Annotated in this window: 53 protein-coding genes and 1 tRNA gene (1 of these 54 running past the window's edge); 36 read left to right on the top strand and 18 right to left on the bottom strand. The window is 70.5% G+C overall.

The features are described 5' to 3' along the window. The 5 genes from ACIRGB_RS32045 to ACIRGB_RS32025 all read left to right on the top strand — a co-directional run. Positions 1-414, top strand: partial view of a TetR/AcrR family transcriptional regulator gene (locus tag ACIRGB_RS32045; RefSeq protein ID WP_403872343.1) — the 3' portion only. It extends 189 nt beyond the left edge of the window; only the last 414 of its 603 coding nucleotides appear in the window; its start codon lies off the left edge, out of view; the stop codon is at positions 412-414. An 88-nt stretch (positions 415-502) separates the two neighbouring features. Further along, entirely contained in the window at positions 503-1,075 is a 573-nt protein-coding gene (locus tag ACIRGB_RS32040) for a TetR/AcrR family transcriptional regulator (RefSeq protein ID WP_403872341.1), read from the top strand. 116 nt (positions 1,076-1,191) lie between these two features. Further along, positions 1,192-2,700: an MFS transporter gene (locus ACIRGB_RS32035; protein ID WP_403872339.1), complete on the top strand. Its 1,509-nt coding sequence runs from the start codon at positions 1,192-1,194 to the stop codon at positions 2,698-2,700. Positions 2,701-2,766: 66 nt separating this feature from the next. Continuing rightward, positions 2,767-3,147: a DUF3291 domain-containing protein gene (locus ACIRGB_RS32030; protein ID WP_403872337.1), complete on the top strand. Its 381-nt coding sequence runs from the start codon at positions 2,767-2,769 to the stop codon at positions 3,145-3,147. A 104-nt stretch (positions 3,148-3,251) separates the two neighbouring features. Then, entirely contained in the window at positions 3,252-4,307 is a 1,056-nt protein-coding gene (locus ACIRGB_RS32025) for a UDP-N-acetylmuramate dehydrogenase (RefSeq protein ID WP_403872335.1), read from the top strand. A 368-nt stretch (positions 4,308-4,675) separates the two neighbouring features. Here the strand turns inward: ACIRGB_RS32025 and ACIRGB_RS32020 are convergent, their stop codons facing one another. Both ACIRGB_RS32020 and ACIRGB_RS32015 read right to left on the bottom strand, forming a co-directional pair. Further along, positions 4,676-5,707, bottom strand: a complete 1,032-nt coding sequence (locus ACIRGB_RS32020) for an adenosine deaminase (protein WP_403872333.1) — start codon at positions 5,705-5,707, stop codon at positions 4,676-4,678. 144 nt (positions 5,708-5,851) lie between these two features. Beyond that, on the bottom strand, positions 5,852-7,078 hold the full coding sequence (locus ACIRGB_RS32015; protein WP_403872331.1) for a pyridoxal phosphate-dependent aminotransferase: 1,227 nt from the start codon (positions 7,076-7,078) through the stop codon (positions 5,852-5,854). Positions 7,079-7,317: 239 nt separating this feature from the next. Here ACIRGB_RS32015 and ACIRGB_RS32010 point away from each other — a divergent pair. From ACIRGB_RS32010 to ACIRGB_RS31960, 11 genes are all read left to right on the top strand, one after another. Then, positions 7,318-7,390 (top strand) — tRNA-Trp (locus ACIRGB_RS32010). 108 nt (positions 7,391-7,498) lie between these two features. After that, positions 7,499-7,783: a preprotein translocase subunit SecE gene (gene secE / locus ACIRGB_RS32005; RefSeq protein WP_104634583.1), complete on the top strand. Its 285-nt coding sequence runs from the start codon at positions 7,499-7,501 to the stop codon at positions 7,781-7,783. Positions 7,784-7,863: 80 nt separating this feature from the next. Beyond that, entirely contained in the window at positions 7,864-8,760 is an 897-nt protein-coding gene (gene nusG, locus ACIRGB_RS32000; protein WP_403872329.1) for a transcription termination/antitermination protein NusG, read from the top strand. 180 nt (positions 8,761-8,940) lie between these two features. Continuing rightward, positions 8,941-9,375: a 50S ribosomal protein L11 gene (rplK, locus tag ACIRGB_RS31995; RefSeq protein WP_003974315.1), complete on the top strand. Its 435-nt coding sequence runs from the start codon at positions 8,941-8,943 to the stop codon at positions 9,373-9,375. An 88-nt stretch (positions 9,376-9,463) separates the two neighbouring features. After that, on the top strand, positions 9,464-10,189 hold the full coding sequence (gene rplA, locus ACIRGB_RS31990; RefSeq protein WP_356366399.1) for a 50S ribosomal protein L1: 726 nt from the start codon (positions 9,464-9,466) through the stop codon (positions 10,187-10,189). Between the two features lie 173 nt (positions 10,190-10,362). After that, positions 10,363-11,220, top strand: a complete 858-nt coding sequence (locus ACIRGB_RS31985) for a hypothetical protein (protein WP_403872327.1) — start codon at positions 10,363-10,365, stop codon at positions 11,218-11,220. A gap of 205 nt (positions 11,221-11,425) precedes the next feature. Next, positions 11,426-12,274 (top strand): DUF1396 domain-containing protein, encoded by an 849-nt coding sequence (locus ACIRGB_RS31980; protein WP_403872326.1) that lies wholly within the window; start codon positions 11,426-11,428, stop codon positions 12,272-12,274. Positions 12,275-12,591: 317 nt separating this feature from the next. Next, positions 12,592-13,122, top strand: a complete 531-nt coding sequence (gene rplJ, locus ACIRGB_RS31975) for a 50S ribosomal protein L10 (RefSeq protein ID WP_007443924.1) — start codon at positions 12,592-12,594, stop codon at positions 13,120-13,122. Between the two features lie 117 nt (positions 13,123-13,239). Next, the gene (gene rplL / locus ACIRGB_RS31970; RefSeq protein WP_403872324.1) at positions 13,240-13,626 is read left to right on the top strand and encodes a 50S ribosomal protein L7/L12; all 387 of its coding nucleotides are present in this window, start codon (positions 13,240-13,242) and stop codon (positions 13,624-13,626) included. 589 nt (positions 13,627-14,215) lie between these two features. Next, positions 14,216-17,701 (top strand): DNA-directed RNA polymerase subunit beta, encoded by a 3,486-nt coding sequence (gene rpoB, locus ACIRGB_RS31965; protein WP_403872322.1) that lies wholly within the window; start codon positions 14,216-14,218, stop codon positions 17,699-17,701. Positions 17,702-17,798: 97 nt separating this feature from the next. Further along, positions 17,799-21,698 (top strand): DNA-directed RNA polymerase subunit beta', encoded by a 3,900-nt coding sequence (locus ACIRGB_RS31960; protein ID WP_052839550.1) that lies wholly within the window; start codon positions 17,799-17,801, stop codon positions 21,696-21,698. A 61-nt stretch (positions 21,699-21,759) separates the two neighbouring features. On the opposite strand, the gene ACIRGB_RS31955 is transcribed toward ACIRGB_RS31960, so the two are convergent. From ACIRGB_RS31955 to ACIRGB_RS31925, 7 genes are all read right to left on the bottom strand, one after another. After that, positions 21,760-22,761 carry a M48 family metalloprotease gene (locus tag ACIRGB_RS31955; protein WP_403872319.1) on the bottom strand — a complete coding sequence of 334 codons (1,002 nt, stop codon included), beginning with the start codon at positions 22,759-22,761 and terminating at the stop codon, positions 21,760-21,762. A 45-nt stretch (positions 22,762-22,806) separates the two neighbouring features. After that, the gene (locus ACIRGB_RS31950) at positions 22,807-23,325 is read right to left on the bottom strand and encodes a Pycsar system effector family protein (RefSeq protein ID WP_403872317.1); all 519 of its coding nucleotides are present in this window, start codon (positions 23,323-23,325) and stop codon (positions 22,807-22,809) included. After that, positions 23,322-24,344, bottom strand: a complete 1,023-nt coding sequence (locus ACIRGB_RS31945) for a hypothetical protein (RefSeq protein WP_403872315.1) — start codon at positions 24,342-24,344, stop codon at positions 23,322-23,324. Before ACIRGB_RS31945 ends, ACIRGB_RS31950 begins: the two co-directional genes overlap by 4 nt. Positions 24,345-24,364: 20 nt before the next feature. Next, positions 24,365-26,491 (bottom strand): hypothetical protein, encoded by a 2,127-nt coding sequence (locus tag ACIRGB_RS31940; RefSeq protein ID WP_403872313.1) that lies wholly within the window; start codon positions 26,489-26,491, stop codon positions 24,365-24,367. Beyond that, a complete protein-coding gene (locus ACIRGB_RS31935; protein WP_403872311.1) occupies positions 26,488-27,231 on the bottom strand; it encodes a hypothetical protein in 744 nt (247 codons plus the stop codon). Before ACIRGB_RS31935 ends, ACIRGB_RS31940 begins: the two co-directional genes overlap by 4 nt. Positions 27,232-27,354: 123 nt before the next feature. Beyond that, positions 27,355-28,071: a Crp/Fnr family transcriptional regulator gene (locus ACIRGB_RS31930; RefSeq protein WP_030145449.1), complete on the bottom strand. Its 717-nt coding sequence runs from the start codon at positions 28,069-28,071 to the stop codon at positions 27,355-27,357. Positions 28,072-28,193: 122 nt separating this feature from the next. Further along, positions 28,194-29,486, bottom strand: coding sequence for a hypothetical protein (locus ACIRGB_RS31925; protein ID WP_403872309.1), 1,293 nt, complete (start codon positions 29,484-29,486; stop codon positions 28,194-28,196). Positions 29,487-29,586: 100 nt separating this feature from the next. On the opposite strand from ACIRGB_RS31925, the gene ACIRGB_RS31920 reads away from it, so the two are divergent. From ACIRGB_RS31920 to tuf, 5 genes are all read left to right on the top strand, one after another. Continuing rightward, on the top strand, positions 29,587-30,648 hold the full coding sequence (locus ACIRGB_RS31920) for a glycosyltransferase family 2 protein (RefSeq protein ID WP_403872307.1): 1,062 nt from the start codon (positions 29,587-29,589) through the stop codon (positions 30,646-30,648). A 288-nt stretch (positions 30,649-30,936) separates the two neighbouring features. After that, the gene (gene rpsL / locus ACIRGB_RS31915; protein ID WP_003948652.1) at positions 30,937-31,308 is read left to right on the top strand and encodes a 30S ribosomal protein S12; all 372 of its coding nucleotides are present in this window, start codon (positions 30,937-30,939) and stop codon (positions 31,306-31,308) included. A gap of 2 nt (positions 31,309-31,310) precedes the next feature. Next, positions 31,311-31,781 (top strand): 30S ribosomal protein S7, encoded by a 471-nt coding sequence (rpsG, locus tag ACIRGB_RS31910; RefSeq protein WP_003974303.1) that lies wholly within the window; start codon positions 31,311-31,313, stop codon positions 31,779-31,781. 39 nt (positions 31,782-31,820) lie between these two features. Then, complete coding sequence (gene fusA, locus ACIRGB_RS31905) at positions 31,821-33,947, top strand: elongation factor G (protein WP_403872304.1); 2,127 nt, start codon at positions 31,821-31,823, stop codon at positions 33,945-33,947. Between the two features lie 169 nt (positions 33,948-34,116). Beyond that, the gene (gene tuf / locus ACIRGB_RS31900) at positions 34,117-35,310 is read left to right on the top strand and encodes an elongation factor Tu (RefSeq protein ID WP_053135585.1); all 1,194 of its coding nucleotides are present in this window, start codon (positions 34,117-34,119) and stop codon (positions 35,308-35,310) included. 101 nt (positions 35,311-35,411) lie between these two features. Here tuf and ACIRGB_RS31895 read toward each other — a convergent pair whose 3' ends face one another. Next, on the bottom strand, positions 35,412-37,895 hold the full coding sequence (locus ACIRGB_RS31895; RefSeq protein WP_403872564.1) for an FtsX-like permease family protein: 2,484 nt from the start codon (positions 37,893-37,895) through the stop codon (positions 35,412-35,414). A gap of 313 nt (positions 37,896-38,208) precedes the next feature. Then, the gene (locus ACIRGB_RS31890) at positions 38,209-39,030 is read right to left on the bottom strand and encodes an ABC transporter ATP-binding protein (protein ID WP_403872302.1); all 822 of its coding nucleotides are present in this window, start codon (positions 39,028-39,030) and stop codon (positions 38,209-38,211) included. Positions 39,031-39,238: 208 nt separating this feature from the next. Here ACIRGB_RS31890 and ACIRGB_RS31885 point away from each other — a divergent pair, with 208 nt between their 5' ends. The 3 genes from ACIRGB_RS31885 (at position 39,239) to ACIRGB_RS31875 (ending at position 42,454) form a co-directional block, all read left to right on the top strand. Next, positions 39,239-40,570: a sensor domain-containing protein gene (locus tag ACIRGB_RS31885; RefSeq protein WP_403872300.1), complete on the top strand. Its 1,332-nt coding sequence runs from the start codon at positions 39,239-39,241 to the stop codon at positions 40,568-40,570. After that, entirely contained in the window at positions 40,543-41,202 is a 660-nt protein-coding gene (locus ACIRGB_RS31880) for a response regulator transcription factor (RefSeq protein ID WP_356364017.1), read from the top strand. Before ACIRGB_RS31885 ends, ACIRGB_RS31880 begins: the two co-directional genes overlap by 28 nt. Before the next feature lie 109 nt (positions 41,203-41,311). Next, entirely contained in the window at positions 41,312-42,454 is a 1,143-nt protein-coding gene (locus tag ACIRGB_RS31875; RefSeq protein ID WP_403872298.1) for a hypothetical protein, read from the top strand. An 84-nt stretch (positions 42,455-42,538) separates the two neighbouring features. On the opposite strand, the gene ACIRGB_RS31870 is transcribed toward ACIRGB_RS31875, so the two are convergent. From ACIRGB_RS31870 to ACIRGB_RS31860, 3 genes are all read right to left on the bottom strand, one after another. Continuing rightward, positions 42,539-43,906: an alpha-lytic protease prodomain-containing protein gene (locus ACIRGB_RS31870; protein WP_403872296.1), complete on the bottom strand. Its 1,368-nt coding sequence runs from the start codon at positions 43,904-43,906 to the stop codon at positions 42,539-42,541. A 150-nt stretch (positions 43,907-44,056) separates the two neighbouring features. Further along, a complete protein-coding gene (locus ACIRGB_RS31865) occupies positions 44,057-45,004 on the bottom strand; it encodes a LysR substrate-binding domain-containing protein (protein WP_403872294.1) in 948 nt (315 codons plus the stop codon). Positions 45,005-45,068: 64 nt separating this feature from the next. After that, positions 45,069-46,034 carry a helix-turn-helix transcriptional regulator gene (locus tag ACIRGB_RS31860; RefSeq protein ID WP_403872292.1) on the bottom strand — a complete coding sequence of 322 codons (966 nt, stop codon included), beginning with the start codon at positions 46,032-46,034 and terminating at the stop codon, positions 45,069-45,071. Between the two features lie 74 nt (positions 46,035-46,108). On the opposite strand from ACIRGB_RS31860, the gene ACIRGB_RS31855 reads away from it, so the two are divergent. Next, on the top strand, positions 46,109-46,501 hold the full coding sequence (locus ACIRGB_RS31855) for a VOC family protein (protein WP_403872290.1): 393 nt from the start codon (positions 46,109-46,111) through the stop codon (positions 46,499-46,501). 252 nt (positions 46,502-46,753) lie between these two features. Here the strand turns inward: ACIRGB_RS31855 and ACIRGB_RS31850 are convergent, their stop codons facing one another. Beyond that, positions 46,754-47,185, bottom strand: a complete 432-nt coding sequence (locus tag ACIRGB_RS31850; RefSeq protein WP_403872288.1) for an ATP-binding protein — start codon at positions 47,183-47,185, stop codon at positions 46,754-46,756. Positions 47,186-47,343: 158 nt separating this feature from the next. Here ACIRGB_RS31850 and ACIRGB_RS31845 point away from each other — a divergent pair, with 158 nt between their 5' ends. Further along, a complete protein-coding gene (locus tag ACIRGB_RS31845) occupies positions 47,344-48,192 on the top strand; it encodes a helix-turn-helix domain-containing protein (RefSeq protein WP_403872286.1) in 849 nt (282 codons plus the stop codon). Then, positions 48,189-48,386, top strand: coding sequence for a DUF397 domain-containing protein (locus ACIRGB_RS31840; RefSeq protein ID WP_403872284.1), 198 nt, complete (start codon positions 48,189-48,191; stop codon positions 48,384-48,386). The genes ACIRGB_RS31845 and ACIRGB_RS31840 overlap by 4 nt, the downstream gene beginning before the upstream one ends. Here ACIRGB_RS31840 and ACIRGB_RS31835 read toward each other — a convergent pair. Then, positions 48,337-49,236, bottom strand: coding sequence for a helix-turn-helix transcriptional regulator (locus tag ACIRGB_RS31835; RefSeq protein ID WP_356364039.1), 900 nt, complete (start codon positions 49,234-49,236; stop codon positions 48,337-48,339). The genes ACIRGB_RS31840 and ACIRGB_RS31835 overlap by 50 nt on opposite strands. A gap of 77 nt (positions 49,237-49,313) precedes the next feature. Here ACIRGB_RS31835 and ACIRGB_RS31830 point away from each other — a divergent pair, with 77 nt between their 5' ends. From ACIRGB_RS31830 to ACIRGB_RS31815, 4 genes are all read left to right on the top strand, one after another. After that, positions 49,314-50,072 (top strand): SDR family oxidoreductase, encoded by a 759-nt coding sequence (locus ACIRGB_RS31830; protein WP_403872282.1) that lies wholly within the window; start codon positions 49,314-49,316, stop codon positions 50,070-50,072. Between the two features lies 1 nt (position 50,073). Beyond that, positions 50,074-50,283: a 4-oxalocrotonate tautomerase family protein gene (locus tag ACIRGB_RS31825; protein WP_123625775.1), complete on the top strand. Its 210-nt coding sequence runs from the start codon at positions 50,074-50,076 to the stop codon at positions 50,281-50,283. A gap of 170 nt (positions 50,284-50,453) precedes the next feature. Continuing rightward, entirely contained in the window at positions 50,454-51,815 is a 1,362-nt protein-coding gene (gdhA, locus tag ACIRGB_RS31820) for an NADP-specific glutamate dehydrogenase (protein WP_403872280.1), read from the top strand. A gap of 283 nt (positions 51,816-52,098) precedes the next feature. After that, positions 52,099-52,302, top strand: coding sequence for a cold-shock protein (locus tag ACIRGB_RS31815; protein WP_003974279.1), 204 nt, complete (start codon positions 52,099-52,101; stop codon positions 52,300-52,302). 143 nt (positions 52,303-52,445) lie between these two features. Here the strand turns inward: ACIRGB_RS31815 and ACIRGB_RS31810 are convergent, their stop codons facing one another. Further along, positions 52,446-52,805, bottom strand: a complete 360-nt coding sequence (locus ACIRGB_RS31810) for a hypothetical protein (protein ID WP_403872278.1) — start codon at positions 52,803-52,805, stop codon at positions 52,446-52,448. Between the two features lie 49 nt (positions 52,806-52,854). Continuing rightward, positions 52,855-53,211: a MerR family transcriptional regulator gene (locus ACIRGB_RS31805; protein ID WP_403872276.1), complete on the bottom strand. Its 357-nt coding sequence runs from the start codon at positions 53,209-53,211 to the stop codon at positions 52,855-52,857. Positions 53,212-53,749: 538 nt separating this feature from the next. On the opposite strand from ACIRGB_RS31805, the gene ACIRGB_RS31800 reads away from it, so the two are divergent. The 5 genes from ACIRGB_RS31800 to ACIRGB_RS31780 all read left to right on the top strand — a co-directional run bounded on the left by ACIRGB_RS31800 (position 53,750) and on the right by ACIRGB_RS31780 (position 55,786). Next, the gene (locus ACIRGB_RS31800) at positions 53,750-54,397 is read left to right on the top strand and encodes a hypothetical protein (RefSeq protein WP_403872274.1); all 648 of its coding nucleotides are present in this window, start codon (positions 53,750-53,752) and stop codon (positions 54,395-54,397) included. Between the two features lie 16 nt (positions 54,398-54,413). Beyond that, the gene (locus tag ACIRGB_RS31795; protein ID WP_403872272.1) at positions 54,414-54,551 is read left to right on the top strand and encodes a hypothetical protein; all 138 of its coding nucleotides are present in this window, start codon (positions 54,414-54,416) and stop codon (positions 54,549-54,551) included. Further along, positions 54,548-54,988: an SMI1/KNR4 family protein gene (locus ACIRGB_RS31790; protein ID WP_403872270.1), complete on the top strand. Its 441-nt coding sequence runs from the start codon at positions 54,548-54,550 to the stop codon at positions 54,986-54,988. The genes ACIRGB_RS31795 and ACIRGB_RS31790 overlap by 4 nt, the downstream gene beginning before the upstream one ends. A 17-nt stretch (positions 54,989-55,005) precedes the next feature. Then, positions 55,006-55,473 carry a hypothetical protein gene (locus ACIRGB_RS31785; RefSeq protein ID WP_403872268.1) on the top strand — a complete coding sequence of 156 codons (468 nt, stop codon included), beginning with the start codon at positions 55,006-55,008 and terminating at the stop codon, positions 55,471-55,473. Between the two features lie 103 nt (positions 55,474-55,576). Then, positions 55,577-55,786 carry a hypothetical protein gene (locus ACIRGB_RS31780; protein ID WP_403872266.1) on the top strand — a complete coding sequence of 70 codons (210 nt, stop codon included), beginning with the start codon at positions 55,577-55,579 and terminating at the stop codon, positions 55,784-55,786. Positions 55,787-55,979 lie beyond the last annotated feature (193 nt).

Below are 55,979 nucleotides of genomic sequence, written 5' to 3'. Positions count from 1 at the left end.
CGGGCCGCGCAGCTCGAGACGCAGGCGCTGGCGCTGCGCGAGGCCGTCGGCACCGGCACCGTGGCCGACAACCTCACCGGCGCGCTGACCGCCCTGTTCGGGCCGGTTCCGGTGGCGATCATTCCGCTCATCACGTTCCGGGACGAGTTGCGGGCGCGGCTGCGGCAGGCCGTGCCCGGGGGCGGCATCGCGATCCTCGCCCAGGTCGCCTCGGCGGTCTCCGTCTACCTGGCCGACGAGCGCGCCGGGGGCCGGATCGCGGCCGACGCCGACATCGACTCGCTCACCCTCTCCCTGGTCGGCGGCGGGCATCTCCTGTTCGCGGACCGCGACCCCGGCCCACCGGCCGCGGCGGCCGTCGGCAAGCTGGTGAACACGGTGCTCGCCGATGTCCTGCAACGACGGCCGCGCTGACCCCGCCCCGGACCTCCCCGAACCCGCGGCGCGACCGAACAAAGCGTGCCCCTTGACCAAGTTAGTGATTGAGCACTAACTTACCTTCATGGTCAGGATGAGCGCAGAGGAACGGCGCGAGAGCGTCATCCGCGCGGCGACGAGCGAGTTCGCCCGGGGTGGCTACTACGGCACCTCCACGGAGGCCATCGCCAAGCGGGTGGGAGTCTCCCAGCCGTACCTCTTCCGCCTCTTCCCGGGCAAGAAGGCGATCTTCCTCGCGGTGGCCGAGCGCTGCCTGCGGGAGACGCGCGAGGTCTTCGAGAAGTCGTCCGAGGGCCTGCACGGCCTGGAGGCCAAGCACGCCATGGCCGAGGCCTACTCGCGACTGATCGCGGAGAACCCCGAGACGCTCCAGATGCAGTTGCAGGTGTACGTCACCGTCGCCGCCGCCGAGGCGGCCGGGGAGCACGAATTCGGCGAGATGGTGCGCAAGGGCTGGCTGGAGATCTGGGACCGCGTGCACCTGGCGCTGGGGGGCGACATCGAGCAGACGACGAACTTCCTGGCGTACGGCATGCTGATCAACACCCTGGTCGGCATGGGATTCCAGCCGGGGCACCGCGTCTACGGCGCCATCCAGGAACCGGGCCGGGCCGAGCCGGGCCAGGAAGACACGTAGCGGCGCGCAGAGGGGCACCAAGGAACGGCCGCCTTCTGCCTCCGTACGACCCAAAAAGTTAGTCATCAATTACTAACCAAACAACTCACGGCACGTGGACACCCTCTGGGGGAGAGATGTCACAACTCGGAGCACGACAGAACGTACGAAGCGGGGGAAACGTACGGGGCGGGGGAGCGGCCTGGGCCCTCGTCATCACCAGCGTCGCTGGTTTCATGGCGGCCCTGGACAACCTCGTCGTCACCACCGCCCTGCCCTCCATCCGCGAGGACCTGGGCGGCGCGCTGCACGACCTGGAATGGACCGTCAGCGCCTACACGCTCACCTTCGCCGTCCTCCTGATGTTCGGCGCGGCCCTCGGCGACCGCTTCGGCCGCCGCAGGCTCTTCCTCGTCGGCCTCACCGTCTTCACCGGGGCCTCCGCCGCCGCGGCCCTGGCCCCCGGCATCGACTCGCTCATCGCCGCCCGCGCGGTGCAGGGTGTCGGCGCCGCGATCATGATGCCGCTGACGCTGACCCTGCTCACGGCCGCGGTACCCGCCGAACGCCGCGGAATGGCGTACGGCATCTGGGGTGCCGTCAACGGGCTCGCCGTGGCCTCCGGGCCGCTGGTCGGCGGCAGCCTCACCGAGCACATCTCGTGGCAGTGGATCTTCTGGCTGAACGTTCCGCTGGGCGTGGCCCTGCTGCCCCTCGCCCGTCTCCGCCTCGCCGAGTCGCACGGTACCGGTGCCCCGCTCGACATACCCGGCACCCTGCTCGCCAGCGGCGGACTCTTCGGCATCGTCTACGGCCTGGTCCGCGGCCCCGTCGACGGCTGGACCGGCGCCGTGGTGCTGACCGCCCTGTTCGCCGGGGCCGCGCTGCTCACCGGCTTCGTCCTCTACAGCACCCGCGCCAAGAACCCCATGCTGCCGATGCGGCTCTTCCGCTCCCGTGCCTTCGCCGGTGTCAACGCGGCGAGCCTGCTGATGTTCCTGGGGATGTTCGGCTCGATCTTCCTGCTCAGCCAGTACATGCAGGGCGTACTCGGCTACTCGCCCACCGAGGCGGGCCTGCGCATGCTGCCCTGGACTGGCATGCCGATGCTCGTCGCGCCGATCGCCGGGATCCTCTCCGACCGGATAGGAGGCCGCCCGGTCGTCGCGGCCGGACTCTTCCTCCAGGCGGCCGGACTCGGCTACCTCGCCTCCGTGATCACGGCCGACGCCTCCTACGCGATCCAGCTGCCCGGTCTGATCGTCAGCGGAATCGGCATGGCCCTCTACTTCGCCCCCGCCTCCGCGCTGGTGATGTCCAGCGTCGCCGCGAAGGAGCAGGGCATCGCCTCCGGCGCCAACAACGCACTGCGCGAGGTGGGCGGCGCGCTCGGCATCGCGGTCATGGGCTCGATCTTCGCGGCGCAGGGCGGCTACGAGTCCGCGCAGACCTTCGTGGACGGACTGCGGCCCGCGGTCGCCGTGGGCGCGGCGGTGGTGGCCCTCGGCGGCGTCGCGGCCCTGGTGATCCCGGCCCGCCGCCGCACCGGCGACGGGGGACGGGGCCCCTCGGCCGCACCGGCGACGGAGCCGACCCCGGCCGCCGAACCGGCCCTCGCCGCACCGGCACCGACGACCCCGCACTGAACCGCACGCCCCGAACCGCGCGGCACGCACCCCACGCATGACTCACGGACACGAGAGGAGTACGACATGCCCACCCTTCCCTGGACCGTGCCGAACCGCCCCCCTCGGGCCACCGAGGTCCACGTCTTCGCCTCCCGCTTCGAGACCCGGACCCTGTGGGGAGCGCTGAAGTTCCTGGCGCGCACCCCGGGCGTGTGGCGGCAGGTCGGGAGCGCGCCCGGTGCCTACGGCGCCTCCCTGAAGGCGGAACCCCTCAAGCGGACCTTCTGGACGCTCTCCGCCTGGGAGTCGCCCGAGGCCCTCAAGACCTTCGCCCGCTCCGGCACCCACGCGCCGGCCTCCCGGGGGCTGTCGAAGCAGATGCGGGACGCGAAGTTCGCCTCCTGGCCCGCGTCGAGCGACGACCTCCCGGTGAGCTGGGCGGAGGTGCGCAGACGCCTGACGTGAGGCGCACCCGCGCCCACCCCGTGACGCCCCGGCCGACCGGTCGGGGCGTCACCCGTGTTTCCCGCCGCCCGGGACCGTCGGTGCCGTCTCGTAGTCTTGAGCGCGTGCAGGAACTCCACGACGCCCCCCTCGCCCCGCTGACCACCTTCCGCCTGGGCGGACCCGCGACCCGGCTGATCACGGCCACCACCGACGCCGAGGTGGTCGCCGCCGTCCGCGAGGCCGACGACACCGGGACCCCGCTGCTGCTCATTGGCGGCGGATCCAACCTGGTCATCGGCGACAAGGGCTTCGACGGCACCGCCCTGCACCTCGCCACCCGCGGCCTGACCCTCGACGGCACGACGCTGGAGCTGGCGGCCGGCGAGATCTGGACCGACGCCGTCGCCCGCACCGTCGAGGCGGGCCTGGCGGGCGTCGAGTGCCTGGCCGGCATCCCCGGCTCGGCGGGTGCGACCCCGATCCAGAACGTCGGGGCGTACGGCCAGGAGGTCTCCGCCACGATCACCGAGGTCACCGCCTACGACCGCCGGAACCGTGAGACGGTCGCCCTGTCCAACGTCGACTGCGCCTTCTCCTACCGCCACAGCCGCTTCAAGGCCGAGCCCGAGCGGTACGTCGTCCTGCGGGTCCGCTTCGAGCTGGAGGACGCCGGCGGGCTCTCCGCGCCGCTGCGCTACGCCGAGACGGCCCGCGCCCTCGGTGTCGAGGCGGGCGACCGGGTGCCGCTGACGGCCGCCCGGGAGACGGTGCTGAAGCTGCGCGCCGGGAAGGGCATGGTGCTGGACCCCGAGGACCACGACACCTGGTCGGCCGGATCCTTCTTCACCAACCCGGTCCTCACGGACGAGCAGTTCGCCGCGTTCCGCTCGCGCGTCGCCGAGCGCCTGGGCGACGCCGTGGAGCCGCCCGCCTTCCCGGCCGGGGAGGGACGCGTCAAGACCTCGGCGGCCTGGCTGATCGACAAGGCGGGCTTCACCAAGGGGTACGGCACCGGACCCGCCCGCATCTCCACCAAGCACACCCTCGCCCTCACCAACCGCGGCGAGGCGACCACCGAGGACCTGCTCGCGCTGGCCCGCGAGGTCGTCGCCGGGGTCCACGAGGCCTTCGGGGTCACGCTGGTCAACGAACCGGTGACGGTGGGCGTCGCGCTCTAGCCCAGACCGGCGTTCCTTTGTCACCCGGCGCGGGGGTGGGTCGCGGGCCCGGCGTAGCGGGGTGCCGCTGCGCCCACCCGTGCCGCCCCAGCGGCACGACTGCCCGCAGCTAGGGCGGCGTGGCGACTGCCCGCAGCGGGGCGGGAGGCGACGGGCCGCAGCTAGGTAGGTACGGCGAGAAGGGGTCGTGTCGGGGGGTGTCCGCCCGCAGCGGTTGGCGCGTCCGCGCCGGTGAGTTCTGTGGCCGACCGATTCCGCGCCGTTCCGAGGACGGACACCCCCCGGCGCGGCCCCGACCCACCCACCGGACGCACCGCGCACCGCGCACCCCCACCGAAGCCGCACAGGCCGCCGCAGGCAACCACCCCCTACCCCCCAAGCCAGTCGTCCACCCCCGCAAGCAACCGGCCCTTCACGTCCTCCGGTGCCGCCGACCCCCGTACCGACTGGCGCGCCAGTTCCGCCAGCTCCGCGTCCGTGAACCCATGGTGCTCGCGCGCGATCTCGTACTGGGCGGCCAGCCGGGACCCGAACAGCAGCGGGTCGTCCGCGCCCAGCGCCATCGGCACCCCCGCCTCGAACAGCGTCCGCAGCGGCACGTCCTCCGGCTTCTCGTACACGCCCAGGGCGACGTTCGACGCCGGGCACACCTCGCACGTCACCTGCCGGTCCGCCAGCCGCTTGAGCAGCCGGGGGTCCTCCGCCGCCCGCACCCCGTGCCCGATCCGGTCCGCGTCCAGATCGTCCAGGCAATCCCGCACCGACGCGGGACCGGTCAGCTCACCGCCGTGCGGCGCGCTCAACAGCCCCCCGTCCCGCGCGATCGCGAACGCCCGGTCGAAGTCCCGGGCCATCCCGCGCCGTTCGTCGTTCGACAGCCCGAAGCCGACCACACCCCGTTCCGCGTACCGCACCGCCAGCCGCGCCAGCGTCCGCGCGTCCAGCGGATGCTTCATCCGGTTCGCCGCGACCAGCACCCGCATCCCGATCCCGGTGTCCCGCACGGTCGTCTCCACCGCGTCCAGGATGATCTCCAGCGCCGGGATCAGCCCGCCCAGCCGCGGCGCGTACGACGTCGGATCGACCTGGATCTCCAGCCACCCCGACCCGTCCCGCACGTCCTCCTCCGCGGCCTCCCGGACCAGCCGCTGGATGTCCTCGGGCTCCTGGAGGCACGACCGCGCCGCGTCGTACAGCCGCTGGAAGCGGAACCAGCCCCGCTCGTCCGTCGCCCGCAGCTTCGGCGACTCCCCGCGGCCCAGCGCCTCGGTCAGCGTCTCGGGCAGCCGCACGCCGTGCTTGTCGGCCAGTTCCAGCAGGGTGGTGGGCCGCATCGACCCGGTGAAGTGCAGGTGGAGATGGGCCTTGGGCAGTTCAGAGAGATCACGTACACGCTCCATCTGGTGATCCTGCCGTACGACACACCCGGCCCGACAGCACTTTCCCCGTACGTGGTCTTGCTCGCACAAACAACGCACCAACAACGCACCAACAAACAGGGCCACACCGGAACGTTCCGGTGTGGCCCCGCGGGCGGAGGACGGTCAGTCCCGCGCCTCCGCCAGCAGCTTCTGGATCCGGCTCACGCCCTCGACCAAGTCCTCGTCCCCGAGCGCGTACGACAGCCGCAGGTACCCCGGCGTGCCGAACGCCTCACCCGGCACCACGGCGACCTCGGCCTCCTCCAGGATGAGCGCGGCCAGCTCGACCGAGTCCTGCGGACGCTTGCCCCGGATCTCCTTGCCGAGCAGCGCCTTCACCGACGGGTAGGCGTAGAACGCGCCCTCGGGCTCCGGGCAGAGCACGCCGTCGATCTCGTTGAGCATCCGCACGATGGTCTGCCGGCGCCGGTCGAAGGCCTCCCGCATCTTCGCCACCGCCTCCAGGTCGCCGGAGACCGCGGCCAGCGCCGCCGCCTGGGACACGTTGGACACGTTGGACGTGGCGTGCGACTGGAGGTTGGTCGCGGCCTTGACGATGTCCTTGGGGCCGATGACCCACCCGACCCGCCAGCCGGTCATCGCGTAAGTCTTGGCCACGCCGTTGACCACGATGCACTTGTCGCGCAGCTCGGGCAGCAGCGCCGGCAGGGACACGGAGAAGGCGTCGCCGTAGACGAGGTGCTCGTAGATCTCGTCGGTCAGCACCCACAGGCCGTGCTCGACGGCCCACGTGCCGATCGCCTCGGTCTCGGCCTCGCTGTACACGGCCCCCGTCGGGTTCGACGGCGACACGAACAGGACGACCTTGGTCTTCTCAGTGCGCGCGGCCTCCAGCTGCTCCACCGTCACCCGGTAGCCGGTGGTCTCGTCGGCGACCACCTCGACCGGGACACCGCCGGCCAGCCGGATCGACTCGGGGTACGTCGTCCAGTACGGCGCCGGGACGATGACCTCGTCGCCCGGGTCGAGGATCGCGGCGAACGCCTCGTAGATGGCCTGCTTTCCGCCGTTGGTGACGAGGATCTGCGACGGGTCGACCTCGTAGCCGGAGTCGCGCAGCGTCTTCGCGGCGATGGCGGCCTTCAGCTCGGGCAGCCCGCCGGCCGGCGTGTAGCGGTGGAACTTCGGGTTCTTGCACGCCTCGACGGCGGCCTCGACGATGTAGTCCGGCGTCGGGAAATCGGGCTCACCCGCGCCGAAGCCGATCACGGGACGTCCGGCGGCCTTGAGGGCCTTCGCCTTGGCGTCCACGGCGAGGGTCGCGGACTCGGAGATCGCGCCGACGCGGGCGGAGACCCGGCGGTCGGTGGGAGGGGTTGCAGCGCTCATGGCCCCATCGTTCCAGACCGGAAACCTCCCGGGCACAGCGGTTTCACGGACTGAACGGGACCGGTCCAGGACCTGAACGCCCGTCCGGTCCACGCCCTGAACATCAGTCCGGACGTGCTTTCTGTTCGACGCCCGGCCCGTGAGCACGTACACTCTCACCTCGTTGGCCTTCAGCGGGTCGCGCTCACCCGGTGCACACCGAGCACCCGGGCGGATGCGGTACGTTGGGGGACGAACAAAGGGTCGTAGCTCAATTGGTAGAGCACTGGTCTCCAAAACCAGCGGTTGGGGGTTCAAGTCCCTCCGGCCCTGCTACACACACCATCGCCAGGATGTGTGCGCAGGTACGTACAGCAATGCACCGCCGTGCGGCTCCAACCGGGCGCGGCACGGCCACGACCCGGAATCAGGTGAGGACGAGTGACGGACGCCGTGGGCTCCATCGACATGCCTGATGCCCAGGACGAGGCGCCGGACTCCAAGAAGTCCCGCAAAGGCGGCAAGCGAGGCAAGAAGGGCCCGCTCAAGCGGCTCGCGCTCTTCTACCGCCAGATCGTCGCGGAACTGCGCAAGGTCGTCTGGCCCAGCCGCAACCAGCTGTCGACGTACACCACCGTGGTGATCATCTTCGTGGTCATCATGATCGGCCTGGTGACTCTGATTGACTATGGCTTCTCTCACGCCGCCAAGTACGTCTTCGGCTGAGTCGAGAGCGAAGGGCGCCGAGGTACCCGGCGCCCCTTTCGCGTGTTCCACCCCTATGTATCCAGGAAGAAGCAGCCACAGTGTCTGACCCGAACGTGAACGACGCCATCGAGCCGGTCGAGTCCGTCGAGGACGAGCTCGGCACCGTCGAGGGCGCCGACAACGAGGACACCGAGGCCTCCGCCGAGGCCGAGGCTGCCGACGACACGGTCGTCGCGGAGACGGACCAGGACGCGGCGGACGAGGACGCGACGGACGCGGAGGCGGACGAGACCGCCGAGGCGGCCGACGCGGAGGCCGCCGGGCCCGAAGCCGAGACCACCGAGGACGAAGCCGAGGCCGCGGCCGAGGAGCCCGACCTCGACCCGATCGAGAAGCTCCGCCAGGAGCTGCGCGTCCTCCCCGGCGAGTGGTACGTCATCCACACCTACGCCGGTTACGAGAACCGCGTGAAGACCAACCTCGAGCAGCGCGCCGTCTCGCTCAACGTCGAGGACTACATCTTCCAGGCCGAGGTGCCGCAGGAAGAGGTCGTCCAGATCAAGAACGGCGACCGCAAGACGATCCGCCAGAACAAACTGCCGGGTTACGTGCTCGTCCGCATGGACCTCACCAACGAGTCCTGGGGCGTCGTCCGCAACACCCCCGGTGTCACCGGCTTCGTCGGCAACGCCTACGACCCGTACCCGCTGACCCTGGACGAGATCGTCAAGATGCTCGCCCCGGAGGCCGAGGAGAAGGCCGCCCGCGAGGCCGCCGAGGCCGAGGGCAAGCCGGCTCCGCAGCGCAAGGTCGAGGTGCAGGTCCTGGACTTCGAGGTCGGCGACTCGGTCACCGTCACCGACGGCCCGTTCGCGACGCTCCAGGCCACCATCAACGAGATCAACGCCGACTCGAAGAAGGTCAAGGGCCTCGTCGAGATCTTCGGCCGCGAGACCCCGGTCGAGCTGAGCTTCGACCAGATCCAGAAGAACTAGTACCTCTCCGGTACCTCTCTGGACGTACTGCTTCCGACCAGGTCAGGCGGCCGCTCACGCGGCGTCTGACCTGCTCGGTTTTTGGCCGCGCATCTATACCCGTTATCGTTGTGCGGTATGCCTGTGTCCGGGTAGCTCCCGGACGCGGGCAGGACCCGAATCGAAAGGACCCGGAGAGCTATGCCTCCCAAGAAGAAGAAGGTCACGGGGCTCATCAAGCTCCAGATCCAGGCCGGTGCCGCGAACCCGGCTCCGCCGGTCGGCCCCGCGCTGGGTCAGCACGGCGTCAACATCATGGAGTTCTGCAAGGCCTACAACGCCGCGACCGAGTCGCAGCGCGGCTGGGTCATCCCGGTGGAGATCACGGTCTACGAGGACCGCTCCTTCACCTTCATCACCAAGACGCCGCCGGCCGCCAAGATGATCCTCAAGGCCGCGGGCGTGGAGAAGGGCTCCGGCGAGCCGCACAAGACCAAGGTCGCGAAGATCACGCGTGACCAGGTCCGTGAGATCGCCACCACCAAGATGCCCGACCTCAATGCCAACGACCTGGACCAGGCGGAGAAGATCATCGCCGGTACCGCGCGTTCCATGGGCGTCACGGTCGAGGGCTGACCCTCCACCCCCGTAAGCCAGCAGCAGTAGTAGTGGCAGGGCCTGCTCGGCCCGCACCACGACTCCTCAGAAGCCAACAGGAGCAGTAGTGAGCAAGCGCAGCAAGTCTCTCCGCGCTGCGGACGCCAAGATCGACCGGGACAAGCTCTACGCCCCGCTCGAGGCCGTCCGTCTCGCCAAGGAGACCTCCACCTCCAAGTTCGACGGCACCGTCGAGGTCGCCTTCCGTCTGGGTGTCGACCCGCGCAAGGCGGACCAGATGGTCCGTGGCACCGTGAACCTCCCGCACGGCACCGGTAAGACCGCCCGGGTCCTGGTCTTCGCGACCGGTGACCGTGCCGAGGCCGCGCGTGCCGCGGGCGCCGACATCGTCGGCGCCGACGAGCTGATCGACGAGGTGTCGAAGGGGCGTCTGGACTTCGACGCCGTCGTCGCCACCCCGGACCTCATGGGCAAGGTCGGCCGCCTCGGCCGCGTGCTCGGTCCCCGTGGTCTGATGCCGAACCCCAAGACCGGCACCGTGACCCCGGACGTGACCAAGGCCGTCACCGAGATCAAGGGCGGCAAGATCGAGTTCCGCGTCGACAAGCACTCGAACCTGCACTTCATCATCGGCAAGACGTCGTTCGACGACACCAAGCTGGTGGAGAACTACGGCGCGGCGCTGGAGGAGATCCTCCGTCTGAAGCCGTCCGCCGCCAAGGGTCGTTACATCAAGAAGGCCGCCCTCAGCACCACGATGGGCCCCGGCATTCCGCTCGACTCCAACCGCACCCGCAACCTCCTCGTCGAGGAGGACCCGGCCGCGGTCTGAGCCGACGGCTCGCCCCACCGGTTCACGGGCCCCGCACCTTTCGAGGTGCGGGGCCCGTCCCTGTTGGCTCGTCCCTTTTGGCCCGTCCCCTTTTCCGGCGCTCTGGGTTAGCGTGCGGGCAACGGACCCGCGCACGGGGCGCAGGAGCCGTACGGGGCGCAAGGGGTGGGCGGATGACGGGCACGACGGCACGCCGTACGGTCGCCTCGATCGCGGTGTCGGCCGCGCTGGCGTGCTCCACCGCGTGCACCGGCGCCGGGGGACCCGCCGGTTCCGGGGAGCCCACCGGGCCCACTCGTCCGGCCGCGTCCTCCGCCTCCGCTCCGCCGTCCTCCCGGCCCCCGGCCCTCACCGGTCCCGCGGCCCGCGCCCTGCGGGCCGTCGAGCGGGCCACCGGGCGGGCGGGTTCCGCGCGGGTGGAGTCCACGACCGTGGTGGGCCGCGAGCTGTCCCTGGCGGCCGAGGGCGCCCTCGGCTGGGACGACGGCCTCACCGGCACCCTGACGATCACCTACACGGGCGGTACCACCGCCGAGACCATGCGCCGCCTCGGCACCACCGCGATGGAGGCCCGCTACCGGCCCGACGCCTACTACGCCAGGATGGGCGACGAGTTCGCCCAGCGGCTGGACGGCCGGCACTGGATCAAGTACGGGTACGAGGACCTGGAGGACCTCGACGGCGGCGCGGGCGCCGGATTCGCCGACCGGATGCGCAACACCACGCCCCACCAGACGGTGAAGCTGCTGCTGTCGGCCGGGGACGTGCGCGAGGTGGGCGAGGAGACGACGCGTGGCCGGCGCACCACGCACTGGTCCGGCACGGTGGGCGGGGCCACCGGGCAGACCGTCGACATCTGGGTCGACGACCGGGACCTGCTGGTCAAGAAGGTCGAGCGGGGACGCACGAAGACCGGAGAGCTGACCCAGACCGCGTACTACAGCGACTACGGCGTCACGGTCTCCGCCGAACGCCCGCCGGCCGCGGACACCGCGGACTTCAAGGAACTGCTGGCGTCACAGGGGCGCTAGGACCCGAGCGGGCGGACCGGGCGGACCGGGCGGGTCGGACGGACCGGGCGGACCGGACCGGCGGAGAAATCCCAAGATCGTTCGAACCGTTTCGGCTAGGCTCGCGTCCTTGTACCAAAGAACTGCAAAGAAGCTGTGGAGCGGCGATGCGTCTCCTGTGCCCCTTCACGCTCCTGCGCTCCTTGAATCCCGTGGGGGGATATCGATGAAGACTTCCGTACGTGTGCCCGTCGGCGCCGGACTGGCCGCGCTGCTGCTCGCCGCCGGGGCGGTGGGCTGTTCGCAGGAGGACAACGCCTCCGACTCCCCGGAGATGACCCCCGCGGCCGCCGTCGCCAAGGCGGCGAAGAACTCGGAGGAGATCAACTCCCTCCGCTACCGCATGACCGGCAAGGTCCCCGAGGCGGGCCGGGTCAAGGCCGAGGCCCAGATGCAGATCAAGCCGGCCCTCGCGATGAGCATGAAGATGACGGCGCTCGACCAGGGAGCCGACGGCACCGCGGAGATCCGGCTCGTCGACAAGGCCCTGTTCGTCGGCGGCGGCCCCGAGGCGGCCAAGGAGATGGACGGCAAGAGCTGGATCAAGTTCGACATGTCCGCGATGGGCGCCGACGAGCAGCTGAACCAGCTCGGCGGAGCCTCCCAGGCGGACAAGAACCCGGCGACCGAGTCCACCTTCCTCACCGGGGCCAAGGACGTCGAGAAGGTCGGCACCGAGACCGTCGACGGCGTGGAGACCACCCACTACAAGGGCACGGTCACCCTCGCCGACCTGGAGAAGTCGATCGGCGACGAGGACAAGGCCACCCGGGACAAGCGCCAGAAGAGCCTCGAGCAGTACGAGAAGATGGGCCTCGACAAGCTCACGATGGACATGTGGGTCGACGGCGACGAACAGACCAAGCAGTTCCGCATGCGCGGCAACGCCGACAAGGGCCCGCTGGACATGACGATCACCTTCCTCGGCTTCAACGAGCCCGTGAAGGTCACCGCCCCGCCGGCCGCGGAGACCGCCGACCTGGCCGAGATGATGAAGGGCGCCGAGCAGGGCTGAGGCGCTGTGCGCCCGGGTCGCCCCGGTCGCCGCGGGGGCGGATTTGCTTGACACTGCCCCGTTCACGTACGCTTCCCCAGAAGCCAAAGACCGCTGGTCGTTGCCGTGTGTTCGAAAGAGGACACGGTGGCCGAAGGATCCGCTGAACTGCGGACGACCCGCGCAGGTGACTGTGGATGAACTCCCGGTGTACCCGCCCCGTGCGGATGCCAGCCGGTCGAGTCACGCCCCGTGCGCCTGCGCCGGGGCGTTTCGTTTTCCCCAGTCCTCCTTCGGGTCCGCGCGGTCCGAATCACCCGGAAGGAGGCCGAGGCTCTATGGCGACGCCCGAGAAGGCTGCCGCGGTTGCCGAGCTGACGGACAAGTTCCGCAGCTCCAACGCCGCCGTGCTGACCGAGTACCGCGGTCTCACCGTGGCGCAGCTCAAGACGCTGCGCCGGTCGCTCGGTGAGAACGCCCAGTACGCCGTGGTGAAGAACACGCTGACCAAGATTGCGGCCAACGAGGCCGGGATCACGCTCGACGACCAGCTCTTCGCTGGTCCGACGGCCGTCGCCTTCGTCACCGGTGACCCGGTGGAGTCGGCGAAGGGTCTGCGCGACTTCGCCAAGGACAACCCGAATCTCGTCATCAAGGGCGGTGTCCTTGACGGCAAGGCGATGTCCGCCGACGAGATCAAGAAGCTTGCGGACCTCGAGTCCCGCGAGGTTCTGCTCTCCAAGCTGGCCGGTGCCATGAAGGGCAAGCAGTCCCAGGCTGCCTCTGTCTTCCAGGCGCTGCCGTCGAAGCTCGTCCGCACTGTGGACGCGCTCCGTGCCAAGCAGGACGAGCAGGGCGGTGCCGAGTAACTCGGCTCGCTTTCTGATCCGGGCCGCCTGAGCGCGGCACGGGTCGCAGCGGGCCGACGTACGCCCGCCACACCCCGTACATCCGGCACCTGCCGAATTAGTGGAAGGACCGCCATCATGGCGAAGCTCAGCCAGGACGACCTGCTCGCCCAGTTCGAGGAGATGACCCTCATCGAGCTCTCCGAGTTCGTGAAGGCCTTCGAGGAGAAGTTCGACGTCACCGCCGCCGCTGCCGCGCCGGTCGTCGTCGCCGGCCAGGGTGGCGGCGCCGCCGCCGAGCAGGCCGAGGAGAAGGACGAGTTCGACGTCATCCTCACGGGTGCCGGCGACAAGAAGATCCAGGTCATCAAGGTCGTGCGCGAGCTGACCTCCCTGGGTCTGAAGGAGGCCAAGGACCTCGTGGACGGCGCCCCGAAGCCCGTCCTCGAGAAGGTCGCCAAGGACGCCGCGGACAAGGCCAAGGAGTCCCTCGAGGGCGCCGGCGCCTCCGTCGAGGTCAAGTAAGACCGCACCGGTACGACGGATCCGTCAGGGTCTGTAACGCCGTAGCACCGAAGAGCGATCATCCATCCGGGTGGTCGCTCTTCGGCGTATCCGGGGTCCGGCGGCGGTCGCCTTGCACGCGGGACGGTGAAGAGTAGGGTGATCTTCGTCGTGCCGTCGCCGGGGCCCTGAGAGCTCCCGGGCGACAACCGGTTTGGGCAAGGGGGGCCTTGACGAACCGCACGCAGCGCGCAATTCTCAGGGCGTCGTCACAAGGATCCGAATCCGAGGCATGGATCGACGGCGAAGAGGGCAGTATCTGGGTGCGTTGAGGGCGAGGCCTTGCCGCACAGGTGGTGAGAACAACGAGGAGTGAACACGGTCCCCGAGAACCGCACTGGACATCAGTGTGCCAAGTGGCTACACTGACCCTTTGCGCTGCCTGTTAGCTGCCCCCTGCCCGTCACCAGGGGTCTACCCTCGCCCGAGCACTGACGACCAGAGCATGTCTGACCTGGCTCTTTAGCCACATCAGGCACCCCCTGTCTCCGTGCACGGAAGAGGGGCCGGTACGCGCGTAGTGAGTCCGAGCCCTCGGAAGGACCCCCTCTTGGCCGCCTCGCGCAATGCCTCGACCGCGAATACGAACAACGCTGCCAGCACCGCCCCGCTGCGCATCTCCTTTGCAAAGATCAAGGAGCCCCTCGAGGTTCCGAACCTTCTCGCGCTGCAAACCGAGAGCTTCGACTGGCTCCTCGGCAACGACGCCTGGAAGGCTCGCGTCGAGTCGGCTCTGGAGTCCGGTCAGGACGTCCCCACCAAGTCCGGTCTGGAAGAGATCTTCGAGGAGATCTCGCCGATCGAGGACTTCTCCGGGTCGATGTCGCTGACGTTCCGCGACCACCGCTTCGAGCCTCCCAAGAACAGCATCGACGAGTGCAAGGACCGTGACTTCACGTACGCGGCCCCGCTCTTCGTCACCGCCGAGTTCACCAACAACGAGACCGGCGAGATCAAGTCCCAGACGGTCTTCATGGGCGACTTCCCGCTCATGACGAACAAGGGCACCTTCGTCATCAACGGCACCGAGCGTGTCGTCGTGTCGCAGCTGGTCCGCTCGCCGGGTGTCTACTTCGACTCCTCCATCGACAAGACGTCCGACAAGGACATCTTCTCCGCCAAGATCATCCCGTCCCGGGGTGCCTGGCTGGAGATGGAGATCGACAAGCGCGACATGGTCGGTGTGCGCATCGACCGCAAGCGCAAGCAGTCCGTGACCGTCCTGCTCAAGGCGCTCGGTTGGTCGACCGAGCAGATCCTGGAGGAGTTCGGCGAGTACGAGTCCATGCGCGCCACCCTGGAGAAGGACCACACCCAGGGCCAGGACGACGCGCTGCTCGACATCTACCGCAAGCTGCGTCCGGGCGAGCCCCCCACGCGTGAGGCCGCGCAGACGCTGCTCGAGAACCTCTACTTCAACCCGAAGCGCTACGACCTCGCCAAGGTCGGCCGCTACAAGGTGAACAAGAAGCTCGGCGCCGACGAGCCCCTGGACGCCGGCGTCCTCACCACCGACGACATCATCGCCACGATCAAGTACCTGGTGAAGCTGCACGCCGGTGAGACCGAGACGGTCGGCGAGTCGGGCCGGGAGATCGTCGTCGAGACCGACGACATCGACCACTTCGGCAACCGCCGCATCCGCAACGTCGGCGAGCTGATCCAGAACCAGGTCCGTACGGGTCTCGCCCGTATGGAGCGCGTCGTGCGCGAGCGCATGACCACCCAGGACGTCGAGGCGATCACGCCGCAGACCCTGATCAACATCCGGCCGGTCGTCGCCTCCATCAAGGAGTTCTTCGGCACCAGCCAGCTGTCCCAGTTCATGGACCAGAACAACCCGCTGTCGGGGCTGACGCACAAGCGTCGTCTGAACGCCCTCGGCCCGGGTGGTCTCTCCCGTGAGCGGGCCGGCTTCGAGGTCCGCGACGTCCACCCGTCGCACTACGGCCGCATGTGCCCGATCGAGACGCCCGAAGGCCCGAACATCGGTCTGATCGGCTCGCTCGCCTCGTACGGCCGGATCAACCCGTTCGGCTTCATCGAGACGCCGTACCGCAAGGTCGTCGAGGGCCAGGTCACCGACGAGGTCGACTACCTGACCGCCGACGAGGAGGACCGCTTCGTCATCGCGCAGGCCAACGCCACGCTCAACGACGACATGCGGTTCGCCGAGACCCGCGTCCTGGTCCGCCGTCGTGGCGGCGAGGTCGACTACGTCCCCGGTGACGACGTCGACTACATGGACGTCTCGCCGCGCCAGATGGTGTCGGTCGCGACCGCCATGATCCCGTTCCTCGAGCACGACGACGCCAACCGTGCCCTCATGGGCGCGAACATGATGCGTCAGGCCGTGCCGCTCATCAAGAGCGAGTCCCCGCTCGTCGGCACCGGCATGGAGTACCGCTCCGCCGCCGACGCCGGTGACGTGGTCAAGGCCGAGAAGGCGGGTGTGGTCCAGGAGGTCTCCGCGGACTACATCACCACGACCAACGACGACGGCACGTACATCACGTACCGCCTGGCCAAGTTCTCCCGGTCCAACCAGGGCACCTCGGTCAACCAGAAGGTCATCGTCTCCGAGGGCGACCGCGTCATCGAGGGCCAGGTCCTCGCCGACGGTCCGGCCACCGAGAACGGCGAGATGGCGCTCGGCAAGAACCTGCTGGTCGCCTTCATGCCGTGGGAGGGTCACAACTACGAGGACGCGATCATCCTGTCGCAGCGCCTCGTGCAGGACGACGTCCTCTCCTCGATCCACATCGAGGAGCACGAGGTCGACGCCCGTGACACCAAGCTCGGCCCCGAGGAGATCACCCGGGACATCCCGAACGTCTCCGAGGAGGTCCTCGCCGACCTCGACGAGCGCGGCATCATCCGCATCGGTGCCGAGGTCGTCGCCGGCGACATCCTGGTCGGCAAGGTCACGCCCAAGGGCGAGACCGAGCTGACCCCGGAGGAGCGCCTGCTCCGTGCGATCTTCGGTGAGAAGGCCCGCGAGGTCCGCGACACCTCGCTGAAGGTCCCGCACGGCGAGATCGGCAAGGTCATCGGCGTCCGCGTCTTCGACCGCGAGGAGGGCGACGAGCTTCCCCCCGGTGTGAACCAGCTGGTGCGCGTGTACGTGGCGCAGAAGCGCAAGATCACCGACGGTGACAAGCTCGCCGGCCGGCACGGCAACAAGGGCGTCATCTCCAAGATCAACCCGATCGAGGACATGCCGTTCCTGGAGGACGGCACGCCCGTCGACATCATCCTGAACCCGCTGGGTGTCCCGTCCCGAATGAACCCGGGGCAGGTCCTGGAGATCCACCTCGGCTGGCTCGCCAGCCGCGGCTGGGACGTCTCCGGCCTCGCGGAGGAGTGGGCGCAGCGGCTCCAGGCCATCGGCGCCGACAAGGTCGAGCCCGGCACCAACGTCGCCACCCCGGTCTTCGACGGTGCGCGCGAGGACGAGCTGGCCGGCCTGCTCCAGCACACCATCCCGAACCGGGACGGCGAGCGCATGGTGCTCCCGTCCGGCAAGGCGCGGCTGTTCGACGGCCGCAGCGGTGAGCCGTTCCCGGAGCCGATCTCGGTCGGCTACATGTACATCCTCAAGCTCCACCACCTGGTCGACGACAAGCTGCACGCCCGGTCGACCGGCCCGTACTCGATGATCACCCAGCAGCCGCTGGGTGGTAAGGCCCAGTTCGGTGGCCAGCGCTTCGGTGAGATGGAGGTGTGGGCGCTGGAGGCTTACGGCGCCGCGTACGCCCTCCAGGAGCTGCTGACCATCAAGTCCGACGACGTGACCGGCCGCGTGAAGGTCTACGAGGCCATCGTCAAGGGCGAGAACATCCCTGAGCCCGGCATCCCCGAGTCCTTCAAGGTGCTCATCAAGGAGATGCAGTCCCTGTGCCTCAACGTGGAGGTGCTGTCCTCGGACGGCATGTCCATCGAGATGCGTGACACCGACGAGGACGTCTTCCGCGCAGCGGAGGAGCTCGGCATCGACCTGTCGCGGCGCGAGCCGAGCAGCGTCGAAGAGGTCTGACGGGAGTCAGGCGGGGCCTCTTTCGCAGAGGCCCCGCCGATCCCGCGACCCCCGTTTCAGACCACAGACTTACAACCCTGAGAGGGATTGACGCATAGTGCTCGACGTCAACTTCTTCGACGAGCTCCGGATCGGTCTGGCTACCGCTGACGACATCCGTCAGTGGAGCCACGGCGAGGTCAAGAAGCCCGAGACCATCAACTACCGCACCCTCAAGCCCGAGAAGGACGGACTCTTCTGCGAGAAGATCTTCGGTCCGACCCGGGACTGGGAGTGCTACTGCGGCAAGTACAAGCGCGTCCGCTTCAAGGGCATCATCTGTGAGCGCTGCGGCGTCGAGGTCACTCGCGCCAAGGTGCGCCGTGAGCGGATGGGCCACATCGAGCTGGCCGCTCCCGTCACCCACATCTGGTACTTCAAGGGCGTCCCGTCGCGCCTGGGCTACCTGCTTGACCTGGCGCCGAAGGACCTCGAGAAGGTCATCTACTTCGCCGCTTACATGATCACCTTCGTGGACGAGGAGCGCCGCACGCGCGACCTGCCCTCGCTGGAGGCCCACGTCTCCGTCGAGCGCCAGCAGATCGAGCAGCGCCGCGACTCCGACCTGGAGGCCCGCGCCAAGAAGCTCGAGACCGACCTGGCCGAGCTGGAGGCCGAGGGCGCCAAGGCCGACGTGCGCCGCAAGGTGCGCGAAGGCGCCGAGCGGGAGATGAAGCAGCTGCGCGACCGTGCGCAGCGCGAGATCGACCGCCTCGACGAGGTGTGGAACCGGTTCAAGAACCTCAAGGTCCAGGACCTGGAGGGCGACGAGCTGCTCTACCGCGAGCTGCGCGACCGCTTCGGCACCTACTTCGACGGCTCGATGGGCGCCGCCGCGCTCCAGAAGCGCCTGGAGTCCTTCGACCTCGACGAGGAGGCCGAGCGCCTCCGCGAGATCATCCGCACCGGCAAGGGCCAGAAGAAGACCCGTGCGCTCAAGCGCCTCAAGGTCGTCTCCGCGTTCCTCCAGACCAGCAACAGCCCCAAGGGCATGGTGCTCGACTGCGTGCCGGTCATCCCGCCGGACCTGCGTCCGATGGTGCAGCTGGACGGTGGCCGCTTCGCGACCTCCGACCTGAACGACCTGTACCGCCGTGTGATCAACCGCAACAACCGCCTGAAGCGGCTTCTCGACCTCGGCGCGCCCGAGATCATCGTGAACAACGAGAAGCGCATGCTCCAGGAGGCCGTCGACGCGCTCTTCGACAACGGCCGCCGCGGCCGCCCGGTCACGGGCCCCGGCAACCGTCCGCTGAAGTCGCTGTCCGACATGCTCAAGGGCAAGCAGGGCCGCTTCCGTCAGAACCTGCTCGGCAAGCGAGTCGACTACTCGGCGCGTTCCGTCATCGTCGTCGGCCCGCAGCTGAAGCTGCACCAGTGCGGTCTGCCCAAGGCCATGGCGCTGGAGCTCTTCAAGCCGTTCGTGATGAAGCGCCTGGTCGACCTGAACCACGCGCAGAACATCAAGAGCGCCAAGCGCATGGTCGAGCGCGGCCGCACGGTCGTGTACGACGTGCTCGAAGAGGTCATCGCGGAGCACCCGGTTCTGCTGAACCGTGCGCCCACCCTGCACCGCCTCGGCATCCAGGCCTTCGAGCCGCAGCTGGTCGAGGGCAAGGCCATCCAGATCCACCCGCTCGTCTGCACCGCGTTCAACGCGGACTTCGACGGTGACCAGATGGCCGTGCACCTGCCGCTGTCCGCGGAGGCGCAGGCCGAGGCCCGCATCCTGATGCTGTCCTCGAACAACATCCTCAAGCCGGCCGACGGCCGTCCGGTGACGATGCCGACCCAGGACATGGTCCTCGGTCTGTTCTTCCTCACCACCGACGGCGAGGGCCGCGACCTCAAGGGCGAGGGCCGTGCCTTCGGGTCCGCCGCCGAGGCGATCATGGCGTTCGACGCGGGCGACCTGTCGCTCCAGTCGAAGGTCGACATCCGCTTCCCGGTGGGCACCATCCCGCCCCGCGGCTGGGAGCCCCCGGCCCGCGAGGAGGGTGAGCCGGAGTGGCAGCAGGGTGACACCTTCACCCTGAAGACCACGCTGGGCCGCGCGCTCTTCAACGAGCTGCTGCCCGAGGACTACCCGTTCGTCGACTACGAGGTCGGCAAGAAGCAGCTCTCCGAGATCGTCAACGACCTCGCCGAGCGCTACCCGAAGGTCATCGTGGCGGCGACGCTCGACAACCTGAAGGCGGCCGGCTTCTTCTGGGCGACCCGTTCCGGCGTCACCGTGGCCATCTCCGACGTCGTCGTTCCCGAGGCGAAGAAGGAGATCGTCAAGGGCTACGAGGCGCAGGACGAGAAGGTCCAGAAGCAGTACGAGCGCGGTCTGATCACCAAGGACGAGCGCACGCAGGAGCTCATCGCGATCTGGACCAAGGCGACCAACGAGGTCGCCGAGGCGATGAACGACAACTTCCCGAAGACCAACCCGATCTTCATGATGGTGAACTCGGGCGCACGAGGCAACATGATGCAGATGCGTCAGATCGCCGGTATGCGTGGTCTGGTGTCGAACGCGAAGAACGAGACGATCCCGCGTCCGATCAAGGCGTCGTTCCGTGAGGGCCTGTCCGTGCTGGAGTACTTCATCTCCACGCACGGTGCCCGTAAGGGTCTGGCGGACACCGCTCTGCGGACCGCCGACTCGGGTTACCTCACGCGTCGTCTGGTCGACGTCTCCCAGGACGTCATCATCCGCGAGGAGGACTGCGGCACCGAGCGCGGCCTCAAGCTGCCGATCGCCGTGCGCGACGCGGACGGCACGCTGCGCAAGGCGGACGACGTCGAGACCAGCGTGTACGCCCGCATGCTCGCCGAGGACGTCGTCATCGACGGCAAGGTGATCGCGCCGGCCAACGTCGACCTCGGTGACGTCCTGATCGACGCCCTGGTCGCCCACGGCGTCGAGGAGGTCAAGACCCGCTCGATCCTGACCTGCGAGTCCCAGGTCGGCACCTGCGCCATGTGCTACGGCCGCTCGCTGGCCACCGGCAAGCTGGTCGACATCGGTGAGGCGGTCGGCATCATCGCCGCCCAGTCCATCGGTGAGCCCGGCACCCAGCTGACGATGCGTACCTTCCACACCGGTGGTGTGGCCGGTGACGACATCACGCAGGGTCTGCCGCGTGTCGTCGAGCTCTTCGAGGCCCGTACCCCGAAGGGTGTCGCCCCGATCTCCGAGGCCTCCGGCCGCGTCCGGATCGAGGAGACCGAGAAGACCAAGAAGATCGTCGTCACCCCCGACGACGGCAGCGACGAGACGGCGTTCCCGATCTCGAAGCGTGCCCGTCTGCTGGTGGGCGAGGGCGACCACGTCGAGGTGGGCCAGAAGCTCACCGTGGGTGCCACCAACCCGCACGACGTGCTGCGCATCCTGGGTCAGCGTGCCGTCCAGGTCCACCTGGTCGGCGAGGTCCAGAAGGTCTACAACTCGCAGGGCGTGTCGATCCACGACAAGCACATCGAGATCATCATCCGGCAGATGCTGCGCCGCGTGACGATCATCGAGTCCGGCGACGCCGAGCTGCTGCCCGGCGAGCTGGTCGAGCGCACGAAGTTCGAGACCGAGAACCGTCGTGTGGTCCAGGAGGGCGGTCACCCGGCCTCCGGTCGTCCGCAGCTGATGGGTATCACCAAGGCCTCGCTGGCGACGGAATCCTGGCTGTCGGCCGCCTCCTTCCAGGAGACGACCCGAGTCCTGACGGACGCGGCGATCAACGCCAAGTCCGACAGCCTCATCGGCCTCAAGGAGAACGTCATCATCGGTAAGCTCATCCCGGCCGGTACGGGCCTGTCCCGCTACCGCAACATCCGGGTGGAGCCGACCGAGGAGGCCAAGGCCGCGATGTACTCGGCCGTCGGCTACGACGACATCGACTACTCGCCGTTCGGCACGGGCTCCGGCCAGGCCGTTCCGCTGGAGGACTACGACTACGGTCCGTACAACCAGTAAGCGGGCAGCTTGATACGACCGAAGGGCGGTCACCCCGAGTGGGTGGCCGCCCTTCGGCGTGTCAGCGCCCGCTCTCCAAGTGGGCCCGCAGGTGATGCAGCCGGGTGTGAAGGTCGGGGTGCGAGTCCAGCAGTCGTGCGACGACTCCCTCGTCCTTGGCCGGTAGGTCCAGAGCCGCGGCGTGGGCGCGTGCGGCCTCTTCGCGCTCGTGTTCCTTGCACAGCACTGTGATCAGCTGCGATGCGAAGCCGAGATTCGCAGCGTGCTCGTCGGCGCGCAGCTCGGCGCGTCGGGACACGGCGGCCGCCAGGTAGGGCGTGATGAAGGGCAGAAGGACCAGTCCGTACGTGGCCGTCGCGAGGGCGACCGTCACGGCGCCCACGAGTCCGATCAACACGGCCGCGGTGCCCACGGGAAGCCGGTCGACGCGGGAGGCGAGCACCCGGAGCAGACGCCAGGTGAGTCGGCCGGGCAGCGCGTACCAGAAGGTGAGCAGTGAGGTCCAGGAGTGCCCTCGGCTGTGGTGGCCGAGTTCGTGGGCGAGGACGCCTGCGAGCTGCGCGGCCGGCAGGTGCCTGAGTGAGTGTCGGGTGACTCCGATGATGTGGCCGGCGGCGGCCATGGCGTTGACCCCATCACTGTCCTCGACCCAAAGATGGTATGCGGCCGAGTTCACCCCGGCACGTGCGGTGACCTCGCGCCATACGTGGCGCAGTACGCGGTCCTCGTCGGGGGTCGGATGGCGCAGGCCGAACAGGCGGCGGGCGAGTATTCGCTCGCAGGGGCGGTGGAAGACAAGCCCGCCACTCAGCACCCATGTGCCGCAGATGATCCACCAGGATGGTCCACCTAGCTTGTCGATGAGGTAGGCCGCCCCGCAGACGACGGTCAGACTCGCGCAGGCGTGCGGGAGATGCAGGGCCAGATGGCCGAGGGCGGTGGCGTCGACACCACGCTGATGTGCCGCGATGACGATTCTGCCGGGACGCGGCGGTAGGCCCTCGTCGTGTGGGGGCGGTGGTTCCGGTTCAGCCGGGTTGCCGTGCTCGGAGCTGATGGGCATGACGCTTCCTTCCGGTACGAGTGGGCGGCGCGGCAGAAGGCTGGCTCACGTGAGAAGCAGGGACGCGGGCAGCAGAAGCGCAGCGCAGCCGAAGGCGATCAGCCCCGCACGGATCCAGAAGTGCTTGCGGGCGGCGATGCCGCTCGTCTCGGCAAGGGCGATGAGCATGCCGTGAGCAGGGTCGCGTCCGGTGTCCGCCAGGGCGGCGGAAAGGCGTCCGGACCTGGATGCCCTTCGTACGTCGCCGAAGTAGGTGAGAGGCCGGCCGGGAGCCCAACGGCTGGGGCGGTAGCGGGGGACGACCGCGAGCAGGGCGGCCAGCAGGGCCGTCAGCAGCAGGGCCGTGCCGCCCCACCACAGCACGGCAGCCGGTGCCGGGAGCGGGGCCGGACGCCAACGGGAGTTGGCCAGCAATGCGGTGGGAACGCCGGCCGACAGACCGAGCGCCGCCACCAGGACGGCTGCTTTGGCGTCGGCCCGGGCTATCTCCGCTCGGAGGTCGGCGAGCAGGTGTGCGCCGGTTTCCAGCAGGACGGCGTCCGACGACGGGCCGGTCGTGCTCACGTGCCCGACTCCGGCGTCGCCACGGGAGGTGCCGACTCGCTCGCCGGTGGTTGCGTAACGGGGTAGGGCGGTGACTTCACCGCTGGTGCGGTGGCTCCCAGGATGGTGGTCATACGATCCGCGATGAGCTGGTGCGGCTCGTCCAGGTGGTGGTCCTCCAGCCGCTTGCTGTCCAGGGCCCGGTCGATCAGATGGAGCTGGGTCTCGACCAGTTTGGCCTGCTCGTCATGGAGGTGACCGAGGACCAGCTGGGTGTCGTCGGGGTGTACCGCCAGGTGCAGCGCGAGTGCGGCGACACCACCTCGTTCCAGGTGATGCTCGTAGAACCGGATCTTTTCCGCGGTGCGACTCGCCTCGTACGTCTGCTGAAGAACCGCCGCCTTGTGCTCGGGTGCCACGGCCTCCGCATCGTGCCGGGCAGCCCGCAGCCGCGCTTGGTGGTTCCGTTCGGACGCGTCGCGGCGCAGCCGGACCGAGCAAGCCGTGCGCAGACCCAGATCCTCACCGAGCCACGAGGTGTCGTTCACCGCCTGCTGCACGGCCCGCTCGGCGGCCGCGCTCTCGTCGATGGCGTAACCACGACTGGCCGCGCGAAGCACGGGAAGCACTCTGCGGGTGACGAGCCCCGGCACGTCCCGCTCCTGGCTGCGGACGAACCGCTCCGCATCCACGACGCGCCAGGTGATGTCCGCGGTGGCCTCGAACTCGAAACTGTCGACCTTGCTCGGCAGAAGCACGTTCAGCTGGAAGACGTGGGGGTCGGTGTCCACCTCGTACAGGGCGACAAAGCGCCTTGTGGAGGCGGGGCGGGCCGGTGGCGGGAAGGTCTCGTACAACCCGGTTCGTGTGACGCAGACCAGTGCGTAGTCGATGCGTCCCATGAAGCGGCGGCGGCCGATGTGGAAGCGGGGGAGTTGCCAGACGGTGCGGACCGGGTCCTCGATGGTGCGGGCCGGGGTCGGGGGCGGCGGTGGTTGCCGGAACCAGTCGAGCTCGTCAGGTTGCTGGGGGTGTTCCATGGTCTGCCTTCCGTGAGCGGTCAGGCGGGGGAGAGGCGCTTGAGCAGGCGGTCGGCAGCCGGGGAAGGGACGCCACCGGAGTCGCGGACCGTACGCAGCAGGTGGGTGATGCGCCGATGGTTGACGGCGGTTTCGGCGAGTTCGTACAGCAACGGGACGAGGGCCCGTTCCGACTCGGGGTCGGTGTCGGCCGCGCGTACCCAGCCGCGCAGTACGGCAAGGGCCTGCGCGGTGTGCGTCCGGTCGGCCAGGAGCGCGTCCCAGAACTGGACGAGCTGCCGCGTGGCCGTCCTGTTTCCGGCTGCCAGAGCCTCCCCGTACCAGTCGAGGACGATGGGGCGTCCGCTGTCTTCCTCCTTCGGCTGGGTGCAGGCCTGGAAGAAGGCGAGCAGCGCGTATGGGCGGGCCGTACGGTCGGTGTGGTCCGGGTCGAGCTGCTTGGCGAGTTGGGCCAGCACGGGGTTCTTCACGGCGAGAAGCAGCAGTTCCAGGGCGTCCGCGAACTGCTTGGTCGCCTCCGACGGCTTGTCGTCCTCGGTATCGGCGTCGTTGTCGTCGGGCGGCTGCCGGCGAGCCGCGTCCAGGAGCGCTTCCAGGGCTTCCTCGTAGTGCACCGGACCCAGCAGGCCGAAGGCGCGGATGGCGGTCCAGCGGCGGCTCTCCACCTCGCCGGTGCACCATTCGTGGAGGATGCGCAGAACAGTGGGCACCTCCAGCAGCTGGGCCATGGTGAGCGCGTTGGCCGCCACCAGCCAGGAGTGGGAGTCTCGGGCGTCAGCCCACGGTTCGATGAGATGCGCCAGCGCGGACGAAAGGTCGAAGTGGGCGAGCTGGGCGGCGGCTGAGGCAGCCCTGGTCCGCACGAGAGGGCGGCGGTCCTCGGCGAGTTTGCGGAGCCACTCGGCGATTGCGGGCCGAGACGAGGGATGACGGTTCCACACCTCCTCCAGGAGTAGACGGGGGGTCCGCTCGTCGCGGAACCCGGCGAAGAAGGTGCCGATGACGGGGCCGTGTTCCGTGACCTCCGTAGCCACGTAGCCCGTGGCGCGGGCGAGTCGCAGTCGTTCCTCGCGCGAGGTGCCGAAGACGGGGATACGGGCAGGGACGACGGGGTCCTCGATCTTCTGCAACCGCACGAACAGGCCGTCGCCGACCTCCGCGGCCACCGCGTACGGGGCCTTGTCGAAGACCGCGAGCGAGATGAGGAAAGCCTTCTCCCGCAGGATGGGCTCGGCCTCCATGAGCCAGCGGGAGACCTGGCCGCGCACGGCGGCTGCCCCGTATGCGGCCAGTCGCCGTTCGTCGGTCTGCCCGAGGTGCAGGGCGACGACTTCCTTCGCGAAGCGCTCGATCTGGCGCGGCGGGTGCTGCTGGGCGAGGAACTCCTTGACCGCCGCGCGTTCAAGCAGATGCGGCCAAGCGCTCTCGCCGGTTACCGGGGTGACGTGAGCGTGCAGGATGTCCTCGGCGGGCGGGGGGTCCCACCGTACGGAGGAGATGTCGCCCAGCGCCGCCGACGGCTCCACGGTGATCACCAGGTAGGCTCCACGGCGTTCCAGTTCCCGGCGCAGCGCCAGGAGGTGCGGTTGTCGTAGGGGGCGGTTGCGGCTGACGGTCAGATCGCACAGGACGTGACCCGCGCCGGTGTCCAACTGGTCGGAGAGCGCGGGGAAGGCCGTGGGCGGCTCCAGCTCGAAGAATCGGTCGAGACCGAGCCGGTGCAGCAGCATCAACGCGGCGGTTCTGCGGCCCGTCTCCCGTCCGCCGGACAGGATGAGGAACCGCTCCGCCTTGAGTCGGGTGAGCACCTCGTCGAAGTCCTCAGCCTCCTGGAAGGCGCCGGCCAGTCTCTCCACCTCTGCCTCGGGGACGGGCCCAGGGGTGGCGACGGACGCTTCGGCTCGACCGCCGCCGATGTGAAAGATCGTGTCGCCGTAGTGCGAGCCACCCGACTGCCCGAACTGGTCCCCGCCGACCAGGGTGGAGATGAACTCGGGGCCGTGCGCGATCAGGTCCCGGCGTGCTGCCCATGCCTTCTGGCGAGGTTGTTCCTGGCCTTCGGCAGACTCCCCTTGCTCTTTGCGCTCGCTGTCCTGCGCGGTCTCGTCGGCCGACTTGGCCGGGGCCGCCGCCTCCGCCTGGCTCATCGGCGCTCGTCCCGTTCACGGCGGGTGAAGTCGAACCGCTGGTCGCCGTGGACCGTGCCTCCGCTCACGCCGTACTGGTCGCCGTGCACGTAGGTGGTGGTCGCGGGCCTGGAGATGGCCGGGTCCGGGACCGGCGCAGAGTCCTCAGTGGCGGCCCGGGAGGCGTCTGCGTCGGACACGCCGTGCACCCAGGCCACCGTCGGTCCCTCCTTCGTCTCCACGGTGACGCGGCGGAAGTCGTCTGGACGTACGCCGAGCGGGCCGTGCCGCACGACTCCCGTGTAGATGCCGTCGGACACGCACAGCACACTGTGGTCGTCGCGCTGCTTGAGGGCGACCCGCAGCGGGTCGGAGTTGAGGAGGCGCACGGCGTGATTGAGGTCCGAGCCGACCCAGCCGTCGAGTTCGTCGATCGCGACGTACCCGGAGGACAGCACCATGCGCAATCGCATTTGGGCGCTGCTGGCGATCAGTCGGTTTTTGCTGTGCAGCAGGGCGGGAGCCTCGGTGAGCAGGGTCTTGACGAGCGCCGGGACCGAGGCCTGGACGTCAATGAGCTCCATCACCGAGTCACCGCGGTCCGCGCGCAGCCGCGCCGATTCGTCGATGCCGGCGGCGAGGAGCGTGGCGTCGACGACCTCGTACAGGAGTCGGCGCAGGAACGCCTGCTCCACGTCGTCGCGGGAGCCGAACTGCTCGATGTCGAAGAGGAGGATGGTGCGGTACAGGGGGTCCGTCATGGTTCTGCCTCTCGTGCTCGCTGATTGAGCAGCACGATGGCGGACGGACGACAGGTGTCAGAGGGCCGATGACACGGACCAAGTGTGACCGTGTGCACAGACGGCAGCCTGCCCGGTGGGCTGTCAGGCGGGCTGTCCCCCGATGATGCGACGCAGGATGTCCGGGCGCAGGACGACGATGCGTCGGCGTCGGGTGACCACGACATGCCGGTCCCGCAGTTCCCTGAGGAGTCGGGCAACCGCCTCGCGCGAGGAGCCGACCGACCCGGCGAACTCCTGCTGGCTGAGTCCGATGGTCAGCTCGACCCCCTCGTCGGTGCGGGTTCCGTGCGTGCGGACTAGCTCCAGCAGGAGCACTGCCAGACGCTCACGTACCGTGAGGGCCGCCCACTCCAGCCGCCGACGGTCGGTCGAACGCTGCCGGTCGGTGGTCAGGCTCAGCAGCCGCAGGGCGGCTCCGGGGTGTGCCGTGAGGAAGGCGGTGAAGCGGGGCTCGTCGATGACGACCGCTTCGACGGCGTCGAGCGCGGTGACGGTCGCCGAACGATGACGCCCGCTGAGCGCTGCGCCCTCGCCCACGATGTCTCCTGGCCCTCGAAGGGCCAGGAGGGCTTCGTAGCCGTTCGCCGCGATCGCCGTCACCTTGGTCCAGCCGTGCAGCAGCAGGAGTACGTGGGAGGAGGGTTCGTCCTGGTGGAGGATGACGCTGCGGGCCCGGTAGCGCAGCGGCCGTCCGGCCCGGAGCAGGGCCGTGCGGTCCTCCTTCTCCAGCCGCGCGAGGAAGGGCACGCCGTCGTCGAACCCGTCGTCGTCCCAAGCGTGTGTACGTCCGCCGGTCATCCCGCCGCCCCCGCGTTCGCTGTGCCGATGCCGCACCCTCGTAACCAGACAACGTACTTGACCAGGGCATACGGGCAACGGGCGACAATCGGCCGCTGTGGCTGAGACGGCCCTTCGGGTGCCTACGGCACGCCCAGTTCGAAGATCACGTAGTGGGCGTACCAGCCGGAGGCGATCGAGGCCGTGGTGAAGAAGACGACCAGGCTCGGCAGCCTCAGGCGGCTCAGGGCCGCGGCCGGAGCGAGGAGCAGGGGGAAGGCGGGGAGCAGGTAGCGCATGGTGTTGCCGAACATCTGCTGGGTGCCCAGGACCGTGACGATCGTCGCCAGGGTGTACGCGACCAGGACCAGCGGGGGCTTCTTGCGCAGCATCAGCGCGATCAGGAAGGGCAGCGCCAGGACCAGCTGGAGGGAGAGCAGGTCCGGGGTGGAGAAGGCGAAGGGGTAGTCGCCGCGGCCCACCGCGAGGTTGCGCAGCACGTCCCAGGTGTAGGCGCCGTAGTCGAAGAAGTGGGCCCAGCCCTCGCGCTGGAGGGTGAAGTAGGCCGTGGCCTCGCCGGTGCGGTAGCCGACCCAGGCGATGTAGGAGAGCAGGCCGAGCGGTGCGACGAGCATCGCGTACACCGGGCCGCGTACGCCGTGCTCGCGCCGGGACGCGGGGCGGGCCAGCGTCACCAGGGCGGCGAGGCCCACGGCGCCGATGAGGACGGCGGACGTGGGCCGGTTCAGGCCCGCGGTGAAGGCCAGCAGGCCCGCCGCCACCCAGCGCCCCTTCATCACGGCGTAGCAGGCCCAGGCGGCGAGGGCGACGAACAGGGACTCGGAGTACACCGCCCACTCGACGCCCGCGCCGGGCGCCACCGCCCACAGCCCGGCCGCGACGGTGCCCGCCCGCGCCCCGGCGATCAGCGAGATCACGGCGTAGATCCCGGCCGCGGCGACGAACGAGGTGAGGACGGAGACCAGGATGCCGGAGCCGTACAGGCCGAGGCCGGTGGTCTCCGAGACCAGGCGGATGAGCGCCGGGTAGAGCGGGAAGAACGCGACCGAGTTCTGCTGGACCGTGAACAGGCCGTCGCCGCCGAGCCGCACCAGGGCGGGGCTGTACCCGTGCTCGGCGACCTGGAGGTACCACCAGCCGTCCCAGGTGCCCAGCACGTCCCACCAGTGGGCGCCGCCGCCGAAGCGCGGGTTCTTCCCCCGGAAGTCCCCGGCGTACGTCAGGAGGGAGGCGAAGACCCCGAGGCCGACGAGCTTGGCGACGCCGTACAGCGCCAGGGGGGCGAGGTAGGGCCGCGCGCCGGCCGGGAGGGCGGGGGGCCAGTGCCGCCAGGAGCGTGCCGCGGCCTCGCCGGGCGGTCGTTCGCCGGCGCCGGCCGGCCCGTCGGTCACCGTGTCGTCGGCAGCCGTGTCCATGGCTGTCATCCCCCTCGGGCCACCCTCAACCGTCAATTCCTGCCATAAGATCGCACAAGAGTCGCACATCTGTACTCAAGGTCATGCGGAGGGAGGCGCGGTGCCCGAGGGACGGGACGCGGAGCGGCACGAACCGGTCGTGCTGTCGGTCGTCATTCCGATGTTCAACGAGGAGGACGTCCTGCCCGCGCTGGTCACCAGGCTGCGTCCGGTCCTCACCGAGCTGGGCGTCCCGCACGAGGTCGTCGCCGTCGACGACGGCAGCGGCGACCGCACGGCGGAGCTGCTCGACGCCTTCCGGCTGGGCTGGCCGGAGCTGCGCGTGGTCGCCCTGCGGCGCAACTCCGGCCACCAGGCGGCCCTCACGGCGGGGCTCGACCGGGCCCGCGGCGCCTACGTGGTCAGCCTGGACGCCGACCTCCAGGACCCGCCGGAGAAGATCCCCGACATGCTGGCGCTGGCCCGCGCGGAGGGCCTCGACATCGTGTACGGGGTCCGCGCGGACCGCAGCAGCGACTCGGGGTTCAAGCGGTGGACGGCGGGCTTCTACTACCGGCTCATGCGGCGCCTGGCCGGCCCCTCGGTCCTCGCCCAGGCCGGGGACTTCCGGCTGCTGAGCCGGGCCGCCGTGGAGGCGCTCAAGGCGCTGCCGGACCAGCAGCGGGTGTACCGCCTGCTGGTGCCCTGGCTGGGCTTCCCGAGCGGGCAGGTGACCTACGAGCGCGCTCCGCGTACGGCGGGCCGCACGAAGTACCCGCTGGGGCGGATGATCCGCCTGGCGGTCGACAGCGTCACCGGCTTCTCCGCGGCCCCGCTGCGCATCGCCACCTGGCTGGGCGGCGGCGCGTTCGTGGTCTGCCTGGGGCTGCTGGTCTACACGCTCACCGCGTTCGCCCTGGGCCGCACGGTCCCCGGCTGGACCTCGCTGTTCACCGGCATCGTCTTCATCGGCGCCGTGCAGCTGGTCTGCGTCGGCCTGCTCGGCGAATACGTGGGGCGCATCTACACGGCCGTGCAGAACCGGCCGACCTATTTCGTCCGCCACGACACGGCGGCACCCGCGCCCGCACCCGTACCCCCACCCCCGACCGCGCCCGCACCCCCACCCGCACCCGGCGGCACGGACGGCGACGAGCGGCGTGTCCCGCTGCCGCGGGCCTGAGACGGCCCCTGTCGATCAGGTCAAAGTGGGGTGAAACGGGCGCGGATACCGGTGTCGCCCATTTGTTTTGACCGCAGCGAATGCGCTAGGTACGCTCAGACCTTGTGCCTGGGGTGTGCCCTGGCCCTCGTGCGTGTCTACAGCCGCACCGGGGCCGTGTGTGGCCACCGCATTTCGCGTCTCCTTCCGCCTCGCGGGCGGAGTGCGCGACTTCGACACACCCGACCGCGTGGGTCGGTGGCGTTCCAGGTTAGCTTCACCATTCGGCACACAGAAACCGGAGAAGTAGTGCCTACGATCCAGCAGCTGGTCCGGAAGGGCCGGCAGGACAAGGTCGAGAAGAACAAGACGCCCGCACTCGAGGGTTCCCCTCAGCGCCGTGGCGTCTGCACGCGTGTGTTCACGACCACCCCGAAGAAGCCGAACTCGGCCCTGCGTAAGGTCGCGCGTGTGCGTCTGACCAGCGGGATCGAGGTCACCGCTTACATTCCGGGTGAGGGGCACAACCTGCAGGAGCACTCCATCGTGCTCGTGCGCGGCGGCCGTGTGAAGGACCTGCCGGGTGTTCGCTACAAGATCATCCGCGGTTCCCTCGACACCCAGGGTGTCAAGAACCGCAAGCAGGCCCGCAGCCGCTACGGCGCCAAGAAGGAGAAGTAAGAATGCCTCGTAAGGGCCCCGCCCCGAAGCGCCCGGTCATCATCGACCCGGTCTACGGTTCTCCTCTGGTGACCTCCCTGATCAACAAGGTGCTGCTGAACGGCAAGCGCTCCACCGCCGAGCGCATCGTCTACGGCGCCATGGAGGGTCTGCGCGAGAAGACCGGCAACGACCCGGTCATCACGCTCAAGCGCGCTCTCGAGAACATCAAGCCGACCCTCGAGGTCAAGTCCCGCCGTGTCGGTGGTGCGACGTACCAGGTGCCGATCGAGGTCAAGCCCGGTCGCGCCAACACCCTCGCGCTGCGCTGGCTCGTCGGTTACTCCCGCGCCCGTCGCGAGAAGACCATGACCGAGCGGCTGCTCAACGAGCTCCTCGACGCCTCCAACGGCCTGGGTGCCGCTGTGAAGAAGCGCGAGGACACGCACAAGATGGCCGAGTCCAACAAGGCCTTCGCGCACTACCGCTGGTAGTCGCTACCCACATCGAGACCGAGAGAAGACTGAAGCCTTATGGCTACCACTTCACTTGACCTGGCCAAGGTCCGCAACATCGGGATCATGGCCCACATCGACGCGGGCAAGACGACCACCACCGAGCGGATCCTGTTCTACACCGGTGTGTCGTACAAGATCGGTGAGGTCCACGACGGCGCCGCCACGATGGACTGGATGGAGCAGGAGCAGGAGCGTGGCATCACGATCACGTCTGCTGCGACCACCTGTCACTGGCCGCTCGAGGACAACGACTACACGATCAACATCATCGACACCCCGGGGCACGTCGACTTCACCGTCGAGGTGGAGCGTTCCCTGCGTGTGCTCGACGGTGCCGTGACCGTGTTCGACGGTGTCGCCGGTGTCGAGCCGCAGTCCGAGACGGTGTGGCGTCAGGCCGACCGTTACGGCGTGCCGCGTATCTGCTTCGTCAACAAGCTGGACCGCACCGGCGCCGAGTTCCACCGCTGCGTGGAGATGATCTCGGACCGCCTGGGTGCCCAGCCGCTGGTCATGCAGCTCCCGATCGGCGCCGAGGCCGACTTCAAGGGCGTCGTGGACCTGGTCCGCATGAAGGCGCTCGTGTGGTCCGCCGAGGCCGCCAAGGGCGAGATGTACGACACCGTCGACATCCCGGCCACGCACACCGAGGCCGCCGAGGAGTGGCGCGGCAAGCTGATCGAGGCCGTCGCGGAGAACGACGAAGAGATCATGGAGCTGTACCTGGAGGGCGAGGAGCCCACCGAGGAGCAGCTGTACGCCGCGATCCGTCGCATCACCATCGCCTCCGGCAAGTCCAGCGACACCACGGTCACCCCGGTGTTCTGCGGCACCGCGTTCAAGAACAAGGGCGTCCAGCCCCTGCTCGACGCGGTCGTGCGCTACCTGCCGACCCCGCTCGACGTCGAGGCCATCGAGGGCCACGACGTCAAGGACCCCGAGGTCGTCGTCAAGCGCAAGCCGTCTGAGGACGAGCCGCTCGCCGCGCTCGCCTTCAAGATCATGAGCGACCCGCACCTCGGCAAGCTCACCTTCGTCCGGGTGTACTCCGGCCGCCTGGAGTCCGGCACCGCGGTGCTGAACTCGGTCAAGGGCCGCAAGGAGCGCATCGGCAAGATCTACCGCATGCACGCCAACAAGCGTGAGGAGATCGAGTCGGTGGGCGCCGGTGACATCGTCGCCGTCATGGGCCTGAAGCAGACCACCACCGGTGAGACGCTGTCCGACGACAAGAGCCCGGTCATCCTGGAGTCCATGGACTTCCCGGCGCCGGTCATCCAGGTCGCCATCGAGCCCAAGTCGAAGGGCGACCAGGAGAAGCTCGGCGTCGCGATCCAGCGCCTGGCCGAGGAGGACCCCTCCTTCCAGGTCAGCACGAACGAGGAGACGGGCCAGACCATCATCGGTGGTATGGGCGAGCTGCACCTCGAGGTGCTGGTCGACCGCATGCGCCGTGAGTTCAAGGTCGAGGCCAACGTCGGCAAGCCTCAGGTCGCCTACCGTGAGACGATCCGCAAGACCGTCGAGCGCGTGGACTACACCCACAAGAAGCAGACCGGTGGTACCGGTCAGTTCGCCAAGGTGCAGATCGCGATCGAGCCGATCGAGGGCGGCGACGCCTCGTACGAGTTCGTGAACAAGGTGACCGGTGGCCGTATCCCGAAGGAGTACATCCCTTCGGTGGACGCCGGTGCCCAGGAGGCCATGCAGTTCGGCATCCTGGCCGGCTACGAGATGACGGGCGTTCGCGTCACGCTCATCGACGGTGGCTACCACGAGGTCGACTCCTCCGAGCTCGCCTTCAAGATCGCCGGTTCGCAGGCCTTCAAGGAGGCCGCGCGCAAGGCTTCGCCCGTGCTCCTCGAGCCGATGATGGCCGTCGAGGTCACCACGCCCGAGGACTACATGGGCGACGTCATCGGCGACATCAACTCCCGCCGTGGCCAGATCCAGGCCATGGAGGAGCGGATGGGTGCCCGCGTCGTGAAGGGCCTTGTGCCGCTGTCGGAGATGTTCGGCTACGTCGGAGACCTCCGCAGCAAGACGTCGGGTCGCGCAAGCTACTCGATGCAGTTCGACTCCTACGCCGAGGTTCCCCGGAACGTCGCCGAGGAGATCATCGCGAAGGCCAAGGGCGAGTGACGGACTCCGTTTAACGGACCCCGCGAACACGCTTTAGGCTTGACCCCGGAGCCTGCATGGGGCATTCCGCCGTGAACCGGCGGAATGCCCCCGGCACCCGGGCTTTCCAGCAAAGATCACCTGGCGCCGATGAGTAAGGCGTACAGAACCACTCCACAGGAGGACCCCAGTGGCGAAGGCGAAGTTCGAGCGGACTAAGCCGCACGTCAACATCGGCACCATCGGTCACATCGACCACGGTAAGACGACCCTCACGGCCGCCATTACCAAGGTGCTGCACGACGCGTACCCGGACCTGAACGAGGCCTCGGCCTTCGACCAGATCGACAAGGCTCCCGAGGAGCGCCAGCGCGGTATCACCATCTCCATCGCGCACGTCGAGTACCAGACGGAGACCCGTCACTACGCCCACGTCGACTGCCCCGGTCACGCGGACTACATCAAGAACATGATCACGGGTGCGGCGCAGATGGACGGCGCCATCCTCGTGGTCGCCGCCACCGACGGCCCGATGCCGCAGACCAAGGAGCACGTGCTCCTGGCCCGCCAGGTCGGCGTTCCGTACATCGTCGTCGCCCTGAACAAGGCCGACATGGTGGACGACGAGGAGATCCTGGAGCTCGTCGAGCTCGAGGTGCGTGAGCTCCTCTCCGAGTACGAGTTCCCGGGCGACGAGCTGCCGGTCGTCAAGGTCTCCGCTCTGAAGGCCCTCGAGGGCGACAAGGAGTGGGGCAACTCGGTCCTCGAGCTCATGAAGGCCGTGGACGAGTCCATCCCGGAGCCCGAGCGCGACGTCGACAAGCCGTTCCTGATGCCGATCGAGGACGTCTTCACCATCACCGGTCGCGGTACGGTCGTCACCGGCCGCATCGAGCGTGGTGTCCTCAAGGTCAACGAGACCGTCGACATCATCGGCATCAAGACCGAGAAGACCACCACCACGGTCACCGGCATCGAGATGTTCCGCAAGCTCCTCGACGAGGGCCAGGCCGGTGAGAACGTCGGTCTGCTCCTCCGTGGCATCAAGCGCGAGGACGTGGAGCGCGGCCAGGTCATCATCAAGCCCGGTTCGGTCACCCCGCACACCGAGTTCGAGGCCCAGGCCTACATCCTGTCGAAGGACGAGGGTGGCCGTCACACCCCCTTCTTCAACAACTACCGTCCGCAGTTCTACTTCCGTACGACGGACGTGACCGGCGTCGTGACCCTCCCCGAGGGCACCGAGATGGTCATGCCGGGTGACAACACCGAGATGAAGGTGGAGCTCATCCAGCCCGTCGCCATGGAAGAGGGCCTGAAGTTCGCCATCCGCGAGGGTGGCCGGACCGTGGGCGCCGGCCAGGTCACCAAGATCAACAAGTAAGCTCCGCTTGCTTGTCGGTCGCCCCGACCTGACATGGGCTGATGCCTGAAAGGGCCCGTACGACTTCGGTCGTACGGGCCCTTTCGCCATTTCACCGGTCTTCACTCCCGGATGCCGGCGGCCTCCACCGCCCGGCGGCGCAGGGCCAGGCCCGCCGGGACCACCGAGGCGACGACCGCGAGCACCGCGCAGGCACCCGCGACCGTGCCGACGGCCGCCCACGGCACCACCGGCGCGGCGGGGACCGAGAGCAGGCCCAGCGCCGCCCCCGTCCCGGCCAGGTCGAGCCCGGCGACGACCAGCCCGAGGAGGGCACCGGCCGCGGCGACCGTCAGCGACTCGACGGCGACCAGCCGCAGCACCTGCCGGTCGGTGGCCCCGGCGAGCCGCAGCATGGCCAGCTCGCGGACCCGGTCGGACGTCGCCATCAGCAGGGTGTTGACCACGGAGATCCCGGTGTAGAGCAGGGCGATGCCGAGGACCAGGAGCAGGCCCGTCCGCGTCGCGCCCCCGGGCCCGGGGGAGGCCGCCGCGGCCCACTCGTCCCCGCTCGCCACCCGTCCGCCGGACGCCGCCACCGCCTCGCGCAGCCCGGCGGCCACCGCGTCGGCGTCGGCGCCGTCGGCGAGGGCCACGTCCACCCGGTCGACGGGGGCGCCGGCGGCGTTGGCCGCGGTGACGTAGACGCCGTTGTCGCCGGTGCCGGTGCGCATCACCGCGGCGATGCGCAGCGTCTTCGCCGTGCCGTCCCCGAGCCGGACCCGCACGGTGCGGCCGACCGTGTGCTCCGCCCACTCCTCGTTCACGATGATCGAGTGGTCGTCCAGGCCGGTGACCCGCCCCCGCGCGAGGGGGAGCCGGGTGGTCGCGGCGAGGGCGCCGGGGTCGGCGACGGCGCGCGCGTCGGACCGGATCAGGGCCACGCCGTCCTCCAGCACGTATACCGCGCCGGACGCGCTCGGGGAGATCCGCGCCCCGGGCACCGCGCGCAGGCGCTGCACGGCCGCCGCGTCGAAGCCCGCTCCGGGCGGGGCGGTGGCCACGAAGGCTGCGGTGGTCCGCGCCCGGGCCTCGGCGGTCTTCGCCGCGTCCAGGGTCGCGACGGTGCCGAGCAGCGAGCCCGTGAGCGCGACCGTGACCAGCACGGGCGCCGCGAGGGCCGCGGTACGGCGGACCCCGGCCGCCGCGTTCTGGCGGACCAGCAGACCCGTGGCGCCCGGCAGGCGGGCCGGCAGCCAGGTCAGCAGCCGGGTCAGCGGGCGCACCACGACCGGTGCGAGCAGCGCCGCCGCGGCGATCAGCACCATCGGGCGCGTCACATAGGTCTTGCGGTGCAGCAGGTCGCCGGGGTCGTCCGCGAGGGCGAGGACGAGGGTCACCAGGGCGGTCAGCAGCAGCCCCAGCCCGCACAGCCACCGCCCCCGGGTCATCGCCCCGGCGTCCACCGACGCCTCCCGCAGCGCCTCGACCGGGGCGGTGCGCCCCGCCCGCCAGGACGCCGCGACCACGCCGCACAGGGCGACCAGCAGCCCGGTCCAGAAGGCCAGGTGGAAGGGCCAGGTGTGGTCGCCGAGGGTGAACCAGGCCGGGGCCAGCCCCTCGTCGGCCACCCGGCGCACCAGCGGCGGCGCACCGTACGCGCCGAGCACGCAGCCGGTGCCGGAGGCGAGGACGCCGACCAGCGCGGCCTCGGCGACCACCGTCCGGCGGAGCTGCCCCGGCGTCGCCCCCGCCGTGCGCAGCAGCCCGAACTCCCGGCGCCGCTGGGCGACCGCGAAGGCGAAGGTGGACGCCACGACGAACACCGACACGAAGGCGGTGACGCCGCCGGCCGTGCCGAACAGGGCGTTCAGGGCGGTCAGCGCCTCGGCGTCCCGGCCGGGGTCGGCGTCCGCGTACCGCCGCGCGTCCCCGGTGAGCACCCGCACGCCCGCGCTGCCGGGCACCGCGTCCCGTACGGCGTCCCGTACCGCCTCCCGTACGGCGGACGCCTCCGCGTCGACCGCCGACTGGACGCTGACCGGGGCGAGTGCGGCGGCCCGCGCGTCGGTGAAGAAGACGGCGTCCTCGAACCCGAGGCCGGGCACGGTCCCCACCACCCGCAGGGTGCCCCGGTCCGTGCGCACCCGCTCGCCCGGCGCGGCCCAGCCGCCGGTGACGACGACCTCGGCGGCGGTGCGGGGCGCGCGGCCCGCGTCGATCCGGTACGGGGCGAACGCGGCCGTGGACCAGGGGTGGCCCACCAGCTCACCGGGGCCGTGCCCGCCCCGGACGCGTACCGGGAAGGACCGGTCCTCGACGACGGTGCCGAGCCGCTCCAGCCGGGCCACGACGGCCTCGGGCACGGCACGCGGCCGGGCCAGCTCCTCCGTACGCTCCCCGGCGGGCGTCGCCACCCGCAGGGTGTCCTGCCCCCGCACCACCACCGGCGCGGCGGCGAACCGCTCCGGTGCCCGGTCGGGCGCGTCCAGCGAGGCGGCCAGCGCCAGCCCCGTGGCGGTCAGCAGCGCGACGCCGAGCGCCAACGCGACGAAACTCCCGACGAAGGAGACCCAACGGGTGCGCAGGGTGCACAGGGTGAGCATCAGCACGGGGTGGCCTCCGGCCGGGGTGAGGGGGTGGCGGCGCCGGCGGCGCCGACGTGCGGTGCGTCCGGTCGGCTGCCGGGGGGTGGGGAGGGGCGCGGTGGGTGTGGTGGTGGGGGCGCTGGTGCCGGTTCCCGGGCCGGTGTGGCGGTGGTGCGGGTGGGCCGGTGGGGGCGCGTGCCGGGCTGGGTGCGGGGCGGCACGGGGTGGCCTCCGGCCGGGGCGGGGTGCGGTGGCGTCGGTGGTGCCGGGTCCGGGTCCGGGGCCGGGGTGATGGCGGTACGGGTGAGGGTGGCCCGGTGTGGGGTGTTGCTCAGCACGGGGTGGCCTCCAGGCGGGTCATGCGGGCGGCGATGGCCTCTGCTCCGGAGCCGGTCAGTTCGTCGTGGACGCGGCCGTCGGCGAGGAACAGCACGCGGTCGGCGCGGGCGGCGGCCACCGGGTCGTGGGTGACCATGACGACCGTCTGGCCGTCGACGTCGACCATGCCGCGCAGCAGGGTCAGCACCTCGCGGCCGGTGTGGGAGTCCAGCGCCCCCGTCGGCTCGTCGGCGAACAGCACCTCGGGGCGGGTGACCAACGCGCGGGCCAGGGCGACGCGTTGCTGCTGGCCGCCGGACAGCTCGGTGGGCCGGTGCCGGGCGCGGTCGGCGAGACCCACCCGGCCCAGCACCTCACGCACCCGGCCACGGGGCGGGCGGCGGCCGGACAGCCGCAGGGGGAGCGCGACGTTCTGCTCGGCGGTCAGCGACGGCAGCAGGTTGAACGCCTGGAAGACGAAGCCGACGCGGTCCCGGCGCAGCAGCGTCAGCCGCCGTTCGCTCAGCCCGGTCAGCTCCGTGCCGCCGAGGAGGACCGAGCCCGAGGTGGGCCGGTCGAGACCCGCCGCGCACTGGAGGAAGGTCGACTTGCCCGAGCCGGAGGGGCCCATCACCGCGGTGAACGTGCCCCGGGCGAAGGCGGCGGAGACGGCGTCGAGGGCCGTCACCGCGCCGTCGCCCGCCCCGTACCGCCGGGTGACGGAACGCAGCCGGACCGCGTCGTCGGTGCCGCCTGTGCCGTGGATGCCGCCGGTGCAGTGGATGCCGCCTGTGCCGCGGATGTCGTCGATGTGGTTCATGTCGAGGTGGTTCATGTGTCCCCGTTCGTCGGGCGCCGGAAGGGCGCCGAGGGGCGCCGGGTGGCGGATGGGCCGATCACTCGCTGACCGGCACCACGAAACCGCCCGCGACCGCCCCGGCGCAGTGCGGCAGGGGCGAGAACGGAGGTAGGGCGGGCCATACCCCCCGGACGCCCACTGGACCGATGGCCGCGCCGCCCGCTCGGGTCCTACGGTGATCCGCATGCATCCCGGCCCCGCTCCCCGCCCTCCCGGCCCCCGCACCGTCTGGCAGGCCCTGTCCGCCCGCGGTTACCTGCTCTCGGCCTGGCCCTGGCGTGCCGTCGCCTACCTGGTGACGGGGGCGGTGGCCGGTGCCGTGGTCCTGGTGGGGACCGTGACCGCCCTCGCCGTCGCGGGCGTACTCTCCGTGGTCCTGGTGGGCCTGCCGCTGCTGGTGCTCACCGCCCTGCTCGGCATCCCCGTGGCCCGCCTGGAACGGCACCGGCTGCGCCTGATCGACCGGGCCCCGGCCCCCACCCGGCCCGTACGGCAGCCGCCCGCCACCGGCCCCTGGCCCTGGCTGATCACCCGCCTGCGCGAGCGGGCGACCTGGCGGGAGCTGGGCCACGCGCTGCTGTTCGCCCTGCTGCTCTGGCCGCTGGACGCCCTGGTCGTCGCGTTCGCCCTGGCGGCGCCCCTCCATCTCGCCGCCACCCCGCTGCTGATGGCCACGTCCGGCGGGGGAGAGGAGGCGAAGGTCCTCAAGCAGTGGACGGTCACCACCTGGCCGGCCGCGTCCGGCGTCGCGGTGCTCGGGCTGCTGCTCCTCGCCCTCGGCGGCTACGCGCTGGGCCTCGCGGCGGGCGCGCGGGCCGAGCTGGCCCGCGTGCTCGTGGGCGCGGCGCGCGGGGGCGACCCGGAGGCCAGGGTCGTCGAACTCACCCGCTCCCGGGTGCGGTTGGTGGACGCCTTCGAGGCCGAGCGGCGCCGGATCGAACGCGACCTGCACGACGGCGCCCAGCAGCGCCTGGTCGCCCTGACCATGGCCCTCGGTCTGGCCCGCCTGGACGCCCCGCCGGGACCGCTGGCCGACCAGCTCGCCAAGGCGCACGGCGAGGCGGGCAAGGCCCTGGCGGAACTGCGCGAACTCATCCACGGCATCCACCCCAAGGTCCTCGCCGACTACGGCCTGCCGGCGGCCGTCGCCGACGCCGCCGACCGCTCCGCCGTCCCCGTCGACGTCGCCCTGGAACTGCCCGGACGGCTGCCCCAGGCGGTCGAGGCCGCCGCCTACTTCGTGGTCTGCGAGGCCCTCGCCAACATCGGCAGACACAGCGGCGCCGCCCGCGCGGAGGTGACCGGCGGCCACCGCGACGGACGGCTCGTGCTGCGGGTCCGCGACGACGGGCGCGGCGGGGCCGACGCCGCGGCGGGCAGCGGACTGACCGGACTCGCCGACCGGGTGTCGGTGCTGGATGGCAGACTCTCCCTGTCCAGCCCGCCGGGCGGACCGACCCTGCTGAGCGTGGAGATTCCTTGCGATCCGTGCGGCCCCCGCGATCCCTGCGCGTAGTACTGGCCGAGGACAGCGTGCTGCTGCGGGACGGCCTGACCGGCCTGCTCACCCGCTTCGGCCACGAGGTCGTGGCCGCCGTCGGCGACGCGGAGGCCCTCGTCGCGGCCGTGCGGGAGCACGTCCCGGACGTCGTCGTCACCGACGTCCGGATGCCGCCCGGCTTCCAGGACGAGGGCCTGCACGCGGCCGTACGGCTGCGCGAGGAGCGGCCCACCCTGCCCGTCCTGGTCCTCAGCCAGTACGTCCAACGGGCCTACGCGGCCGGGCTGCTGGACTCCGGCGACGGCACCGGCGTCGGCTACCTGCTCAAGGACCGCGTCGGCCAGGTCGAGGAGTTCGTCGACGCGCTGGCCGAGGTCGCGGACGGCGGCACGGTCGTCGACCCGGAGGTGGTACGCCAGTTGCTGCGCCGCCGCCGGGACCCGCTGGAGCGGCTCAGCCCGCGCGAGCGCGAGGTGCTCGCGCTGATCGCGGAGGGCAGGTCCAACGCGGCCATCGCCCGTGAACTCGTCGTCTCCGAGGCGGCCGTGGGCAAGCACATCGGCAGCATCCTCACCAAGCTCGACCTGCCCCCGGCGACCGAGACCCACCGCAGGGTGCTGGCGGTGCTGACGTATCTGCGTGCCTGACGCGGCACGACTGATCACCGGGAGCCCCGCCCCGGCCGCCCGCAGCCACTCGCCCATCGCCACCGTCACTGCCACCGCCACTCGCCACCGTCACCAGGAAAGTGAGCCCGTGAGTTCCGTCCCGCCCCCTCCCGACCGTTCCGGCGACGAACCGGCCCCCTCGATCTCCGACGAGCAGTGGGAGGCGTTCCTGCGCGAAGCCGCCGAAGGCGGTGCCGCCGCCGCGCCCAAGGAGCCGTCGGCGCGGGCGCGGATGGTGGCCCGGCGGTTGCGCGAGGAGGAGGAGCCGACGCCCTGGCGTGCCCCTCAACGCGCCCCGAAAGGCGACGGCCGCCCGCGTCGGCGTTTGATCGGCGCGGTCGTCGGCGTCCTGGTGCTGGCGGCGCTCGCGGTGGTCGCCGTACGGCCCTCCCTGCTCCTGGACCGGCTGCCCGGCGGGGACGACGCCTCCGCGGCGCCGACCATGGCGGCCGAGACGGCGCGACCGACCGGTGCTCCCGGCGAGCCCGCCGGGTCCGAACGGGCCACCCGCGCGCACCCGTTCCGCGGCTCGCCCGCCGAGCGGTGGGCCGAGGGCGCCGACGCCATCGCGGTGCCGCGGGCGAAGGCGCTGTCCGGCATGAGCGAGGACGACGTGGCGTTCGCGCTGCGCCGCACCAAGGACCTCCTGGTCGCCGCCAACCTGGACCCCGCCGTACTGCGCGGCGGACACCCGGACGAGGCGCTGGCCGTCCTCGACCCGAAGCAGCCGGAGCTGCTGCCGAAGCTGCGCCGCTCCCTGAGCAGCCCCGACGAGGACCACGACCCGCTCCGCCTCTTCACCCGCTTCGACCCGGCCGAGACCCGCCCGGCCGGTGACGTCGTCAAGGTCCGTGGCCGCATGACGCTCGCCGCCGGTGAACCGGGCGTGGTCAAGGTCAACGCGGACTACACCTTCGTCTACCCGCGGGTGCGGGCCCACGACGCGGACGGACCGGTCGCCCGCACCATCATCCGCCGCGTGCTCACCCTGACCCTGAACGACCCGGCCAGGTGGAACGTGACCGAGGGCAGGCTCCTGGTGGAGAAGTACTTCTCCGAGTACGGCAACACCGACTGCGACGTCTACGACGGCTTCCTGCACCCCGGCTTCCCCGACGACGACGGTCCCGGCGGCGCGCGGCCCACCGGCCCCCGGACCGACCCCTACGACCGCAGCCGCCCCGTCACCGGCTCCGGACCGGGAGACTGCGGCCAGGTCACCCGTACCTGAGGCGGACGTGACCGGGCCCGGGCGCTCTCCCTCACGCACGCCCGGACCCGTCCCCCGTTGTCCCCTGTGGGGGTCAGTGGGGTGTCACACCCGCTGCCAGAGCGCGGGAACGTTCGGCGGCTCCCAGCCCGGGTAGGCCTGGTGGCCCTGGAGGCAGCGGTACGTGGCGCCGCCGTAGGTCACGGTGTCGCCCGGCTGGTAGACGGTGCCCGCCGCCCAGGTGCCGCCGGGCTCGCCGGGCTCCTCGCCGCCGTCGCCGCCGGTCGTCTTCAGCGTGAGCCCGTAGTTCTGGAGCAGCGCGTTGATCGGCTGGAAGAAGGTCTCGCCGCCGGACCGGCAGTCGCCGGACCCGCCCGAGGTGACGCCCTGCGCCTGGCTGCCGGAGAGGTAGGAGCCGCCGGAGTCACCGGGCTCGGCGCACACCGTGGTCTTGGTGACCGGGGAGATGGTGCCCTCCGGGTAGGTGACGCTGGTGTTCTGCTGCGTGATGGTGCCGCAGTGCCAGCCGGTCGTCGAGCCGGAACGGCACACGGAGGCGCCCACCGGAGCCACCGTGGACCCGGTGACCTGGACGTTCTGCCCACCGGCGCCGAGGACGTACGGGGTCGCCGTCCAGCTGGAGTTGGTGGCCACCCACGCCATGTCGCGGCCCGGGAAGATGGAACCCTGGAAGGTGCCCTGGGCCACCCGGTTGGCGCCCGTCGTACCGGCGCCGGCCCGGCCGCAGTGCCCCGCGGTGGCGAAGCCCTGCTGGGTGCCCCTGGTGACGGGGAAGCCGATCGAGCAGCGGCTGCTGTTGTTGATGTAGTACGCCTCGCCGCCGCGCAGGTCGTAGAAGGTGCGGGGCCGCTCGGTGCGGGACTCGACCCGGGCGAGGGACCGGTCGGCACCGGCCGCCGCCAGCAGCGCACGCGCCGCGGCCGGACGTATCGCCTCGACGACGACGGTGTTGGCGCGGGTGTCGACGTACCAGACGGGCGCGTCGGCGGTGTTCCGACCGGCCGCCGCCGCGTCCAGGCGGGCCTTGGCCGCGTCCAGGTCGGCGAGCGAGTGGCGTACGACCTTCGCCTCGGCGCCGCGCGCCTCGATCGCGGCGACGTCGCCCGCGTCGGTCGTCGCCACGGTCAGCGTGCCGGACTCGGCACCGTCCACCCACGCGCCCGCGAAGTCGCCGCCGAGCGCGGCCCGCAGCCGGCCCGCCGTGGCACCCGCCTCGGCCTCGTTGGCGAGGCGGTGCCGCGCCTGCCGACGGTCGAGGCCGAGGTCCCGCTGCATGGCCTGGAGGAGAGCCGGGGGCGCGGCGTCGGTGCGCAGGGTCTCGGCGGCGGTGGGGGCGGAGTCGGCGGGTGCCGTCCCGGCGCTCGCGGAGCCGCTGAGCCCGGCCACGAGCAGGGCCGCGGTCGCGGCGACGGCGGCACCCACGGCTCTGCGGTGTCGGTGTCGGTGGGGCATGGGGGGTCTCCTCGGTCTCGGTGGGGAGGTGCCGAAACCGTAGGGAGGGCCGACCGGCCGGCATAAGAGGTCAGTCGTCCCTCTCCCCGGTGTTATGGAACCCGGCGTTACGGAGCCCGTGATACGGAACTCGTGTCGCGGAGACCGGTGTTACGGAACCCGGTGGGCCGACATCCACTCCGTGTAGCTGTCGCTGTTCGCCGCCACGCCCGCGTGCGCCATGCGCGCCTGCGAGAGCACCGCCGCGGCGGTGTCCTGCCGCTGCGTCGCCGCGTGCCAGCCGAGCAGGTGCCGCCAGGTCAGCGGGGTGCCGGTCAGCGGCCGGGTGACGATCTGGGGCGTGGTCGGGAAGGTCGCCCGGCACAGCCCGACCGCCCGCCCCACCTGCACCAGGTGCACGAGGGACGCGGTGTCCGTCTCGTACATGCGGCGCGGGGTGAAGCCCGCGCGGGCGCACGAGGCGGTGAAACAGTCGCCGAAGCAGCCGTCGCCGGGTACGCAGGACCACTCCTCGTCGGCCAGCTCGGTCAGGTCCACCTCCGTGCGGCGGGCGAGCGGGTGGTCCTCGGACACCATGACGAACACCGGGTCTACGGCGACCTCCCGCCACACCAGACCCTCCCCGGGCGGCGGCGACGCGGTGCCGCAGGTACCGGCCAGCGCGAAGTCCAGCCGCCCCTCGGCGAGCTGCCCGGCCAGCTCCCGCTCGGACCAGGAGGTGCAGGTCGTCATCCGGGCGTCGGGCGCCACACCGGCCAGCCGGTCGAGCAGGGCGCCCAGTAAGGGCCCGTGGGTGCCGCCGATCCGCAGCCGCTCGGTCGTGCGCGGGGCGCGGGCGAACCGGGCCGCCTCCTGTTGCAGCTCGGTCACCGCGGGCAACACGATCCGGCTCCGCTCCAGCACCAGTTCGCCCAGCGCGGTGGCCCGCACCCCGTGCCGGCCGCGCACGAACAGCGCACCGCCCAGGGCTCGTTCGATCCGCTTGAGCTGTGCGCTCAACGCGGGCTGCGCGAGGCCGAGAGCCGTCGCCGCCCTGGTGAGGCTGCCGGCGTCGGCGATGGCCCGGACCGTCCTGAGATGCCGCAACTCCAGCTCCATGAGGGGAGCTTGCGACGCGGGGAGGACGGGGGCAAGGGGTTGGTACGGACCTGTGGAGGAAACTTCAAGTACCCGCGTCGTCGTTCGCGGCGAGCAGTTCCCGGGTCCGGCGCAGCAGCGCTTCCCGTACGGAGTCCGGCGCCAGGACGCGCAACGGAGTGGCGAGGCTGAACAGATACCTGGCCAGTCCCTCCACGCTCGATCCGCCGACCTCGACGACCGTGGCGTCCGGCCCGTCGGCCCGGTGCAGCCCGACCGTCGCGGGAATGGACCGCAGCGCCTGCTCCATGGGCACCGGCAGGCGGACGGTGGCCAGCACCGCGTACGGCCCGGTTGCGCTCGCGCGGGACACGAGCAGCGCCGGATCGGGCAGCGGTTCGCTGAACTCGACGGGCCGCCCGGTCGGCTGCACCCGCTCGACCCGGTCCGCCCGGAACGTCCGCCACTCGCCCCGCTCGACATCCCGTGCCACGAAGTACCAACGCCGCCCGGTGTGCACGAGCCGGTAGGGGTCGACGTCCCGCACACTGGCCCGCCCTCCCCAGTCCCGGTACGCCATCCGGGCCCGCTCGCCCCGCCGGCACGCGGCCGCCAGCTCCAGCAGCATCCCCGCCGCGACCTGCGGTTCCCCGGCCCTCGGCGTCTGCACGAACGCGGCGTCCATGTCCCCGAGCCGGTCGCCCAGCCGCTTGGGCAGCACCTGCCGCAGCTTCAGCAGCGCCGACAACGCCGCCTGGTCCCCGCCGAGCGCCCCGCTCAGCGCGGCCTCGCGCAGCCCCACGGCCACGGCGAGGGCCTCCTCGTCGTCCAGGATCAACGGCGGCGTACGCGTCCCCGGCCGCAGCCGGTACCCGCCCCACGGCCCCGGATCGGAGTCGACGGCGTACCCCAGCTCCCGCAGCCGCGCCACGTCCCGCCGCACGGTCCGCTCGGTGACCTCCATCCGCTCGGCCAGCTCGCCGCAGGTCCAGGCGGGACGGACGGCGAGCAGGGAGACCAGCCGCAGCAGCCGGGCGGAAGTACTGAGCACGGTCCCGAAGTCTTCCACGCATCCGCCGCCGACCAGGACCGAACCTGTCCTGGTCACGTCCTACGGTCTCTCCCATGACGACACCGCAGAACTCCCCGGCGCCGACGTTCCGCTACTCGGCCGTCACCTTCGACTGCTCCGACCCCGCCGCGCTGGCCCGCTTCTGGGGCGAGGCCCTGGGCCTCTCCGTCGCCTTCCACACCGACGACTTCTACCTCCTCGGCGGCAAGGACGGCGCGCCCGGCCTCGGCTTCTGTCGCCTGCCCGACTACCGCCCGCCCACCTGGCCGGGCACCGACCAGGAGAAGCAGGCCCACCTCGACGTCGGCGCCGAGGACCTGGACGCGGGGGAGGCCCGCCTGCTCGCCCTGGGCGCCACGAAGCCCGACTTCCAGCCGTCCCCGGACCGCTGGCGGGTCCTCCTGGACCCGGCGGGACACCCGTTCTGCGTGTCGACGGTGGCGTGAGGGCGGGAGGGCTACTCGCCCCTCCGCTCAGAAGCCCAGGACGTAGAGCGCTTCCGCCGCTCTGACCAGTTCGTCGGGCGTCGGGCGATCTCGATGTCCCTCGCCCAGGCCAGGACCCAGCTGCGCACCGGGCTGAGGGCGCCCGGGGTCTGCTCGAGGCGGGGAATCAGCTCGTGTCCGTGGTCGGGGGAGACGGTGCGGCCGGACTCGGTGCGGTGGCGCTCGCGGCGCTCTTGGCAGGGCACCGGAACCTCAGAACGTGGGTCCCGGTGGCGTGCAGCGCAGCTCCGCCCAGACCGTCTTGCGCGGGAAGCGCCCCTCCGTCACTCCCCAGCGGCTCGCCAGCGCCTCCACCAGCAGCAGGCCCCGCCCGGATTCCGCCTCGGGGGAGGGCTGTTGAGGCTGGGGGAGTTCTTCACCCCGGGTGTCGGTCACCTCGATACGGAGGGTGTCGCCGACGACGTAGAGGGTGAGCCGGAAATCGCGACCCGGGACGCGTCCGTGGGCGCTCGCGTTGTTGGCCAGCTCGGCGACGAGGAGGCGTGCCGGGTCCAGAGGCAGACCCCAGGCGCGGAGTTGCTCGGTCGCGAGCAGACGGGCGAGACGGGCACCGCGGGGCGTGGGGGACAACTGCACGCTGAAGTTGCGGACGGACATCGGGAGTTCGGCGGATTTCTGATTCACGTCACTCAGCGTGGCGGCGTGTGCGTACCGTGAAAAGTGACTCAGCGGGTACGTGCCGTGACTGTCCGGTGGTTGTCCATCGCTGTCGGGGCTGTCGGTACGTGCCGTACGGGTAGGGCGCTGGGGGCAACACGGCGAGCACGACGAAGGGGAGCGGGATGACGGTCGAGACGGACGAGTCGGGGTGGGAGGTCGACCCCGACGACGAGTGGGGCGTCGCGGTCATCACCACGGTGGGACGGCAGTTGAAGCTTCGCCGCGAGGCCGCGGGGATGCGCGCCGGCGAGTTCGGAGTGGCGGTCGGGTACGGGGAGGACCTGGTCTACAAGGTCGAGGGCGGCCGGCGGATTCCCCGGCAGGAGTATCTGGACAGGGCCGACGAGGTACTGGGGGCCGGTGGGCTCATCTCGGCGGCGTGGGAGGACGTGAAGAAGGTCCGGTACCCGAAGAAGGTGCGGGAGCTGGGGAAGCTGGAGGCGAACGCGGTCGAGATCGGCATCTACGAGTGCAACAGCGTCCACGGGCTGTTGCAGACACCGGAGCATGCCCGCGCGCTGATGGAAGCGGCCCAGCCGCCGTACTCCGCGGACGACGTACAGCGGATGGTGGCTGCCCGCATGGCTCGGCAGTCGGTCTTCGAACGCGATCCGGCGCCGTCGATCCACTTCGTCCTGGAAGAGGCACCGTTGCGACGGCCGGTTGGCGGCACAATGGTGAGGCAGCAGCAGCTCGAACGCCTGTTGGAGGTGGGATCGTTGAACCACGTCTCACTTCAGGTGATGCCGACGAACACTGAAGCCCACCCGGGTGTGGACGGCAAGATCGAGCTGCTGAAGTTCCCGGACGGTACGGCAGTGGGGCGCAGCGACGGTGCGTTCAACGGTCGGCCGACGGCTGAGCCCAGGGAGCTGCGCATCCTTGAGCTGCGGTATGGCACCATCCGGGCGCAGGCTCTCCCACCGAGAGAGTCACGTGCCTTCATCGAAAAACTGCTGGGAGAAACATGATCCGCGAGACCGAACTGGTCTGGTTCAAGAGCAGCTACAGCAGCGGTACGGACGGCAACTCCTGCGTCGAGCTGGCCGTCACCCCCGGCACCGTCCACGTCCGCGACTCCAAGACCACCGATGCCGACGGCCCCCGCCTGGCCCTCACCCCTGCCGCCTGGGCGAGCTTCCTGCCGTACGCGTCGCGGCGCTGACCTCCTGCGTTCCGACGACCGCCAACAACTCCAGCAACCCCGCGCTGTCGGTCCCGACGGCCGGGGTGAACCACAGGAGCCGCTGGCGGCCGTCCTCGCTGAACAGGTTGAGGCAGTTGACCTCGATCAGGCCGATCACCGGGTGGACGAGCCGTTTCCGGTCGTCGCGCCGGAAGGCCACCTCGTGGTCGGCCCACAGCGCGGCGAACTCGGGGGACACGCCGAGCAGCGTACGGATCATCGAGCCGGCTTCCGCGTCCTTCGCGTCCCGCCGGGCGGCGGCGGCCCGCAGGTCGGCGACGAAGGCGCGGGACTGGGTCTCGTGGTCGGCCTCCGGATACAGCAGCCGGGCCTCCGGCTCGGTGAACCACCGGTGCACGAAGCTGGCCCGGGGCCCCCGGTAACCGGACTGGTCCCCGAGCAGCGCCACCGCCAGCGGATTCTGTACGAGGGTGACGTGCAGGTCGGTGATCACCTGCGCCGGTGTGGACGTCATGCGCTCCAGCAGGTCCAGCATGCCGGGGTGCACGTGCGAGGCAGGCCCGCCCTGCACCGGCACCGGCCGGTCGGCGAGCCGGTACAGATAGTCCCGCTCGTCGGCGGACAGCCGCAGCGCACGCGCCAGTGCGGCGATCATCTGCTCGGACGGCTGGGACCCGGCGCCGCGCTCCAGCTCGTTGTAGTAGTCCACGGAGGCCCCGGCGAGCTGGGCGACCTCCTCGCGGCGCAGCCCCGGCACCCGGCGGCGCGGCCCGGCCGGGAGACCGACGTCGGCGGGGCGGATGCGCTCGCGCCGCGACCGCAGGAACGCCCCCAGCTCGGCGTACTTCACAGCGCTCATGCGGTCCATTCTGCGCCGGGCCGGGCCGCTGACCCAGGGGATGGCATCCCCTGGCTGCCGCGGCCGACCGGGCGCATCGTGGAGCCATGACCACGCACACGCATCAACAGACCGCCGCCGAACGGGTCGCCGTCGTCACCGGCGGGTCCCGCGGCATCGGCCGGGCGGTCTCCCAGAAGCTCGCCGAGGACGGCCTGGCCGTCGTCGTGAACTACGCCCGTGACGCCGCCGCAGCCGACGAGACGGTGGCGGCGATCACCGGGGCCGGCGGACGCGCCCTCGCCGTCCAGGCCGACGTGGCGGAGGAGAAGGAGGTCGCCGCCCTGTTCGACCGGGCGGAGGAGGAGTTCGGCGGCGTCGACCTGGTCGTGAACGCGGCCGGGCGGATGACCCTGTCGACGATCGCCGACCTGGACCTCGCGGCGCTCGACGCCATGCACCGCACCAACATCCGCGGCACCTTCGTCGTCGCCCAGCAGGCGGCGCGGCGGCTGCGTACCGGCGGCTCGTTCGTGGGCTTCTCGACGTCCGTCGTCGGCACGCAGTTCCCCACGTACGGCGGCTACGCGGCGAGCAAGGGCGCCGTGGAGGCCATGACGATGATCCTGGCGCGGGAGCTGCGCGGCCGGGACATCACCGTGAACACGGTCGCCCCCGGCCCGACGGCCACGGACCTGTTCCTCGACGGCAAGACGCCCGAGGAGATCGACCGGCTCGCGAAGACGCCGCCGCTGGAGCGGCTGGGCACCCCGGAGGACATCGCCGCCGTGGTCGCCTTCCTGGGCAGCCCCGCCGGGCACTGGGTGAACGGCCAGATCCTGCGCGCCAACGGAGGGATGATCTGACATGCCTTTCGCCCACTTCAAGGTCCCCGCGGGCACGCTCTCGCCGGAGGACAAGAGGAAGATCGTCGAACGCACCACCGACCTCTACGCCGAGATCTACGGGGAGCGCGCCCGGCCGACCACCGTCGTCCTCGTCGACGAGGTCCCGGACGGCGGCTGGGGCGTCGCGGGCAACGTCCTGACCGCCGCGATGCTGAACGGGGAGGGATAGCGTCACCCGGAGGCGTCACCCGGAGGTCTTCGTCTCACTCAGTGATCGGGTGCTGGCCACGGGGTTTACCCGCGCGTAACACTTGAGCGTCCCGCGCGCGGCAACGGCGCCGAGCGCCTCCCACCGGTCGCTGCCCGCGACCGGTGCCCGCCGTGCCAGAAAGGGCCCCTGTGACGACGACGCGAAGCGAGACGCAGACCACCCTCGACCAGCTCCGCACCGAGATCGAGCACCGCAATCCGGCCCAGCCGGAGTTCCACCAGGCCGTGCACGAGGTCCTGGAAACCCTCGCCCCGGTCGTCGCGGCCCGGCCCGAGTACGCCGAGCCGGGCCTCATCGAGCGGCTGGTCGAGCCGGAGCGCCAGGTGATGTTCCGGGTGCCGTGGCAGGACGACCAGGGCCGGGTCCGCGTCAACCGGGGCTTCCGCGTCGAGTTCAACAGCGCGCTGGGCCCGTACAAGGGCGGCCTGCGCTTCCACCCGTCGGTCAACCTGGGCGTCATCAAGTTCCTGGGCTTCGAGCAGATCTTCAAGAACGCCCTGACCGGCCTCGGAATCGGCGGTGGCAAAGGCGGCAGCGACTTCGACCCGCACGGGCGCAGCGACGCGGAGGTCATGCGGTTCTGCCAGTCCTTCATGACGGAGCTGTACCGGCACATCGGCGAGCACACGGACGTCCCGGCCGGTGACATCGGCGTCGGCGGCCGGGAGATCGGCTACCTCTTCGGCCAGTACCGCCGGATCACCAACCGCTGGGAGTCCGGCGTCCTCACCGGCAAGGGCCGGGGCTGGGGCGGCTCGCTGATCCGCCCGGAGGCGACGGGCTACGGCAACGTGCTCTTCGCGGCGGCGATGCTGCGCGAGCGCGGCGAGGACCTGGAGGGCCAGACCGCGGTCGTCTCGGGCTCCGGAAACGTGGCGATCTACACCATCGAGAAGCTGACCGCCCTCGGCGCCAACGCCGTCACCTGCTCGGACTCCTCCGGCTACGTCGTCGACGAGAAGGGCATCGACCTCGACCTGCTCAAGCAGATCAAGGAGGTCGAGCGCGGCCGCGTCGACGCGTACGCCCAGCGCCGGGGCAGCTCGGCCCGCTTCGTCCCCGGCGGCCGCGTCTGGGAGGTCCCGGCGGACCTCGCCCTGCCGTCGGCCACGCAGAACGAACTGGACGAGAACGACGCCGCCACCTTGATCCGCAACGGCGTCAAGGCGGTCTCCGAGGGCGCCAACATGCCGACCACCCCGGACGCCGTGCACCTGCTCCAGCAGGCCGGCGTCGCCTTCGGCCCCGGCAAGGCGGCCAACGCGGGCGGCGTCGCGGTCAGCGCCCTGGAGATGGCGCAGAACCACGCCCGTACGTCGTGGACGGCGGCGCGGGTCGAGGAGGAGCTGGCGGACATCATGACCAGCATCCACACGACCTGCCACGAGACCGCCGAGCGCTACGGCGCCCCCGGCGACTACGTCACCGGCGCGAACATCGCCGGCTTCGAGCGGGTGGCCGACGCGATGCTGGCACAGGGCGTCATCTGACGGAACTCGCCGCCCGCCAAGTAATTCCTGTGAAATGGGTGCCCTGAAATCTGTATCCGCCGTACGAGGGTTTTACGGAACGTGTGGACAGTTTCCTTGCGGCGGCGAACGGAGCGCAATTTCCGGGCCTACGCGGGGCTGTGCTGCGTGCTACTGTCGTTATCAGTTGCAGGTGTGGTTCCCGAATTTTGACACCGGTCTTTTTCCGGTCGGGGTGATCATCGCGGCGACTCGGCGTCCGTACAGTGCGGGCGCCGGTGCACTGCCCCGAAGGAGAAAAGACATGGCTACTGGCACCGTGAAGTGGTTCAACGCGGAAAAGGGTTTCGGCTTCATCGAGCAGGACGGTGGCGGCGCTGACGTGTTCGCCCACTACTCGAACATCGCCGCCCAGGGCTTCCGCGAGCTGCTCGAAGGCCAGAAGGTGAACTTCGACATCGCGCAGGGCCAGAAGGGCCCGACGGCCGAGAACATCGTCCTCGCCTGACGTCGGCGCGCCCGCGGGCGCGCACGCGCAGCTGGGGCCCGCATCCTTCGGGGTGCGGGCCCCAGCTGCGTTTCGGTATGTGCGGAATTCACGTACGCGGATTCCCGCGCACTGTTCGGCCCGTTCTGGGATTCCGGCGAGTTTCAGTGGTCGGAGTAGCTGAAGTCCCCCACGGTCCAGGCGCTGACGTCCTCGATCGCCACGCGGTACATCCCCCCGGTCTCGGGGATCCCCATCGTGCCCTGGAGGATGCGGGCGACATGGAAGTGCAGATGGGTGGGTGGTTCCTCCTTCTCCGCCGGAGCGGCGAAGGCGGCGGAGAAGACGCCCAGGTCCGCGGAGTCGGTCAGCACCTCCGACACCCGCTGCCGCCACACGGACTCGGGGGCCAGGCGGCCGGTGATCACAGCACCGTGGGTGACCACGGTCAAGGACATTCGACTGCTCTGCACGGACTCCACACGGGCGGCAATGTCAACGAGCAGCTCGTCAGGCTTCGACATGAGAACAGATTTTATCCGCAGGCCCGCCCGAGCGGGCGGGTCGGTGCCACTACCGGGCGGTACGGGCACTCCCCGGCTTGTCTCCGGACGCCCCGGCGCCACTGCTGCGCAGCTGCGCGTTGATGCGCTGAGCCTCTTCGAGCTGGTCCTCCAGGATGATGATGCGGCAGGCCGCCTCGATGGACGTTCCCTGATCGACCATCTCGCGGGCGCGAGCGGCGATGCGCAGCTGGTAGCGGGAGTAGCGGCGATGGCCCCCCTCCGAGCGCAGCGGCGTGATCAGCCGCGCCTCGCCGAGGGCTCGTAGGAAGGCGGGCGTGGTGCCCAGCATCTCGGCCGCCCGCCCCATGGTGTACGCGGGGTAGTCGTCGTCGTCGATGCGGTCGAGCGGTGTGTCTGCGGTCATCTGCACCTCTGTTTGCGGAACGCGCGTCGAGGGGCCTTGGTGCCGTACGGCACCAAGGCCCCGAGGGATTTGTAACACCATCTACCGGCCTACTGCACTGCCGGCCTTCTGTTGAGGGATCGCGGATGCGTGACCGTGGGACCACCTTCCGTTCCGGGGCCTGCGGTACCCGGTGAGAACGTTCTCGCCCGGGCGATCCTGATGGCGTCCTCCTCCTTCTCTCCTCGTGCCGTACATCTTGCTACTGCTGGGTGTTGCTGGTCCTGCTGGTCCTGCTGTGCTGCATGCGGGCAGTTCGTCTCTGCCACGCCTCACTGACTTCTTGGCTACGACAGAAGCCTAACCACAGCAGCGGCTGATTGTCTACAGCGGCCACGACAGGTTTTCATCCAAACAGGTGAACGGCTTTCTGTACCGAGGGTACGCGGGCCGTGCCGTCGGGGCCCCCGTGCCGGACATCACCGGCGTCCGGCCGCCGATCAGTGGGACGATGACGGGAACAGCCGATCGAGCGACACACGGGGAGGCCGGGCACACCATGGCCCGTTACACGGAGGCACTGACCGTCGAACGGGGCGGTTTTCGCATCAAGGTGCCGGAGTCCTGGTGGGAGTTCGACGTACGCCCGGAGTCCCGGGACGACTCGATCCGCCGCATGGTCGACGACCGCATCCGCCGGTACCCGGAACTGAAGCCCTCCCGGTCCGCGTACCTCACCTTCCTCCAGAAGGCGGCGTCCGACGCGTGGAAGTCGGGCGCGCTGTACTGCGGTTGCATGGCGGAGAGCTTCGGCGGCGACACCCCGATCACCGGCTCGGTCACGGTCTCCCTGATAGGCGGCCGCACGTCCTCCGGCGACCCCCTGCCCACCGACCCGGGCGCCATAGCCGCCCAACTCGCCGTCAAGGAGGCCCGCAAGCCCGGCGACTCCTGGCGCAAGGTCACCACCGTCGACATCCCCGGCGTCGGCCCCGCCGCCCGCACCCAGGGCGTGGAGGACATCCCGGTCCCGGGCGACGCCCTGAACCGCACGGTCCGCGCGGTGCTCATGCAGACGTACATCCCGGTCCCCGGCCAGGAGGGCAAGGTCGCCCTGGTCGCGGGCAGCAGCCAGGTCCTCGACCTCGCCGACTCCTTCTTCGACATCTTCGACGCCATCACGTCGACGTTCCGGTTCGTGGACTGAGGGGCACGGGGACCCGGTGACCGAGGAATCCGTCCTGGACCTGGATGAGGGAATGCCGGAGTACTTCCGCGACATGGCCGACGTACTCGCTGACCGCGGCGACCACCTGGTCCCTCCCACCCGGGACTCCCGCTTCTGGACCCTCCCGCGATGACACCGGCATGGCGCGAGCTGATCGGGACGTTCCCGTCGGCGCTGTCGCGCGGACCCGCGGAGCCACAGGTCCTGGCCCGGACCGAGCGACTACTGGAGCTCGCCCTCCCGACCGAACTCAACGCGCTCCTCCTGGAGAGCGACGGCCTGCTGGACGAGTACGGCACCGAGGTCGTCTGGCCGACGGAACGCATCCTCCGTGACAACCTTGCCTTCCGCAGTGACGATCAGTACCGGTCGCTGTACCTCCCCTTCGACTCCCTCCTCTTCTTCGGCGACAACGGCGGCGGCGACCAGTTCGCCTTCACCTGCCGGCCTCCTGGTGAGGGGGTGCTCGTCTGGGACCACGAGACGGACGAGCGGACCCTGGTGTCGCCGACCCTCGAATCCTTCGTTCGCAGCGCTCTGGCAAGTGACGGGGAGGACTGGTACCGGTAACGCCGGTGTCACTGACCATGTCGACGCACTGGAACTGGCAGACCGGCGAACGACTGCTGGCCCTGAACGACCCGGCGGAGTGGGACGCCGCATTCGAGCGCGGGGAGAGAAGCCTCGGCACGGCGGCCATCGGACTCGCCTTCAACTGCTCCCTGGAGGAGGCGTCACCCCGGATCGTCCGGGCGATGCAACTCCCGGACGTCGCCCAGCGAGGATTCGCCTTCACCGCGGCGGGAACGGCGGCTCGCCTCAACGGCGCGTTGACGCCCGAGCTGTACGCCGCCCTGCGGGCGGAAGGCCCCGGCCGCCGGAGCATCGCGGTGAACGCCATCGACGACACCCTGACCTTCGTACCGTTCCGACGACTGCCGACGTGGCTGAAGTGCTGGAGCGTGGTCTCAAGGGTCCGGAACAAGCTGGACGCGTGGCGGCTGAACTGCACTTACGCGGCGACCGACACCTGGAGGGCGGTGCGCAGACGATGAACCCGCGTCCTCCGCACCCACGCTCCGAACCCTGCGTAGTCTTCGCCCCACGAGCTGCCCCGGCATTTCGGACGGGCATCGCCCGCTTGGAAGGGGTGCCCTGGTGGACTGCCTGAGCGACCTGTGCGGAGCCGTCACGCGCGGCGTCGGGATCGTAGGCGTCATCCACGACGCGGACCTGCTCCTGGACGCGGACCACTTCCCCTTCTTCGTCTCGGTCCTCTGCCAGGGCGCGGACCGCGCCAACGCGTCCATCGACCTCGACGGCTTCCCCTACGACCGCCCCGCCCTCTCCACGTCACGGCGGCCCTGAACCCCGAGGTATGGCACTGACTGACTTCGGGCCGTGCCTGCCCGAACCGTCTTTCTTCGAACTGCTGCTCCTTGTAAGTTCACGTGTGCGTACGGGTGGTTGCTGATGCGACGCGTGAGTTGACGGGGGTTGCGGGGATGGTGGGCCACAGGCCGAGTGACTGGCATGTCCTGGACCTGGACAAGGACCCGAC

Origin of the sequence: Streptomyces sp. NPDC102490 (assembly GCF_044765285.1) — a bacterium.
GTDB lineage: Bacteria > Actinomycetota > Actinomycetes > Streptomycetales > Streptomycetaceae > Streptomyces.
This window is presented reverse-complemented; position numbering and strand designations above follow the sequence as displayed.

What these genes read in the sequence shown, in the direction of transcription:
- ACIRGB_RS32040 (WP_403872341.1), top strand. Translation starts at nt 503, where the DNA reads ATGGTCAGGATGAGCGCAGAGGAACGGCGCGAGAGCGTCATCCGCGCG.
- ACIRGB_RS32035 (WP_403872339.1), top strand. Translation starts at nt 1,192, where the DNA reads ATGTCACAACTCGGAGCACGACAGAACGTACGAAGCGGGGGAAACGTA.
- ACIRGB_RS32030 (WP_403872337.1), top strand. Translation starts at nt 2,767, where the DNA reads ATGCCCACCCTTCCCTGGACCGTGCCGAACCGCCCCCCTCGGGCCACC.
- ACIRGB_RS32020 (WP_403872333.1), bottom strand. Translation starts at nt 5,707, where the DNA reads ATGGAGCGTGTACGTGATCTCTCTGAACTGCCCAAGGCCCATCTCCAC.
- ACIRGB_RS32015 (WP_403872331.1), bottom strand. Translation starts at nt 7,078, where the DNA reads ATGAGCGCTGCAACCCCTCCCACCGACCGCCGGGTCTCCGCCCGCGTC.
- rplK (WP_003974315.1), top strand. Translation starts at nt 8,941, where the DNA reads ATGCCTCCCAAGAAGAAGAAGGTCACGGGGCTCATCAAGCTCCAGATC.
- ACIRGB_RS31985 (WP_403872327.1), top strand. Translation starts at nt 10,363, where the DNA reads ATGACGGGCACGACGGCACGCCGTACGGTCGCCTCGATCGCGGTGTCG.
- ACIRGB_RS31980 (WP_403872326.1), top strand. Translation starts at nt 11,426, where the DNA reads ATGAAGACTTCCGTACGTGTGCCCGTCGGCGCCGGACTGGCCGCGCTG.
- rplJ (WP_007443924.1), top strand. Translation starts at nt 12,592, where the DNA reads ATGGCGACGCCCGAGAAGGCTGCCGCGGTTGCCGAGCTGACGGACAAG.
- rplL (WP_403872324.1), top strand. Translation starts at nt 13,240, where the DNA reads ATGGCGAAGCTCAGCCAGGACGACCTGCTCGCCCAGTTCGAGGAGATG.
- ACIRGB_RS31955 (WP_403872319.1), bottom strand. Translation starts at nt 22,761, where the DNA reads ATGCCCATCAGCTCCGAGCACGGCAACCCGGCTGAACCGGAACCACCG.
- ACIRGB_RS31945 (WP_403872315.1), bottom strand. Translation starts at nt 24,344, where the DNA reads ATGGAACACCCCCAGCAACCTGACGAGCTCGACTGGTTCCGGCAACCA.
- ACIRGB_RS31940 (WP_403872313.1), bottom strand. Translation starts at nt 26,491, where the DNA reads ATGAGCCAGGCGGAGGCGGCGGCCCCGGCCAAGTCGGCCGACGAGACC.
- ACIRGB_RS31935 (WP_403872311.1), bottom strand. Translation starts at nt 27,231, where the DNA reads ATGACGGACCCCCTGTACCGCACCATCCTCCTCTTCGACATCGAGCAG.
- ACIRGB_RS31930 (WP_030145449.1), bottom strand. Translation starts at nt 28,071, where the DNA reads ATGACCGGCGGACGTACACACGCTTGGGACGACGACGGGTTCGACGAC.
- ACIRGB_RS31925 (WP_403872309.1), bottom strand. Translation starts at nt 29,486, where the DNA reads ATGGACACGGCTGCCGACGACACGGTGACCGACGGGCCGGCCGGCGCC.
- rpsG (WP_003974303.1), top strand. Translation starts at nt 31,311, where the DNA reads ATGCCTCGTAAGGGCCCCGCCCCGAAGCGCCCGGTCATCATCGACCCG.
- fusA (WP_403872304.1), top strand. Translation starts at nt 31,821, where the DNA reads ATGGCTACCACTTCACTTGACCTGGCCAAGGTCCGCAACATCGGGATC.
- ACIRGB_RS31895 (WP_403872564.1), bottom strand. Translation starts at nt 37,895, where the DNA reads ATGCTCACCCTGTGCACCCTGCGCACCCGTTGGGTCTCCTTCGTCGGG.
- ACIRGB_RS31890 (WP_403872302.1), bottom strand. Translation starts at nt 39,030, where the DNA reads ATGAACCACCTCGACATGAACCACATCGACGACATCCGCGGCACAGGC.
- ACIRGB_RS31885 (WP_403872300.1), top strand. Translation starts at nt 39,239, where the DNA reads ATGCATCCCGGCCCCGCTCCCCGCCCTCCCGGCCCCCGCACCGTCTGG.
- ACIRGB_RS31870 (WP_403872296.1), bottom strand. Translation starts at nt 43,906, where the DNA reads ATGCCCCACCGACACCGACACCGCAGAGCCGTGGGTGCCGCCGTCGCC.
- ACIRGB_RS31865 (WP_403872294.1), bottom strand. Translation starts at nt 45,004, where the DNA reads ATGGAGCTGGAGTTGCGGCATCTCAGGACGGTCCGGGCCATCGCCGAC.
- ACIRGB_RS31855 (WP_403872290.1), top strand. Translation starts at nt 46,109, where the DNA reads ATGACGACACCGCAGAACTCCCCGGCGCCGACGTTCCGCTACTCGGCC.
- ACIRGB_RS31845 (WP_403872286.1), top strand. Translation starts at nt 47,344, where the DNA reads ATGACGGTCGAGACGGACGAGTCGGGGTGGGAGGTCGACCCCGACGAC.
- ACIRGB_RS31840 (WP_403872284.1), top strand. Translation starts at nt 48,189, where the DNA reads ATGATCCGCGAGACCGAACTGGTCTGGTTCAAGAGCAGCTACAGCAGC.
- ACIRGB_RS31835 (WP_356364039.1), bottom strand. Translation starts at nt 49,236, where the DNA reads ATGGACCGCATGAGCGCTGTGAAGTACGCCGAGCTGGGGGCGTTCCTG.
- ACIRGB_RS31830 (WP_403872282.1), top strand. Translation starts at nt 49,314, where the DNA reads ATGACCACGCACACGCATCAACAGACCGCCGCCGAACGGGTCGCCGTC.
- ACIRGB_RS31825 (WP_123625775.1), top strand. Translation starts at nt 50,074, where the DNA reads ATGCCTTTCGCCCACTTCAAGGTCCCCGCGGGCACGCTCTCGCCGGAG.
- ACIRGB_RS31815 (WP_003974279.1), top strand. Translation starts at nt 52,099, where the DNA reads ATGGCTACTGGCACCGTGAAGTGGTTCAACGCGGAAAAGGGTTTCGGC.
- ACIRGB_RS31810 (WP_403872278.1), bottom strand. Translation starts at nt 52,805, where the DNA reads ATGTCGAAGCCTGACGAGCTGCTCGTTGACATTGCCGCCCGTGTGGAG.
- ACIRGB_RS31805 (WP_403872276.1), bottom strand. Translation starts at nt 53,211, where the DNA reads ATGACCGCAGACACACCGCTCGACCGCATCGACGACGACGACTACCCC.
- ACIRGB_RS31800 (WP_403872274.1), top strand. Translation starts at nt 53,750, where the DNA reads ATGGCCCGTTACACGGAGGCACTGACCGTCGAACGGGGCGGTTTTCGC.
- ACIRGB_RS31790 (WP_403872270.1), top strand. Translation starts at nt 54,548, where the DNA reads ATGACACCGGCATGGCGCGAGCTGATCGGGACGTTCCCGTCGGCGCTG.
- ACIRGB_RS31785 (WP_403872268.1), top strand. Translation starts at nt 55,006, where the DNA reads ATGTCGACGCACTGGAACTGGCAGACCGGCGAACGACTGCTGGCCCTG.